Raw genomic sequence first — 56,814 nt, 5'->3', positions numbered from 1 at the left:
GACTTCAGGGCGCGCGTTCGGGTGGCCGTGCGGCGCAGCAGCTCGCCCATACGGGAGGCGTCCACCTCCGCGGGGGCGAACGTGACCTCCACCAGCCGGGTCCCGTTGCCGATGGGCATGTCCGCGCCGCGCGGCCGGTCGTCCACCGGCATCGTGATGCGCAACGGCCGCGGCCGCGCCCCGTGTTCGCGGTTCCAGTGGGCGACCGTCAGCGCGGTGGCGGCCATCAGCTGGTCGTTGACCGTGTACGGAGAGCCTTGGGGGCGGCGTGGCACGGAGAGTTCGGTGACGATCAGACCGTTGCCCGGAGGGGACTCGGGCGCACCGGGGGCGACCCGGGCGGGCGGCGCCCACACGGACGGGGCGTCTCCGCCCCCGGGCTCGACCGCGTCCGGAGGCCGTACGGGCGGCGCGGCCGGGGTGTTGTCCCGGCCGCCGTACAGTTCCGCCGCGGTGGCGAGCACCCGGAGGCAGGCGGGGCCGTCCAGGGCGGTGTGGTTGATGGTGAGGAAGAGGACCGTGCCGGTGCCCGTGGGGGCGCTCGCGCCGAGGTCTGCGCGGGGACCCGGACCGGCGGTCGCGCCCGTACGGCCCGTGTCCCGGGGGCCGGGACCCGTCCCCTGCGGCAGGGGGCCCGTAACGCCGCTGTCCCGGGCGCGGTCGCGGCCGGGGACGCCCACCGCGTCCGTCGCCTCGCTGCCCACCGCGAGGCCCGTGCCCTCCACCACTTCCAGGCGGACGGGCGGGGACGCGGACAGGGACGGGGCCGCCTCCAGGCACCTGGTCCGCGCGGCCCGCAGGGAGTCCCGGCCGGGCGGCGTGAAGGACACCACGGCCGTGTCCGGCTCCTCGGTCAGCTCCCACTCGTAGCGGCGGCGGTACCAGCGTCCCGGGGCCTCGCGCATCAGCACCCGCGGGTGGCGGCGCAGCGCCTCGGTGAACGCGGCCGTCAGCCGGTCCCGGTCGAGCGGACCCGGGAGATGGATCTCGATGTGGACGGTCTCCGGCTCGGCCTCCTGGAGGCAGTGCCGGGCGACCTCGTCCACCACCGGGAACGGAAGGCGCACCGGACGCCGCGCGGGGCCGCCCGTGCCGTCGCGTGCGGGATGGTCCACCGTGGTCATGAGGACGGCCCCTTCCCCTGGTCGTTCCGGATCCCCTCGGGCGGCGCGGCCCGCAGCCCCGGGGTGCGGAACGCTCCGCGGAGCGCGGTCCGCGCCCCGGCCGGCTCGCCTTCGGGCCGCACCGGTTCGGGCCCGCGCGCGGACACGATGGGTCCGGCGACGATCCCCGACTCCCTCGGCCGGGCGCCCCCTTCGGGCTCGGAGTGCCCGGACTCCGACGGACCGGCGGGACCTTCGGGTGGGGTGCCACCGGACGGGCAGGCGCCGCCGCGGGACGCGACCTCCCCGGACCGCCGCCGTACGAGGCCGCCTTCGGGGGCGGCGTTACCCGAACCGCCTTCTCCGGTCCGGACTTCGGCCCCCGTGCCGCCGGACCCGTCCTTCCCCGAGCGGACTTCGAGGTTGCCCGCACGAGATGCGTGAGGTGCACGAGATGCATGAGATGCGCGAGGCGTACCGGCCGCGCCCGCCGCACCTATCTCCAGCGGCCCCGCGGCCTCCCGGTCCGCCGCCGGGATGCCGGACTCCGCGGCCGGCGCGGGGACCGCCTCTGCCTCCGGTCCCGCGGGCCGCTCCCGGTCCGGCCCCGTATCGGGGTTCTCCCGTTTCGACAGGTCCGCTCCACGGCGGGCCCTGAACCCCGCCGGGAGGGTGCGCGGACCGTGGGCCCCGCCGCGTTCCCGGCGGGGCAGCGGAGCCGTCGGGGCCGGCGCGGGGTCCGGTGCCGCTCCGGGCGTGGCCGGCACGCTGCGCCCCCGTGACTCACCCACGCCGACCAGGCCGGCGAACAGGCCGATCAGAGCGAGGAGTTGGGCGGCACCGCCGAACGCCCCCTCGCCCGCCGAGGGAGGCGAGCCCGCACCCGTCGCGGCGGCGATACCGGCCCCGGCGAGCGCGAGGAAGGCGATCGGGACGAGGAGCGTGTGCCGGCGCCGGACGAGCAGCGCGAGGACCGGGACCAGCAGGGCGAGGAAGCCCGCGATCACGACGCCGACCAGGGTGAGGGCGACCAGGCCCAGCCAGATGCCCGGTGCGGGCGGCGCCGGCTGCGGCTCGTCGGGATTGGGCGACCGGCGCCGCCACACCACCAGGCCCACGAGCAGCAGGATGCCGACGCCGCCGGCGATCAGCCCCGCCTCGTACGTCGTCGCGGGCTCGTACGACAGGGTGACCCTGCCGCCCGCGCCGGACGGGATCCGCCAGCCCTGCTGCCAGCCGTCGAGCCGTACCGGGGTCAGCTCCTTGCCGCCCAGAGTGGCTTTCCAGCCGTCGTTGAAGTTCTCGTACGTCGTCAGGTACGAGGCCGCGCCCGAGCCGACCGTCACCTCGCGGCGGTCGCCCAGCCAGTCCCGGATCCTCAGGCCCCGCTCCGTGCTGCCGGCCTCCTCGGGGGTGCCGCGGGTCAGGGTCACGTCCGTGACGGCGAGCGGCCCCCCGTCGCCCGCCTCGACCCGGTGCGAACCCTCCACGAGGCTCAGATCGCCGTCCTCACGATGCTCCTGGCAGAGCGTCACATCGATGGGGCGGCGCTCCACGAGGTCCCGTACGGTTCCTTGCGCGCTCGTCTCGTGGAGCTTCCCGTCGACCGCCACGACCGGGCCCTTGCCGCAGGACAGCGTGAAGGGGCGGGTGCCGGCGGGCTGCGGGGTGCGGTACTGGTCGAGGCCGGGGACGTACGCCTCGGTCAGGCCGACCGGCAGCCGCAGGTCGGCGCCCGCGACGGGGTTGTGGACGGTGAGCCGGGCCGTGCCGGTCACCTTGATGTCGAGGTGGTCGGTGGTGATGGGGTCGAAGCGGGCCCAGCCGTTCTCGTCGACCCCGACGACCGCCGCGCCGTCCGGGGAGCTGATCTCGACCTTCGTCGGGCGGGTCGACAGACCGCCCGCCGGGGCCAGCACCACGGAGGAGACCGGCTGCTTGCCCGGCCAGCTCAGACGGATCGTCGGATCGGAGCCCGCGATCCACGCGGTCGTCAGGTCGCCGTCGGTGAGGTTGCGCGCCGACACGCCCGCACCGAGCCGCGCCGTCGAGTCCGCCGTCGCCGTGATCCGGCTCTGCTGCTCGGGCGCGACCTCGTACAGCAGTTTGTCGAGTTCCGTGCCCGGTACGGGGACGGCGCTCGCCTTCAGCGTGTAGGTGCCCGCCGTCGAGGTCGAGAAGGCACGGTGCAGGCCCGCCTCGGTGCCCGTCGGGGAGAGCCCGGTCGGGTCGGTGGAGCGGTGCAGGGAGACGATCTCGGAGGTGGCGTCCGCGCCGGAGGCGTCCGTGGGCAGCCGCAGCAGCCGGGTCACCCGCACGTCGGGGAGGCCGATCTCGGAGAAACCCGCGCCGGTGAGCCCGGCGCGCTGCGCGGTGGATCCGGTGATCGTGATCCGCAGCCAACTCGTCGACCCCGCAGGGGCCTTGACGGTCTGCTTCCTGCCGTTGGGCAGGAGATAGCTGGAAGCGGAGCCCTTCTCGGTCTCCACCCGGACCCGGGTCGCCGCCGAGCGCACACCGTCCTGCGGCAGCGGGATCACGGCGAACGAGGCGGGCATGTCCACGGAGCCGTCGAAGCGGATCCGCAGCCACTGCCCGTCCGCCGACCCGGCCGCGCCCTCCGCCCACGCCGTGTCCGGGTTGCCGTCGAAGGCGTTCACCGGGTCGTACTGCGGGAGATGGAACAGCCAGTTGCCGCTGGACGACGCGGTGACGGACCGGGCGCCGCGCAGTTCCGCGACGGTCTGGTGCCCGACGCCGTCGGTCGGCAGGATCTGCCGGGGCGCGCGCCCCGGGTCCTGCACGCTGTCGCTGTCGTTGCGCTGGTCGCGCGTGTACGTGTAGGAGGTGTTGGCGTCGACCAGGCCGAAGCGGGTGTCGGCGCGGCGCATCCCGTCCCCCACGATCTGCACGCCCGCGGTGCCGAGCCCGGGATGGTTGTCCCCGGTCAGTACGGCCGCGCGGCCCCGGATCGCCGGATCGGCGGCGAGGGGGAGCAGCGCCTCGGGACCGCCGGAGACCACGGCGGTGTCCGCGATCGGCTTCAGCCCGGCCTGCCCGGGCCGGGGCACCGCCTCGTCGGCCGGCTCGTAGATCTCCACGGCGCGCTGCCGAGGAAAGAGGCCCTCGACCTGGAGCGGGGTGTCGTTCGCGATCCGCCCGCCGGTCGTCACCGGCCCGAACCCGGTCACCCGCCGGTAGCCGGACTGCTCCAGGGTCCGCTTCACGGTCGCGGTCGGGACGTGGCCGAGCTGGTCGGGGTCGAGGTCGTTGCGGACCACGACGTAGTACAGACCGGCCCGGCTCAGGTAGTCCGCCAGCCCCGGGACGTCGCCGCCGGTGAGCAGGGACTGCTCGACCGCGTCCATCGCGCGCCGGTTGCCCGGGGTGCCGAAGGGCACGTAGTCCCGCTCGGCCCAGCGGGAGCCTGCGAGCACGTCGAGGGGTTCGTCGACGGGGGAGCCCCACGTGTAGATGCCGTGCGCGGTGGCGGGGACGACGAGGGCGCGGGAGTCGGGCGAGTACTTCTCCAGCCAGTCGGCCGTGGTGTGCCAGTACCGGGGCAGCTCCCGGAACGAACCCGGCTGCAGGATCGCCCCGTCGAGGTACGGCCAGGCGAGACCGGGCAGCACGAGGACCGCCGCGATCAGCGGGGCGAGACGTCTGCCGCGCACCGGGCGCGCGCCGTGGGTCCGCGTGGCGACCCCCACCAGATGCGCGAGGCCGAGGACGAGGGCGAGGGCGAGACCGGTCTGGAACTTGTAGATGTTGCGGAAGGGGACGAGCCAGCCGTTCAGCCAGTCCTGGGCCACGCCGTGGAAGGGCGCCCCGAGCGAACCGCCGTACCCGGCACAGGTGATGAGGACGACCGACAGCACGGTCAGCACGAGCCACCGGCGTTCGGGCAGGTCCCGTCGCGCCAGACCGGCGAGCCCGAGCCCCGCCGCGAGCGCCGAGCAGACGATCACGACCACGGAGGACGCGACGGACCAGCCGGCCGGCAGCCACGCCTCCCCGAAGTGCAGATAGGCCACCCAGTTGCCCGCGCCGCGCAGCGACTCCGTGGCCGACATGGTGGCCGTCGTCGTCTGCGACGTCTCGATGTAGGGCAGGAAGTTCTCGCCGTACGCGCCGAGCAGCAGCAGCGCGATCCACCACCAGGCCGTCGCGAGGATCACGCCCGGCACCCACCACCCGATGAGTTTGCGCTGCCGGGGGCCGCGCGGACGCGTGAGCAGATAGAGCCCGACGGGGAGCAGCGACGCGAGGGTGGCCGCGGCGTTCACCCCGCCCATGAAGGGCACGACGAGCGCCGAGCGAAGGGCCGCGACCCGGGCGGTGCGGCGTTCGTCGGTGAGCGGCAGCAGCACCCAGGGGAGGAAGGCGCCGGGGAGCGCGGCCGCCGAGGTCGACCCGACGACGACGGTGAACACCGGCCACAGCGCGTACGCGACGGCCGCGAGCAGCCGGGACGCGCGGCTGCCGGTCCCGAGCCGCTCGGCCAGCCGGAGCGCCCCCCAGAAGGCCACCGACACCACGATCGACAGCCACAGCCGTTCCGACAGCCACACCGGCAGATGGACCAGCCGGCACAGCCCGTAGTACGGCAGCATCGGCCAGGCGTAGCCGACGTACTGGTCCTGGATGCCGCCGAAGCCGCCCCGGTCGTGCCACAACTGGCCCAGGTCGGACAGGAACTGCCAGGGATCCTGCGACACCCCGAGCTTGGTGTCGAAGGTCGCCCGGCCGGGGTGCACGGCGAGGAACAGCGCGAACACCACGGCCCAGAACCCCAGCAGCCACCGGCGAGAGCGGGGCCCCTCCGGGGGTCCGGACGCGCCTGCTGCGGGGCGGACGGCTGCCGGGGGAGGGGCCTGGACCGTGCTCGTCATGGTGGACACCGCCGGAGGATGAGGAGGAGGTTCCAGGTGGCGAACTCGCGCAGCCCCGGTGCCTTGGTGACGGCTTCCGCGAGGAAGGGCCAGTAGCGGGAGCGCGCCGAGACGACGGTGACGTCGTCTCGGGCGCGGACCTGCCGCAGGGTGGTGCCGACGTGCACGGCGAAGAGGTTCTCGCCGAGGGTGTGCTTGGCGGGCCTGCCCGTGCGGCGCCGATAGCGGGCGCGGGCCCGCTCGGCGCCGAAGTAGTGCCAGGGCGCCCACTCGTGACCGCCCCACGGGGACAGCCAGTTGGTGAACGCGACGTAGATCAGTCCGTCCGGGCGGGTCACGCGGACCATCTCGCTGAGGAAGGTCTGCGGATCGGCCACGTGCTCCAGGACGTTGGAGGAGAAGCAGACGTCGGCGACCCCGTCCGCGAGCGGCAGCAGATAGCCGTCCGCGACGACGGCCCCGCCGGCCGGCTTCGCCCCCAACTCCCGTACGTCCGGCTCGAAGAGGTAGGCGTGGGCACCGCGCCGCCGGAACTCCTCGGTGAAGTAGCCGCCGCCGCCCCCGACGTCCACGACGGTCCGGCCCCCGACGGCGCCGTACACCGCCTCGACCTGGTCGGCCGCGTCGCGGGCGAGCAGCGCGTAGCAGGCGGCGGGGTCGTCCTGCTCGTGCAGGAAGGCCCGGAACAGGGCGAGGGAACGGCGCAGGGAGGGGTCCTTGAGCCCGGCGCCGCCGACGGGGCCGGCACCCGCTCCGGCCCGTCCGCGTCCGGCGGCCGTCACGGTGCCCAGCCCCTCACCGCCTCCGCGGCCACCGCCCGGAACCGGCGGACCGTGTGGTTCCAGCGGTAGGCGGCGGCACGGTCGCGGGCCGCCCGGCCCATCAGCGCGCGGCGGCGGGCGGACAGGGCGAGGGTGCACCAGGCGGCCGCGAAGGAGGACTCGCCGCGCACCAGCACGCCCGTCTCGCCGTCCACGACGGAGTCCCGGAGCCCCGGTACGTCGAAGGCGATCGCCGGCGTCTCCCGCGCGGCCGCCTCGGTGACCACCAGACCCCACCCCTCCACCGCGGAGGGGTGCAGCAGCAGCCAGGCGGCGCACAGCAGCCTGTGCTTCTCCGCTTCTGAGACGTGGCCGGTGAACTCCACGCCGGTGCCCGCGAGTTGCTGCAGACGCTCGCGTTCGGGGCCGTCCCCGACGATCACCAGTCTGCCTCCGGTGACCGGCCGGACCCGCTCCCACAGCCGCAGCAGCAGATCGATCCTCTTGTACTCCACCAGGCGTCCCACGGCGACGAACAGCGGCTCGGGTGAGCGCGCGGCGCGCGGCCCCGGCTCCTCCACGCCGTTGTGGACGACCCGGATGCGGTCCCGTTCGACGCCGATCGCGTGCAGCGCCAGCGCCGTCGACGGGGAGACGGCGACCAGCAGGTTGCCGCGCTGGGCACCGGCCAGCGCCCAGTGTTCGAGGCGCCGGCCGAGCCGGGCGGCGGGCGCGAGCGGTCCGCCGAACCGCATCGGCCACAGATCCGTGTGCACGTGGTTGACCAGGCAGAGCGTGGGCCCGTGATGCCACAAGGGGGCCAGGTACGGCAGCCCGTTGCACACCTCGACGAGCAGGTCGCAGCCTCCGACCTCGCGGTGGAAGGCGGGCCGGGCGCGCAGGAAGTGCCCGAGGTCACCGCCCGCCGAGACGACCCGGTAGCCGTGGCCCGACGAGGGGCCGCCGCAGACCAGGGTGACCTGGTGGCCCAGCCCGGTCAGCCCCTCGGCCAGCCGGTCGACCAGGAGTTCGGAGCCGCCCGCCGCCGGGTTGCCGAGATCGCGGCGGGCGAGGAAGACGATGCGGCGCGGATACGGGGCGTGCGCCGGAGGGTACTGCGCGGTCCGTGGGGACACGGCGCGCAGCGGGGACGGTACGTGCTGGGGCATGGGTGCTCCAACTCGTCTCGGGGTGCGGAACTCAGTGTGGGGGGCGGGACATGGCGCCGGTCCTCGGTGGTCGTGCCGCCTCGGGTGCCTTCCGTGGGTGACGTGGCCGGCGTCGCGGGTGACGCCGGCGGTGCGCCCTGCGGCGGGGGACGCGGGGCGCTCGGCTGTAACGGGGCTGTGAAAGCGCTGTGTTCGGGTGGGGTGGACAGTTTTCGCCGCGCCGTTCGCGTCGGCTACTCACCGAGATGACAATTTCGGGGCTTTGTGGAGCTGACGGCACATCACATCGTGAGCGTGGACGGGGGCGAAGCGGACGAACCGGGATCCCGTCGCCCGCGTACCAGCAGAACGGCCCCCGCCGCGGCCAGGACGAACCCCAGCAGACCGGCACCGATCGGCAACGTCGTTCCCAGGAGGAGCAGTTGACCGCTCTCGGTCTTCGCCTGCTCGACCTGGTCCCGCTGGGTCGCCGCCGTGAAGGCCAGCTTGCGGCTGTCCAGGAGCACCGCGACGTCCTTCTCGCCGCCCGGGGCCCGCAGCGTCTTGCGCGGACCGACCTGCGCGTAGATCACCCGCCCGGTGCGCTGGTCGACGACCAGCTCGACGAGGTGGTTGGCGTACCACTCCTCGGCGAGCACCTGGCTGCGCTGCGGCTCCCCGACCAGCGCGCCCGGCACCTGCCGCGTCCCGGTCCGGGTGGCGGGGACGGTCCCGGTGAACCGGTAGCCCCGGTACCCGCGGATCTTCTTCGTGCCCCGGTAGTGCAGGGTGACCGGCGCGCCCAGGGAGTTGTCCCACCACCGGTAGTCGTGTTTGCGCACGTCGAAGGGGAACTTCAGATAGGCGTCGCCCTCGTAGTACGGGTGCTCCTGGCAGCAGTGCACCGGTTCGTTGGACCGCCGGTCGGTGACCCAGCGCCCCGGCATGAACTCCAGGGCGTCGTGCGGGTCGGCCGCCGGCAGGGAGGCGTCGGTGTCGACCGTCGTCGTCACGTCCCAGACGGCCCGGCCACTGCGTTCGCTGTCGGCGACGTCGCCGCGCACCACCTGGGTCACGGTGATGTCCTGGCCGGGCACGGTCTCGGCCTTGTCGAGGTCGAAGACGCTGCCGGTGCCCTTGTAGACGGCGGTCGTGTCGATGTCGATCGGGTTCACGGCGGCACGTGGTTGCACGTACCAGGCAAGCATCGGGGCCAGCACGAGGAGGAACGTGCCGAGGCCGACGAGGATCAGGGAGACGGGTGAGAACTTACGGCGCATCCGGGCACTCCAGGGGCTGAAGAGGCTCGACGCACGGGTGATATCAGCTGGTGCGTGGTGATACGGATGCGTCGACACCGTGGGAGAAAGTGCACGTGCGGTATGGGCCGGGAACCGTAGGCGCACCCTTGACGGAGTGTCAATGCATTGTCGAGACTGGCTCCTGCCGGGCGGGGCCGGCGCCGGCGCTGTCCGTGGGGCCTCTCGACCGGGGTCGTACGGGTTCCGGGGTGGGGACGACCTCCGACAGAGAGGCTGACCCTGCGATGTCCAGACTGCTCGCCGTCGCGCTCACCGTCGCGGCTTCCGCGGCACTCGCCGTGGGTGCCGCACTCGGCATCGTCGCGCTCCTCGACGCGACCCCCGACCAGCCGAACACCCCGCTGATCACCTACCAGAACGCCGCCCAGGAGCGCTGACCGTGCCGAGCCGCAGAGGCACCCGGCCGGCGCTGTCACGGCAGTCCGAGGACCCCCTGTGGCGGGGCGGATCCGGCGTGCCCGCCGAGGGCCCGCCCCGGCAGGACGGGAGCGGGCCCCTCAACTCGACGGCCGAGCAGCCGGGTTGGCCCGCAGCCGACCCCGAACGGCCGGCGGTTTCCGAAAGGCCGGCGGTTTCCGAAAGGCCGGTGGTTCCCGAACGACCGGCGGATCGCGAACGACTCGCTGATCCGGAACGACCGGCGGATCCCGAACGGCCGGCCGTCCCCGGCCCCGCTCCGGGCGCGGCCGGTTCCAGGGCGGGTCGCGCACCGCGTGCCCGCCCCGGAACCGTCACGCCCCGCTCGGCCTGGCACGACGTTCCGCGCCGCCAGGTCCGGCAGTTCGCCACCATCGCCATGGCCGAGGCGCCCGGACTCGCCGAGGAGATCCTGCGCGAGATCCGCCGGGAGTACCCGCATCTGCCGCTCGTGCTCGACGACTCCGGCGAGCCGATGGCCCTCGTCGGCATCCGCCGCGCCATCGAGGTGTTCGTGCAGCACCTCGGAACGGCCGAGGGTCGCCCGCGCGTCCACCCCGAGGTCTTCCAGGAGTTCGGCCGCGGCGAGGGCCTGCACGGCCGCAGCCTCGACTCGCTCCAGGCCATCTACCGGCTCGGCGTCCGGCTCGCCTGGCGCCGCTTCGCGGAGATCGGGCAGCGCGTGGACATCCCGCCCCCGGCGATGTACGAACTGGTCGACGCCGGATACGAGTACCTCGACGGCCTCGTCGACCAGTCCGTACGCGGCTACGCCGAGGCCGCCGCCCGGCAGGCGGGCGAGCGGCTCCGCCTCCAGCGGCGCCTGATGGAACTCCTGCTCTCCGAACACCACCCCCGGGGCGACCTCGCCGAGGGCCTCGCCGAACGGGCCGCCCGGGTCGGCTGGCCGCTGCCGGGCAGGCTGGCCGTCGGCGTCCTGCTTCGTCCCGCCCGCGAGGCGGTCGCCCCCGCCGTCGGCCAGAGCGTGCTGCTCGACATGGAGTACGAGCAGCCGCGCATGGTCGTGCCCGAACCGGACGCGGCGGGCCGGCCCGAACTGCTGCACCGGGCGCTGACCGGATGGTCCGGCGCGATCGGCCCGCCGGTCCCGCTCGCCGACGCCGCGAAGTCGCTGCGCTGGGCCGAGGCCGCCGTACGTCTCATGGAGCGGGGGCTCCTCCCCGGCGGAGAGGTGCTGCACTGCACGGAGCACACCGAGGCGCTCGTCCTGCTCCAGCCCGAGGAACTGATCGACGATCTCGCCCTGCGCTGCCTGGAACCGCTCGCCCACTGCGGACCCACGCACGGCAGACGGCTCGCGGAGACGCTGCTGGCCTGGCTGGAGACGCGCGGCGGCGCCCCCGAGGTCGCGGCCCGGCTCGGCGTCCACCCGCAGACCGTCCGCTACCGCCTGCGCCAGATCAGAGAACTGTGGGGCGACGAGATCGACCACCCGGACCGGCGGTTCGAACTCGAACTCGTCCTGCGGGCCCAGCGCCTGCGCGGCGAACTGGGGGACCCCCGCGCCCGCCGCTGACACCCTGCCCGCGGCGGCGGCTGCTCCCGGCCCGCCCCGGTCCCGGGGCCCGTCGCCCCGTAGGGCCCATGGGTCGCGCCGCCGCGCGCTCACCGGGGACCCCACCCCACCCATTGCCCGCCCAAGCCCACTATGACTAGCCTGTGTTCGTCATGCCGATCGTCTGTTGAAATTTCGAACATATGGGAGGGGGCCGGCTGTGGGACGCCTCGTACCTGCCGTGACCCGGGCTCTGGACATCCTGGAACTCTTCCTCGACGGGGACGGCACGCTCTCCGCCCCCGACATCGTGCGCCGGCTCCGGCTGCCGCGCACCACCGTGCACGAACTGGTCACCACGCTCTGTGCCCGCTCGTACATCGTGCAGGTGCCGGGGCAGCCGGGACGCTATCGCCTCGGCGTCCGGCCCTACCAGCTCGGCAGCCGGTACGCCGAGCAGCTCGACCTCGCCGCCGAGGGCCAGCAGGTCGCCCGCTCCGTCGCCGAGACCTGCGACGAGACCGTGCACGTGGCGATCCTCGAAGGCACCGACGTCATCTACATCGCGAAGGTCGACTCCACGCACGCCGTCCGCATGGTCTCCGCGGCCGGCCGGCGTCTTCCCGCGCACTGCACCTCCGTCGGCAAGATGCTCCTCGCCTCCCTGCCCGAGCAGCAGCTGACCGCGCGCATCCCCGACGACGCCGACCTCGTCGCCATGACGCCCAACAGCATCACCGAACCGGGAGCCCTGCGCGAGGCACTCGCGGAGATCCGCCGCCACGGGGTCGCCGTCGAGAACCGGGAGTCCAACCCGGACGTCAGCTGTGTCGCCGCCCCCGTCCGCGACCGCACGGGACAGGTCGTCGCCGCGCTCTCCATCTCCGTGCCGATGATCCGCTGGAGCGACGAGCGCCGCGCCGAGCTGGAGCAGCTCGCCGCGAAGGGCGCGGCGCAACTGTCCGAGCGCCTCGGCCACCGGAACGTGGGATGACGGCCGTCGAGGTCGCGGTCCGCGCCCACGCCGCGCTCGGCGAGGGCCCCACCTGGGACGGCGCGGCCGACCGCCTGATCTGGGTCGACATCCTCGGCTCCCGCGTCCACACCTACGATCCCGCCACCGGCCGCCGTACGGTGCTGGCCACCGAGCAGCACGTGGGCGCGGCCAAGCCCCGCGCGGGCGGCGGCCTGGTCGTCAACCTCCGTGACGGGGTGGGCCTCTACCCGCCCGCGTCGTCCGGCGGCTCCACCGACTCCGGGGAACCCGCGGGCACGGCGGCCCCGTTCCGCTGGCTGCACCGCGAACCCGTCCCGGGGCGCCGGGCCAACGACGCGGCAGTCGCCCCCGACGGCTCGCTGTGGTGCGGAACGATGCGCTACGACGAGGCACCGGGCGGCGGCACCCTGACCCGGATCGCACCCGACGGCACGGTCCGCCCGATCCTCGACGACGTCGCCGTCAGCAACGGCACCGGCTGGAGCCCGGACGGCCGCCGCGTCTACTATGTCGACTCGCCGACCCGACGCATCGACGTGTTCGACCTGGACGACGCCCAACTCCCGTGTAATCGCCGGGTGTTCGTGACCATCGAGGACGGCTTTCCCGACGGTCTGACGGTGGACGCCGACGGCGGTGTCTGGGTGGCCCTCTGGGACGGCGGGGCGGTCCGCCGCTACACGCCGGACGGCGGACTCGACCGGGTCGTCCCCCTGCCGGTCCGCCGCCCCACCGCCTGCGCCTTCGGCGGCACCGGCCTCACCGACCTCTACATCACCACCGCCCGCACCGGAATGAGCCGTCCCCACCCGCTGTCCGGCTCCCTGCTGGTGGTCCCGGGAGCCGGAAAGGGCCTGCGACAGCCGCCGTTCGCCGGATAGCGGCGCCGCCGGACCTACCGCGCGGCGCCGGGGGAGTCGACCGGGGTCACCGGAACGCCTCCGGCCGCGCTGCCCAGCAGGGTCAGTTCCACCCGCCCCGGGCCCGCCGGAGTGGTCCCGTCGGACAGCACGGCGAGGGCCAGGGTGTTGGAGCCCCGGGTGCGCAGCACCCCGTTGGGCAGCACGAACGTGTGCTGGGGGCCCACGTCGTTGATGTACTGGCCCATGTTCCAGCCGTTCAGGAAGATCTGGACGCGGTAGGCGCGGGCCGCGTCGTCGGTGAGGGTGAGGCCGATCGACGCGTCCACCCCGCTCTCGACGGCGAGCCGGAACCCGGTGCGGTACCAGGTGACGCCCTGCCGCTTCTCGGCGCGCGGAAGGTCCACGAGCTTCCAGTCGCCGTCGGCGAACCCGGGCAGATGCCAGCCGTGCCGTTCCCCGTGCAGGCCGCCGTTGTTGAGCGGCCCGCGCACCGGGTCGGGGGCCGCCTCGCCCTGGATGCGCCAGTCGATCGCGGGGGCCGCCCCGGCGAGGGTCACGGCCGTCAGTCCGCGGGCGGCCTTGTGGCTGTCGTTCGCCCTGCCGTCCTCGTCGTGCTGCATCCGGCGGACCAGCACGGACAGCACGTGGGACCGGCCCGGCCGCGGCCGGACCGGGAAGGTCGCGGTGGCCGACCAGGTGCCCTGCCGCACGGTCTTCTTGTCCGGCACCGGCATCCGGTGCGTGCCCAGCGGTTCGCCGTCCAGCCACGCCATCAACAGTCCCTGGGCTCCCGCGACATAGGAGAGCGCCACGGACTCGGCGGCGCCCGCGGCGCCGTCGTCCTCGAAGCGGCCCCGGTACCAGACGTCTCCGTAGTGGAAGCCGTAGTCGTCCGCGAACAGCACGGGCTGCCCGGCGGGGACGGGGGTGACGCTGTACGAGGTCTTCCGGTCGGCGACCCGCCACGCCGAGTCGTCGTGGTCGGCGGCGGACTCGGGGTTCTCGGCGGACCGGCGCCAGGTGGTCAGGGCGGGCAGCCGCACCGACGGCACCCCGGGCAGCCGCTGTTCGGCGCGCAGGCTCCCCGAGGTGGTGGCACGGGATCGCAAGGTGCCCTGGTTCCATACGAGTTCGGTCATTCCGCGCGGCCCCCACACCTCCAGGTCCGCCGCGTCCACGGTGTCCCCGGTGAGATGGAGGGTGCCGCCGCGCAGGGCCGCCGTGCGCAGCAGCGCCGGACCGCGTACCAGGACCGGGCCCGACGGGGTGTCGTAGCGCCACAGCCGGCGGGAGCTCTCGTCGTCGGCGAGCAGCAGCAGGAGGGGAGCCGTGACGCCGCCGCCCTCGACCAGGACGCGGGTGACGCCGTCCAGCCGGGCGTCGATCCGCAGCACCCCGTCCTCGAAACCGTGCCGCGCGGTGCCGTCCAGCACGGTGACCGTCGGTTCGCTCGCCGCGTCCAGGCAGGTGCGGGTCGACTCTCCGGAGCGGCCGGTGAACACGGCGATGTCCTGGCGTCCTGCGGTCAGACGGAGCATCGGCTGGGCCGTCGAGTACCGCAGCGTCCGCCGCCCCAGGGAGATCCCGGTGACGAGGAGCCGCGCGTCGAGGCCGGGCACCGGTACCGGGACGGTCGTCCCCGCGAGCGGCACCGAGGCCACCGCCTCGGCGGCCGAGTCGTTGCGCAGCACGTGGACGTGCGCCTTCGTGTCCGGGTTGACCAGGTGGTAGGTCTTGATGCCGAGATCGGCGCCCAGGTCGTCGGTCGGGATCGCCTCGGCACGGTCCAGCTTCGCCAACTCCGGCACCGAGTGCAGCAGTTGACCGATCTGGTGCATGGGGGTGAGCTTCTCGGTCGGTTGCCGCCCCTCGTCGAGGGCGGCCCCGTAGTCGTACGAGGTGTAGACGATCGGTGCGGGCAGCCAGCCCCAGGACGTGCCGCCGAAGGTCATGTAGACGTTGTGGACCGTGATGCCGTTGGCGAGGTTGGTGAGGTAGAACCGGCGCTCGTAGGCCGCGTCGCGGGTGCGGCGGGACTCCGCGTACCCCTTGCCGTCGAACTCGGCGCCGCCCCACGGGTCGAACCAACCGCCGCCGAACTCGGGGATGAATCCGGGGGTGTCCGGGCTCGCTGTCGCGCCGCCCTTCGTGCCGCCGACGCCGAAGTGGCCCCAGTCCGGTGGTGTCTTGAAGGGGGACGGGTAGCCGTCGAAGCCGTACAGGTAGCGGCCCCGCTCGCCGCCGGTGTCGAAGGTGCCCGGCGCCCAGTGGCCGTTGCGGCCCTTGTCGTTGTGGAAGAGCGGCACGTCGATGCCGTCGGCCCGGACCTTCGCGTAGAGGTGTGCCATGTAGTCGCGGCCGGCGGGCTCGGTCACGTGGTTGTCGTACTCGTTCTCCAGTTGGTAGAGGACGACCGTGCCGCCGCCGTCGGTGTACTGGTGGCGGGCGACGATCCGGTCGACGGCGGTCAGCCACTGGTCGACGTGCTTCAGGTATGTCGGGTCGGAGGTGCGGGCCACGCCCGGGGTGGCGGTCAGCCAGCCGGGGAAGCCGCCCGCGTCGACCTCGGCGTTGATGTAGGGACCGGGGCGCAGGATGACGTACAACCCGGTCTCGGCGGCGGTGCGCAGGAACAGGTCGAGGTCGCGGACCCCGGTGAAGTCGTACGTCCCGGGGGCGGGGGAGTGGTAGTTCCACGCGACGTAGATGCTGACCGTGTTGTAGCCGTGGGCGCGCAGCTTCTGCAGGACGTCCCGCCACAGGGACGGGCTCGGCAGCCGGAACGGGTGGACCTCGCCGGACCAGATCACCAGGCGCCGGCCGTCGACGAGCATCGAGTAGCGGTCGAAGCCGACGGTGTGCTTCCGGCCGTCGGCTCCGGGCGGCGCGGGGGCGGGCCCGGTGGGTGCGAGGACCGCCCTTCCGGCCGCGCTCGCCACGTCGCTTCCGCTGCCGCCGAGGGAGAAGCCGAGTGCTGCGGTGCCGGCGAGTGCGCTGAAGGTACGTCTGCTCAACACCATGCGGGTCCTCCCGGGGACGGCGATGGGGACCCCCCGGCCGGGCCGGGCCCGAGCACCCGGGGGAGGGTGCGGCCATTGTCCACACAGGCAGGTCATTTCATGGTCATATGAGGTTCCCGGCGCGGGCGGATTACGCGGTATGGGCGGTATGGCGGACGCCGCCGCCCGGTGGACGACGGCATCCTCCTCTCCCGCGCACACGCCGCGGAACCCTCGCGGCCGGGAGGCGTCCGGCCGTCGGGAGAGCGGGTACCGCCGACGGGACGTCAGGCCGCCGTCGGTGAACGTGAAGTGGGCGTCGGGCCGGACGAGGCCGTGCGCGGCGGGTCGGCGGCCGGAGCGGCCGGGGAAGGTCAGCGGGCCGTCTTCGCTATCGACGTCAGGACCGCCTCCGGATCGCCCCCCGGGGCGACGGCCGCACCGATCCTCGACCGGATCGAGGCCGACACCCGCGACCAGTCCGTCTCGGCGAGCGGGTACAGGTCCATGCCGTCCAGGGCGTCGAGACCGTGCCGGAGGGCGCTGTAGCGGCGGTCGGCGCGCAGGTCCGCGGCCACCGTCGCGGTGACCGGGAGCAGCTGGTACTCGGTGGCCTGCTCACGGACGTACTTGTCGCCGTACAGGAAGTCGAGGAACGCGCCCGCCTCCTTGCGGTGGCCGCCCTGTTCGAACGCGACGACCCAGTCGGCGGTGCCCATGGTCGGCACGTCCTTGCCGGTGCTGCCGGGCAGCGCGACGGTGCCGTACGGCACGTTCTGCGAGGAGTCGTCGATCTGCCGCATCAGCGAGAGCGGGGCGTTCACCATGCCGGCCTCGCCGTCGACGAAGGCGGTGAGCGCCGCGCTCCGGTTCAGCCTGCCGGGTGCCACCGGGCCGGTGAGTCCCGGCTCGACGAGGTTCGTCCTGAGCCAGGTGAGCGCCGAGACGTTGGCCTGGGAGACGAGGTCGTAGCCCCCGGTGCCGCCGGTGTAGCCGCCCTCGCCCGCGAGCAGCCATCCCAGCGTCTCCGCCTCCGCCTCCTCGGGCCCGAGCGGCAGCGCGATCGGGTACTTCACGCCGCGCGCCTTCAACGCCCGTGCGTCAGCGGCGAGTTCCTGCCAGGTGGTGGGGACGTCGAGGCCGGCGCGCCGGAACAGGTCCTTGTTGTAGTAGAGCAGCCGGGTGCTCGCGGTGAACGGCATCGCGTACTGCGTGCCGTTCACCTTCCCGGCGTCCGCGAGGCTGCGGACGAACCCGGCCTGCACGGGGATCGAGAGCACCTCGTCGGCGGAGTAGAGCTGTCCGGCGGCCGCGTACTGGGCGAAGCTGCCGCTCTGCACGATGTCGGGCGCCTTGCCCCGCTTCACCAGCGCGGCGACCTTCGCGTCCACGGTGCCGGCCGGGTAGACCGTCGTCACCACCCGCACGCCGGGGTGGGCGGCCTGAAAGGCGAGTCCGACGCGGTCCCAGTAGCCCTGCGAGTTCTTGTGGACGCTGTCGCCGTAGTTGGTCGCGACGACGGTCAGCGTGGTGGTCCCCGCGTCCTCCGTCCCCTGCCCCGCTCCGCAGCCGGCCGCACTCGCCGTGAGGCCGAGCGCGGCCGTCATCGTCACCATGATCCGGGCTCTGCGACGCACGGTCACCACCTCTGTTCCAGCCACGCTCGACGCGCGTAGACGAGAAGCGTCGATCGTAGGCCCGGGGGCGGGTGGCGCACAGGGCCGGGCCGGTTGCGTTTTGGTTCCGGCGGTGTGTCGGCGCCGACGCCGTGTCGAGGGGTGCGCGGTGCGCAAAGGTGTCGCCGGACCCTGTCCGGGGCCCGGCAGCGGGAGCAGGGAGAGGGGCCTGCGCGGGCCGCCGAAGGGCCCGTCGCGGGTGGCCTGTTCAGCCCGCCTGGTTGTAGAGCATCGCGCCGACGGCTCCCCAGCCGCCGTTCGACTGTGGTGGAGGAGGGGGTTCGGGCTGGGTCCTGCCGCGGACCTGAGCGGCCGTCAGCCCGCCCTGCGCGCCGAGCGACGCGGCGTTCGCCATGCCGGGCATGCCCGTCTGCGCGGCGGCCGGCTGGAGTCCGGCCGGCTGGGCCGGGCTCCAGCCCGCCGCCGGCGGCATCTGCGCGGGCATCGCGCCCGGTCCCTGCGCCGCCGCGGGCCAGTTGCCGGGCTGCGGCACGCCCGGGGGCGCGGCCTGCGGTGCGGCGTAGGCGGCGGCCGCGTACGGCTGCGGGGCGGGCCGGCCCGGGGCCGCCGCGGGCTGCTGGTCCGGGAAGATCACGGCGGCGGCCGGCCGTACGGGCGGAGCGGGCGGCAGGACGGGCGCCGGGGCGGCGGCCGGTGCGGGCCGGACCTGGGGGGCGGTCCCGGGCCAGGCGCCCGCCTGGGCGGCCAGCCCCTGCATTCCGGCGCCGTTGGTGGCGCCGACCAGGCGGTCGACGGCCGCCGTACCCGAGCTGTAGCCGGTCCCTGTGCTCAGCTCCGGTACGGCGGCTCCCCTCCTGGACCCGTAGAGCACCTGCTCCAGACCGGACACCAGGCGACGTACGTCGGCCTGGGGGCGCACCACGAGTCTCAGGAAGCGGCTGGACGAACCGATCTTGTTGCCGCACTCGCGGACCAGGATGCGGTGCTCGGTGAGCAGCCGGTCCCGGACCACGGTCCCCTCGGCGCCCACGGGAAGGCGTACGAAGAGGAAGTTGCCCTGCGAGGGGTAGACCGTCAGGCCGGGCAGCGCGGCCAGTTCGCGGGCCATGTCGAGCCGGTCGCGGCGGACCATGTGGAGGCTCTCCATGTACTCGGCGCCGTGCTCCTTGAGCATGAACACCACGTACTCCGCGAAGGAGTTGAGGTTCCACTTGGGCAGCATCGAGCGGACCTTGCCGGCCAGCGCGGGGTTCGCGACGAGGTACCCGAAGCGGATGCCGTGCAGCCCGAAGTTCTTGCCGAGGCTGCGCAGCACGATGACGTTGGGCCGCATCACCGCGTCCTCGACGACGCTCGGCTCGGACTCGGCGTCGGCGAACTCCAGGAACGACTCGTCGATGACGATCAGGTCCAGGTCGGCCATCGCGTCCATGAACTGGATGACGGACTGACGGGGCAGGAAGCCGCCGTCGGGGTTGTTCGGATTGCACAGGACCGCGACCCGGGTGCCGCGGGCGCGGATGAACTTCGCGTACGCGGCGAGGTCGAGGGCGAAGCCGGTGGACTCCTGGAGCGGGAACATGTCGACCCGCTTGCCGGTCTCCATGGGCTGGTCGGTCCAGCGGCCGAACGTGGGGACGGGGATGGCGAGGGACTCTCGGACCAGCAGGTGGTCGATCCAGGTGATGAGCTCGGTGGAACCGTTGCCCATCGCGACGCACTGCGGCGGAAGCCGGAGCAGCGAGCACAGCTCGGCGGTGATGGTGTCGGCGCTGCTCGGGTAATAGGTGATGATCTCGCGCAGCCGGCTCGCGAGTTCGTCGAACATCGCGGGGGTGGGGAAGTACGGGTTGCACGGAATGCAGAAGTCCACGGGTCCGGCTCCGTCACCCTCCCGCGTCAGTGCGGCCATCGACGGGCTGTGCGCCGCGGTGCCGCGAAAGAGCGAGGTGACATTGCCTGCCATGGAACCTCCGTAGGGGGCGGGCCCGCTGGGGAGGACGGGCCCTCGGACGTGGGGTGGCCCGTGCGGGGGAGCACGGGCCGCCCTTCCATACGGATGCGGATGTGGCGCTGTTCAATCGCCGGGAAATCGTGTGGACCCGGTGAACCGGTGGTGAAGGTCGGTCACGGACCGAACGTGTGCACGGTGCTCGTCCGGTACGTCCGCCCCGGTCGCAGCACCGTCGAGGGGAACGACGGGTGGTTCGGGGAGTCCGGGAAGTGCTGGGTCTCCAGGCACAGCGCGTCCCCCTGGCGGTAGATGTGACCGCCGGTGCCGAGCAGGGTGCCGTCCAGGAAGTTGCCCGAGTAGAACTGCAGGCCCGGCTCGGTCGTCGCGATCCTCAGCCGGCGCCCCGAGGACGGGTCCCGGAGGGTCGCCACGTGCTCGGGCCGGGCGGAGATGCCCTTGTCGAGGACCCAGTTGTGGTCGATGCCCTGGCCGTAGAGGAGTTGCTGGTGGCCGACCCGGATGTCCTCGCCGACCGTCTTCGTGCGGCGGAAGTCGAACGGGGTGCCCGCGACCCGGGCCAGCTCGCCGGTCGGGATCAGGCCCGCGTCGACCGGGGTGTAGCGGGCGGCGGCGATCTCCAGCTCGTGGTCGTAGATCGAGCCGCTGCCCTCACCGGCGAGGTTCCAGTAGACGTGACTGGTGAGGTTGACGACGGTGGCCCGGTCGGTGGTCGCCTCGTAGTCGATGCGCCAGTCGCCGTGCCGGTTCAGGGTGTAGGTGACCTTGACGCGGAGCGTGCCGGGGTAGCCCATCTCGCCGTCGGCGCTGGTGTAGCGCAGGACGAGTCCGACGTCGGTGCCGGAGGTGAAGCCCTCCACGTCCCAGACCCGCTTGTCGAAGCCCTGGGCGCCGCCGTGCAGGCTGTTGACGCCGTCGTTGACGGAGAGCTGGTGGGTGGTGCCGTCGAGAGTGAACCGCCCCTTGGCGATCCGGTTGCCGTACCGGCCGATCAGCGCCCCGAAGTAGGGGCTCTTCGCGACGTAGTCGTCGAGACCGGCGAAGCCGAGGACGACGTTGCGGTACCGGCCGTGCCGGTCGGGGAGTTCCAGGGACTGGACGATCCCGCCGTACGACAGGACCTTGAGGCGGGTTCCGCCGTTCTCCAGCGACCACCGGTGGACCTTCGTCCCGTCGGCGAGTCTGCCGAAGATCTCCTTGGCGGGCCCGCCGCCTGCGGAGGCGTGCGCCGTTCCGACACCGGCGGCGGCCGTGAGCCCCGCCGCCGTCGCCGCTGTGATGACCGTACGTCTGCTCATGTCCATGTGCGGCTCCTGCACTGGAAGGGGCCCCGCCCGGCCGGGCGGGGCCCGGCCGACTTACGAACCGACCTTGCGCTTGTTCCACACGTCGAAGCCGACCGCCGCGAGCAGCACCAGGCCCTTGATGACCTGCTGCCAGTCGCTGCCGACGCCGACGAGGTTCATGCCGTTGTTCAGCACGCCCAGGACGAGACCGCCGATGATCGCGCCGAGGACCGTGCCCACGCCGCCGCTCATCGACGCGCCGCCGATGAACGAGGCCGCGATCGCTTCGAGTTCGAAGTTCAGACCGGCCTTGGGCGAGGCCGCGTTGAAGCGGGCGGCGAAGACCAGACCCGCCAGGGCCGCGAGCATGCCCATGTTCAGGAAGACCAGGAAGGTGACCTTCTTGTCCTTCACGCCCGACAGCTTCGCCGCCGGGAGGTTGCCGCCGATCGCGTAGATGTGCCGGCCGATGACCGCGTTGCGCATCAGGTAGCCGAAGCCGGCGACCAGGACGCCGAGGATCAGCAGGACCACCGGAGCACCCTTGTAGCTGGCGAGCAGCAGGGTGACGGTGAACACCGCGGCGATCAGCGCGACGAGCTTGAGCAGGAAGAGGTTCCGGGGCAGGACGTCGAGGGAGAACTCCTGCTGCCGCTTGCGGTCGCGGACCTCCTGGAACACCACGAAGGCGATGAGGGCGAGGCCGAGCAGCAGCGTGAGGTTGTGGTAGTTCGTGTCGGGCCCGACCTCGGGCAGGAAGCTGTTGGCGACCTTCTGCAGACCCTCGGGGAACGGGCCGATCGTCTGGCCCTGGAGGAAGATCTCGGTCAGACCGCGGAAGGTCAGCATGCCCGCGAGGGTCACGATGAACGACGGTATGCCGAGGTACGCGATGAGGAAGCCCTGTGCCGCGCCCGCGGCCGCGCCGATGGCCAGGCACAGCACCAGGGCGAGCGGCCAGGAGAGGTCGTGGTTGACCATCAGCACGGCGCCGATCGCGCCCACGAACGCCGTCAGCGAGCCGACCGACAGGTCGATGTGACCCGCGATGATGACGAGCATCATGCCGATCGCGAGGATCAGGATGTAGCTGTTCTGCAGCACCAGGTTGGAGACGTTGCGGGGCAGCAGCAGGTCACCATTGGTCCACACGGCGAACAGCACCACGATCAGACCGAGGGCGAACAGCATGCCGTACTGCCGCATGTTGCGGCGCATGCCGTCCAGCATCAGCTGGAGCAGGCTCCCTCCCGTGTCCGAGCCGCTCTTGCCGGCCGGCGCGGGGGCCGGCGTCTTGGCGGTCACATCCGTGCTCATCGGGTTACCTCTTTGTCCTTTGTCATCTGACGCATCAGCGTTTCCTGCGAGGCTTCCGCCCGCGAGAACTCACCCGTCAGCCGTCCCGCTGCCATCGTGTAGATGCGGTCGCACATGCCGAGCAGCTCCGGCAGCTCGGAGGAGATGAAGACGACGGCCTTGCCCTCGGCCGCCAGCCGGTCGATGACCGTGTAGATCTCGAACTTGGCGCCCACGTCGATCCCGCGGGTCGGCTCGTCCAGGATCAGCACCTCGGGCCCCGCGAAGATCCACTTGCTGAGGACGACCTTCTGCTGGTTGCCGCCCGACAGCTTGCCCACCGGCTCGAAGACGGTCGGCGCCTTGATGTTCATGGAGGTGCGGAACCCCTCGGAGACCTGCCGCTCCTCGTGCTCGTCGACGATCCCGCGCCGGGCGACCTTGCCCAGCGCGCTGAGCGTGATGTTGCGGTTGATCGTGTCGATGAGGTTGAGGCCGTAGTGCTTGCGGTCCTCGGTGACGTACGCGATCCCGTGCCCGACCGCCTGGGACACGGTCTTCGTCCGGATCTCCTTGCCGTCCCTGAGCACCGTGCCGCCCGCGTAGCGGCCGTAGGCGCGCCCGAACACGTTCATCGCGAGTTCGGTGCGCCCGGCGCCCATGAGCCCGGCGATGCCCACGATCTCACCGCGGCGCACGGAGATCGACACGTCGTCGACCACCTTGCGCTGCTGGTCGATCGGGTGGAACACGGTCCAGTCGCGGATCTCCAGGGCGGGCGCGGCGCCCGCCTCGGGGTGATGCGGGGTCCGCTCCGGGAAACGGTGTTCCAGGTCGCGGCCCACCATGCCGCTGATGATCCGGTCCTCGGTGGTCTGCGCGGCCTTCACGTCGAGCGTCTCGATGGTCCGCCCGTCGCGCAGGATGGTCACCGAGTCCGCGACCCGCTCGATCTCGTTCAGCTTGTGGGAGATGATGATCGAGGTCATGCCCTGGTTCTTCAACTCCAGGATGAGATCCAGGAGTTTGCCGCTGTCCTCGTCGTTCAGGGCGGCGGTGGGCTCGTCCAGGATGAGCAGCTTCACCTTCTTCGACAGCGCCTTCGCGATCTCGACGAGCTGCTGCTTGCCCACGCCGATGTCGGCGACGCGGGTCTGCGGGTTCTCGTCGAGCCCGACCCGCCGCAGCAGTTCGGACGCGTGCCGCAGGGTCTCGGTCCAGCTGATGAGCCCGCGGGTGGCGTGCTCGTTGCCGAGGAAGATGTTCTCCGCGATGGAGAGGTACGGCACCAGGGCCAGTTCCTGGTGGATGATCACGATGCCGTGCTGCTCACTGGCCCTGATGTCCTTGAAGGTGCAGACCTCCGAATCGAAGAGGATGTCCCCTTCGTAACTCCCGTGCGGGTGGACGCCGGAGAGGACCTTCATCAAGGTCGACTTGCCGGCGCCGTTCTCCCCGCAGATGGCATGGACCTCGCCCTGCTGGACGGTCAGAGTGACGTCCGACAGCGCCTTGACGCCGGGAAAGGTCTTGACGATCGAGCGCATTTCCAGGACGGGTCCCGCCATGGTCGTGCCTTCCAATCAGTAGGGGGCGGCGGTTACTTGAGGTCGGTGGCCTTGTAGTAGCCCGTGTCGACGAGCTCCTTCTCGTAGTTGGACTTGTCGACGCTGACCGGCTGCAGCAGGTACGCGGGGACGACCTTGGTGCCGTTGTCGTAGGTCTTGTCGTCGTTGATCTCGGGCTTCTTGCCCTTGAGCGCCGCGTCGACCATGTTCGAGGCCACCGTCGCCAGCTTGCGGGTGTCCTTGTAGACGGTCTGCGTCTGCTCGCCCGCGATGATCGACTTCACCGACGCGAGTTCGGCGTCCTGTCCGGTGACCACCGGCAGCGGCTTGCTCTTGGAGCCGTAGTCGTCCGACTTCAGGGACGAGAGGATGCCGATCGAGATGCCGTCGTAGGGCGACAGCACGGCGTCGACGTGCTCGCTCTTGTACGCCGAGGTGAGGATGTCGTCCATGCGCTTCTGCGCGGTGCCGCCGTCCCAGCGCAGCGTGGTGACCTGGGTGAGGTTGGTCTGCCCGGACTTCACGACGAGCTGCTTCTTGTCGATGTAGGGCTGGAGGACGTTCATCGCGCCCTGGAAGAAGTACTTCGTGTTGTTGTCGTCGTTGGAGCCGGCGAACAGCTCGACGTTGAACGGCCCCTTCTTGCTGCCGTCCTTCAGACCGAGCTTGTCGACGATGTAACCGCCCTGCAGTTCACCGACCTTGGTGTTGTCGAACGACGCGTAGTAGTCGACGTTCTTGCTGCCGAGGATCAGCCGGTCGTAGGAGATCACCGGGATCTTGGCGTCGGCGGCCTGCTGGAGCACGTTGTTCATCGACTTGTTGTCGATGGCGGCGATGATCAGCGCCTTCACACCCTGCGTGATCATGTTCTCGATCTGCGAGACCTGCTGGTCCGGGTCGTCCTCCCCGTACGCCAGCTTGGTCTTGTAGCCCTTCGCCTGGAGGTTCTTGACGACGTTGTTGCCGTCGGCGATCCAGCGCTCGGACGACTTCGTCGGCATCGAGATGCCGATCGTGGCGCCCTTGGTGCTGCCCGCCTTGTCGTCACTGCCGCCGTCACTGTCCTGCCCGCAGGCGGACAGGGTGAGGGCGAGGGAGGCGGCTCCGGCGATGGCGGCGAGGGCGGCTCTGCGGTTGCGCATGATGATCAGTCCTTGTTCTTCTCGTCGTTGAGAGAGGGCAGCGGGTCAGAGCGGGGTGACATCGGTGGGAAAGCGGTGGAGCGGGCCGGGCGTCCGGGAACCGAGCGGCGCCATGTCGCCGTCCGCGCCGTGCCGGGCGAGCAGGTCGAGCGCGAGCCGGCCGCGCCGTACGCGCTCCCGGGCGGTGCTCAGGGTCAGGTCCCGCAGATGGGTGCCGTACGGGTAGATCCCGGGGGCCTTGGAGAGCCCGAACTTCAGATAGAGCGGTGCGCCGCGCCGGATCAGCTCGGCGACCTCGTACATCCGCACGTACCCGCCGAGGTCGTCGGGGGCCTCGATGTACATGTCCATGGGGGCGGCGGAGATGCGCCGGATCTCCGTGAGGTGACCGAGCGTCAGGTCGCTCGGCACGTTGACCGAGTCGGCGCCGAGGTGCTCGTACACCGCGTACGCGGCCGGGTTGACCGGGCCGATCAGCGCCGAGACCTTGAGGGTGGTGTCCGCCGGGATGATTCCCGCGGTGCGTGCCCGGTGCAGCGTCCACAGCACCCCCTCGTCCGCGACGAGCAGGCACTTCACCCCCAGCTCCGTGGCACGGACGGCGTCCTCCACGCAGCCGGCGACCGCGTCGTGGCCGCGGGCGCGCAGCCCGCCGCCGCGCGAGTCGGTGCGGACCGAGGCGCCGATGTCCCAGGTGCCGCGCGGACCGGTGAACAGGCAGAGCTCGATGTCGCGTTCACCGGTGGCCTCGACCATCTCGGTGATCTCGTCGTCGGTGAGCATCCAGACACCGCTGCCCTGGCTGATCCGGTGGATGGGCACGTCGAGGCGCGAAGACTCCTTGAGGACCGCGGCCAGCGCCTCGGGGCCCTCGACGGAGGGCACCTCGGTGCGCCAACGGCCGCCTCCCGGGAACGTGTGCGGCGAGGCGTCGGCGGGGGAGAGGGCGGGCGCGCCCAGGCCGAGCGCGGCGAGCGCCCGCTCGCCGGGTCGCCGGGCTGCCGTGGGAGAGGCATCGGTCGTCACAAGCCGTCCTTCATGTTCGATATTTCGGACAAGGTTCGCGTCTTTGGGTGTGCGGAGGCCCGGGGAGTACGCCGGTACGGGGCTGTCAGGTGGCCCCGCACCGGCGTACGGCTCGGGCGGTCACGGTTTCAGCAGGACCTTGCCGACCTCGGGGTCACCGGACCCCACCAGCTCGATCGCCTCCGCGAACGCGGCGAGCGGCAGCTCGTGCGTCACCAGGGGCGTCGGGTTCAGCAGACCGGCGCCGAACACCCGGACCGTGTGCGCCCAGGCCTCCGGCGGCGCCCCGAACACGGTGTGCACCTCCAGCTGCCGGACGACGAGGTCGGTCGGGTCGAGCCCCTCCGCGCCCGGCGCCGGGATCCCGGTGAGGACCAGGCGTCCGCCGCGCCGCAGCAGGGAGGCGGCGGTGCGCGCGGCGGACGCGGACCCCGCGGTCTCCACGACGACGTCGAAGCCGCCGGGGAGTTCCTCGTCGCGAGTACGGAAACCGGTGGCGCCGAACTCCTTCGCCAGCGCGGCCCGGTCGGGGCGGGTGCCCACCACGAGCAGCTCGGCGGGTGAGCCCGCCCGGAGGAACTGCACCGCGAACATCCCGAGCGTTCCGGTGCCCACCACGGCCACCCGCTCACCGGGCAGCGCGTTCGCCTTCAGCGCGGCGGCCGCGACGCAGGCGGCCGGCTCCAGCAGGGCGGCGGCGGTCAGGTCGGCGGCGTCGGGCAGGACGTGGAGCAGCCGTGCCGGGAGCGTCAGCGTGGTCGCCATCGCGCCGGGAACGGTGAAGCCGGTCTCCTCGTACCCCGCCGTGCACAGCGTCGTCTCGCCCGCGTGGCAGCGGTCGCAGACCTGACAGTTGCGAAAGCCCTCGCCGACGACCTTGCGGCCGGTGAGCGTCGCGGGGACACCGGCACCGACCTCCTCGACGGTCCCGGACCACTCGTGGCCCGGGGTGAGGGGGTACCGCACGTACCCTTCGGGCCGGTTGCCCTGGTAGACCTCGCGGTCGCTGCCGCAGATGCCGACCGCGTGCACCCGCACGAGCGCCTCACCCGCCGCGGGCCGCACCGGCTCGTGCGGGACCAGCCGGTGCTCGCCGGGCCGGTCGACGACGACCGCGGTACTCATCCGTCCGCCTTCGGCCTGCGCTGCTCCCAGCCGTCCGCCCAGAGGTCGAACCGGGCCTGCTGCTGCGGGAACTCGGCCGCCGCGTCGACGTCCAGCTCGACGCCGAGACCGGGCTCGTGGGACAGCTCGAAGTAGCCGTCCACGACCTGCGGGGCACCCTTCACGACCTTCTTGATCTCCGCGTCCGCGAAGTCGTTGAAGTGTTCCAGGATCTTGAAGTTCGGTGTGCTGAAGCCGACTTGGAGGGAGGCGGCGGTCAGGACCGGGCCGCCGACGTTGTGCGGCGCCACCAGGACGTAGTGGGCCTCGGCGGTGGCGGCGAGCTTGCGGGTCTCCCAGATGCCGCCGATGTGACCGACGTCGGGCTGGATGATGTCGACGGCCTGGCTCTCGAAGAGTTCGCGGAACTCGATCCGGTCGTGGATCCGTTCGCCGGTGGCGACCGGGATGTCGACCTTGGCGGCCACCTTCTCCAGCGCCTTGAGGTTCTCCGGCGGCACCGGCTCCTCCAGCCACGCGGGCTGGAAGGGCGCGAGCTCGCGGGCCAGCCGGACCGCGGTCGACGGCGAGAACCGGCCGTGCATCTCCAGCATCAGCTCGGTCTCCGGACCGATCGCGTCGCGCACCGCCTCGATCAGCGACACCGAGTAGAGCGTGGCCTCGTGGTCCAGTTCGAAGTGGCCCGTGCCGAACGGGTCGATCTTCAGGGCCCGGTAACCGCGCGCGACGACCTCCTGAGCGGCCTTGTGGTAGGCCTCCGGGGTCCGTTCGGTGGTGTACCAGCCGTTCGCGTACGCCTTGACCCGGTCGGTCACCTTGCCGCCGAGGAGCTGCCAGACGGGCACCCCGAGCGCCTTGCCCCTGATGTCCCAGCAGGCCATCTCGATGACGGCGATACCGGACATCACGATCTCGCCGGCGCGGCCGTAGTCGCCGTACTTCATCCGGCGGACCAGGTCCTCGACAGCGAAGGGGTCCGAGCCGAGAATGTGGTTGGTGCGGGCCTCGTGCAGATAGCCGATCAGCGCGTCGGTGTGGCCCAGCATCCGGGTCTCGCCGACTCCCGTGATGCCCTCGTCGGTGTGCACCTGGACGTAGGTCAGGTTCCGCCAGGGTGTCCCGACCACGTGTGTGGTGATTCCCGTGATGCGCACGGCAGTTGCCCCCTGTGGTTCTCTGTTCGAAATTTCGTCACACGTTCGAAATGCTGGCGTGACAGTAAAGACGCGGCCCGGGGGGTGTCAATGGTTCGCGCACAGAACGGTTTCGACGGGCCTCGCGCGGGACAGAGTGGTGCGGCGGTCCGGCGTGCGGGGAGGGGCCGCCCGGACGGCACGGATGGGGCGGATGGAGGGAAATGGCCGGGGGTGTCGCGTACCGCCGTGCCGGAACTCCGGGTTCCGCACAGAACTTTCACAGGCGCGCCTAGGAACGTTACCGAGGGCGAACTTAGTCTTCCCGCGTCATGGACTATTGCCACGCGTGCCGACGGCACCTCAACGGCGCCCTTGCCTGTCCCGGGTGCGGCACCCCGGTCGAGGGTCTCCGCGTCGAAGAACCCCGGGTGCCCGCCGAACGGCCCGGCGCGTGGGAGCGGGATGCCGACCCGGCCTACGGCGCCGCGTACGACGCGGGGGCCGCGTACGACGCAGGCGCCGCGTACGGCGACGGCACCTCGTACGGCGCGGGGGCCTCGTACGACGACAGTGCCGCGTACGACGACGGCACCTCGCGCACTGCCGACTCCCGGCCGGACGACGGGAATTCGAGTGATCCGGGCGATCGGGACGACCTGGACGATCCGGAGGTGCCGGAAGCGGAGGGCGGGACCAGCCGACGGGACCGCAAGGCCGCGGCGCACCGCAGGCGCCGCCGCCGCACGCTGTTCGTCGTGGCCGGTTTCGTCCTCGCGGCGGGCGGCCTGAGTCTCGCCGAACTCGGCATCGACGCACCCGGGTTGGGCCCCGCTCCGGCGGCGGCCGGCGGCGAGTCGCCCGACGGTGCGGCTGCGGAGGCGAAGGACGCCGCGCGGTCGAAGGGCGGCACGCCGGCCCCCGGTGACGCCTCGGCCGGCCGGACGCCCGACGCCTCGGCCTCGCCCTCGGCCTCCGATTCGCCCTCGGCGTCCGCGTCCGCGAGCGCGAAGGACACCAAGGACGTGCAGTCGGCGACAGCGGGCACGCTCCCGGACCGGCCCTCGACGGCGGCGCCCGCCCCCTCGGCCCCCCGGACCTCGACCCCCGCCACGACGGCCCCGACGACCTCGGCCCCGCCGCCGAACCCCGCCCCCTCGGAGACGTGCAGCCGTTTCCTGTGGTGGTGCGCCTAGGATCCGCCGTTCGGATCGGGCCGGGCCGGACCTGAAGGAGCGGCCTCCCGCGCCCCGCGTGCGGGACGGTCAGCCCGCGGTGCCGTCCGGCTCCAGCATCCTGGACAGCAGGTCCCGCAGGGTCAGCCGCTCCTGCTCCGACAGGCCGGCGAGGGGTTCGCGCGCGAACTTCAGGGAGTCGCGCAGACCCCCGGCCACCGTGCGCCCCTCGGCGGTCGCCGCGGCCAGTTTCACCCGGCGGTCCGCCGGATCGGGGCGCCGCTCCACCAGGCCCCGCACCTCCAGCCGGTCCACGATCCCCGTGACGTTCGACGGCTCGCACCGCAGCTTCTGCGCCAGGCGGCGCATGGGCAGCGGCTCCAGGGAGAGCAGGCTCAGCAGCCGCGCCTGCGCCCCGGTCAGGGCGTGCTCGGCCGCGGCGTCCTCGTACTCGTCGTGGTAGCGGGCCACGACCGTGCCGATCAGCTCGACGACCTCCATGGTCAAAGGGTCGATCCGGGGTCTCTTCTGGGTGGCCATGGCTCCGAGCGTACCCCGTTACTTGACATCATGAAATATTCAGGCGCATGGTTGTTTCAGGTAATGAAGTACTTGCTGCCTCGATGAACCATCGCTGAACCGCCAGAGCCGCTCGCCCGTCACCGTGAAAGGCGCACCCTCATGTCCGAGACCCCCCAGCTCCCCGCCGTCAACCGTGAATGGCACCTGGTCAGCCGTCCGGTCGGCTGGCCGAAGCCCGAGGACTTCGCCCTGGTCGAGGCCGAGGTGCGCCGGCCGGGGCCGGGTCAGGTCCTGGTGCGCAACGCGTACGTCTCCGTCGACCCGTACATGCGCGGCCGCATGAGCGCCGCCAAGTCCTACGTCGCGCCCTTCGAGCTGGGCAAGACCATGCAGGGCGGCGCGGTCGGCGAGGTCGTCGCCTCGAACGCCGAGGGCATCGCGGTCGGTGACCACGTCCTGCACTTCCTCGGCTGGCGCGAGTACGCCGTGGTGGACGCGAAGCAGGCCGTCAAGGTCGACCCCGAGGCCGCGCCGCTCTCCACGTACCTCGGCGTCCTCGGCATGACCGGCCTCACCGCCTACGCGGGGCTGCTGCGCGTCGCCTCCTTCAAGGAGGGCGACTCGGTCTTCGTCTCCGGCGCGGCCGGCGCCGTCGGCAGCCAGGTCGGCCAGATCGCCAGGCTCAAGGGCGCCTCGCGCGTCATCGGCTCCGCCGGCTCGGACGAGAAGGTCAAGCTCCTCGTCGAGGAGTACGGCTTCGACGCGGCCTTCAACTACAAGAGCGGCCCGGTCGCCCAGCAGCTCCGCGAGGCCGCCCCCGACGGTATCGACGTCTACTTCGACAACGTGGGCGGCGACCACCTGGAGGCCGCGATCGGCTCGCTCAACCGGGACGGCCGCATCGCGATCTGCGGCATGATCTCCGTCTACAACAGCACCGAGGCCGTCCCCGGCCCGAAGAACCTGGCCCGCCTGATCCAGACCCGCGGCCGTATCCAGGGCTTCCTCGTCGGCGACCACTACGACCTCCAGCAGGAGTTCGTGCGGGAGGTCGGCGGCTGGGTCCGCTCCGGCGAGCTGAAGTACAACGAGACGGTCGTCGAGGGCATCGAGAACAACCTGGAGGCCTTCTTCGGCGTCCTGCGCGGCGACAACACCGGAAAGATGATCGTCAAGCTCTGACCTGCGCCGACCTGTTGGGACGCGACGCGCAACCCGCCCCCGGCCGCCACGGCGGCCGGGGGCGGCCCTGTCGCTGGACTTCCGACATGCGATAACTTCTTTCCGAAGTCGTCGCGATCGTGGGCGCGAGTCGCGACCGGCCAAGGAGGAGCGCACCGTATGTCCATCCAGCAGTCCGAGGTCCTGTACACCGCAGTCGCCACCGCCGAGAACGGCCGTGACGGCCGCGTCGCCACCGACGACGGCAAGCTCGACGTCGTCGTCAACCCGCCGAAGGAGATGGGCGGCAGCGGCGCCGGAACCAACCCGGAGCAGCTCTTCGCCGCCGGGTACAGCGCCTGTTTCCAGGGCGCCCTCGGCGTCGTGGCCCGGCAGGAGAACGCCGACATCTCCGGCTCGACCGTCACCGCGAAGGTCGGCATCGGCAAGAACGACGACGGCTTCGGGATCATCGTGGAGATCTCCGCCGCGATCCCGAACGTCGACGCCGGCACCGCCCGCGCGCTCCTGGAGAAGGCCCACCAGGTCTGCCCGTACTCGAAGGCGACGCGCGGCAACATCACCGTGACGCTCGCCTGACGGCGCTCGTCGCACGCCACGGAGGCCGCACCCCGGGACGCGGGGCGCGGCCTTCGCCGTGGGCGACGACGGGGCCGCTGCCGCGCACGGTGGAATCCGTCGCCACCGCCCCGTGCTGCCCCGCGCGGCACCCCGATATGGTTCCCCCCATGCGTGATCTCGGGGTGGGTTTCGGTCATCTGTTGCGGGGCCAGCGTTGGGTGGCCCGGCACGGCAAGCAGTACGGTTTCGGGCTGCTGCCCGGGCTCATCACGCTCGTGCTGTACGCGGCGGTGCTGGTCGCGCTCGGCATGTACGGCGAGGACCTCGTCACCTGGTCCACCCCGTTCGCCGACGACTGGACCAGCCCCTGGTCGGGCCTCTTCCGCGGCTTCCTCACGGCCGTCCTCTTCGCCCTCGCCCTGCTCCTGGCCGTCGTCACCTTCACCGCCGTCACCCTGCTGATAGGCCAGCCCTTCTACGAGAACCTCTCGGAGAAGGTCGACCGCGACGTCTCCCCGGACGGCACGGCCCCCGAGTCGGGGCTGCCGCTCTGGCGGGAACTGTGGATCTCCGGCCGCGACAGCCTCCGGATCGTGGTGCGGGCCGCCGTCTGGGGCGTGCTCCTCTTCGCGCTCGGCTTCGTGCCGTTCGTCGGTCAGACCGCCGTCCCGGTGCTCGGCTTCTTCGTCACCGGTTTCTTCCTCACCGAGGAACTCGTCGCCGTCGCCCTGCAGCGCCGCCGGGTCGACCTGCGGGACCGCCTCACCCTGCTCCGCTCCCGCAAGACGCTGGTCTGGGGCTTCGGCACCCCGCTGGCCCTGGCGTTCGTCGTGCCGTTCGTCGCGGTCTTCCTGATGCCGGGCGCCGTCGCGGGCGCCACCCTGATGGCCCGGGACCTGCTCGGCGAGGAGACCGGCGGGGGCGCGAGCGACGCCGAGGTCGCCGCCGCGGCCTCGGCGGAGGAGACCGCCGCCTCGTGACCCTGCGGCCCCCGGCCGCCTCGCCTCCGGTTCAGTCGCGCGAGCGCTCCGCCGCGTCGACGGCAGGTGCCTCGGCACTCGCGGCCACCGTCAGGATCGCGCGCACCTGGGCGACGATGTCGAGGCGGTTGCGCACGAACGCGGGGTCCGTCACCGCCCCGGTCGCCGGGTCCGTGTTGCCGGCCCCGAACTCCAGCACGGGTGTGTGGACATGGCCGCCCGGCAGGCTCGCTCCCAGGCCGAGACGGTCGCGCAGCAGGGTCGCCCGGTAGGCGATCTCGTTCGACAGGTAGTCCCCGCCGCCGCCCGCGCGGGCCTGTGACCCCGGGGTCGGTCCGTCGGGCCGTATGACGGGATCGGTGCCCCCGGCCGGGATCTCGGTCACCGAGGTGTGGTCGTAGACCGGGAAGCGCCCGGTCCGCGCGGCGACGATCCGCGCGTACGGGAGGGTCGTCGCCGTCCACTGGGGCTGCGCCGCCGGGTCGGTCACCGGCACGGTCCCGGTGCTGGAGGCGTTCTCGTTGTCCGGGAAGCCGCCCCGCCAGGCCCCGTTGGTGCGCTCCACGTCGAACCGGCCGACGCGGCCCTGGCTGATGGTCGTGAACAGGTCCACGTGCGCGAGGTACGGGCGCAGGGCGCGCTCCACCGCGCCCTCGGCGAAGTCCCGCCAGCGGACCGGGAAGACGACGGCCTCCACCCGCGCGGGTCCGTCGGCCGTCCGGACGGTCGTGCCGTCGAGGGCGAGCGCGGTCGCCCCGGAGGGGTTGGAGATCCGGACGTCCCGGTCCAGGGTGAACGGGTCGAACCCGGTGACGAGGATCCGCTTCACCCCCTCGCGCGGCGGGAAGCGGACGGCGTCCTGGCCGCGTGAACTGCGCTCCAGACCGTCGAGCAGGCGGGCGCGCCGGACGTCGGTCATCCCGAACGCGGGCTGCCACCGCCGGACTTCGCGGGTCATGCCGAGCCGGGCCCAGTACAGCGGCCGGTCGTCGTCCCGGCTCAGGTCCCCGCCCGCGGGACCCCGCCCCTGGACCCGGTCGACCGCCCGCTGCCACAGGCGCGCACCCTGGCGCCGGACCACCCGCTCGGCCTGCGCGTACGACCCCGCCCGTTCCAGTGCCCGCGCGAACTCCGGTGCCACCGCGTCGAATCCGGAGCGCCGCAGGATCTCCTGCGGTGCCGCTCGGTCGAGCCGCTGCTCCTCGGCCGTGGGAACCTCGGCGGCGGTGCCGGACACGGCCGGCAGGGCCGAGGCGGCGGGCGGCGCGGCGAACCCCGCGAGCAGCGCCAGCCCGAGGACACCGATCGGAACGCGCAGACGATTCAAGGGAGTTCGGGCCTTCCGTCGCGTGGGGGTGCAACCGGACGCCGCCGAGTATCCCGTGACGCGGGGGACGCACGCCATGGTGCGGGGCCCAAGTGGCCGAAGCACGCCGGTCGTCGTACGGCGGGACGCTCACGGGGAGAACGCGGCCGCGGAGGTCCGCGGGGCGGCCAGGAACGCCGTGCGGCCGGGGTCGGGGACCGCCCGCGACCGATACGGCGCCGGAGGTGTCAGTTCTCGCCCAGCAGCGTGAGGAAGTCGCGGAACGCGGCCGGCATGTCCACCGACTCCGGGTCCAGCAGCCACTGGTACTGGAGCCCGTCCATCACGGCCACGAGCAGCGGAGCGGCGCGCTCCGGCGTGAGACCGCTCGGCAGCCGCTCCCCGTACTCGGCGCGCAGCACCGAGGCCATGTTCGCGCGGACGGCGGTGTAGCGCCTGGTGAAGAACTCGCGCGCCGGGTGCCCCTCCGTGACGCTCTCGCCGAGCAGCGCGGAGAAGGTCTGGATGATGCCGGGCCGCATCGCGTTGTACTCGACCAGCGAGACGAGCAGATCGGCCCGCCACGCGCTGTCCGGCACGGCGTCCCACTGGTCGCGCTCCTTGAGCACGGCGACGAGCAGCGCCTCCTTGGTCGGGAAGTGGTGCAGCAGGCCCTGCTGGGTGAGTCCCACGCGCTCGGCGACCGCGGCGAGGCTCGCGCCCCGGTAGCCGCGCTCGGCGATCACCTCCAGCGCCGCGCGCACGATCTCCGCGCGTCGCTCCTCACTCCTGGTCCTGGTCGCCATGGCGTCACCGTACGGCACCCGATCCCTCTGATTGTAACGGCGACATAACGAAACCTACCGCTCTACAGGTAACCGATGCAGGATGGAGCACCAGACGGCTTTCAACGAGGAGGTGCCGCCATGGCGGAGACAGTGGTGGAGACGGCCAAGGACCGGCAGGACGCGGCCCGCGAGGCCGTCGTCGAGGCGGCCCTCGGCCGCCTCGACCTGGACGCGAAGGCCCGGCTGCTGTCCGGCCGGAACATGTGGACGCTGCCCGCGCTCCCCGAGATCGGCCTGCAGTCCATCGTGATGTCGGACGGCCCGATCGGCGTCCGCGGCGTCCACTGGACCGCGGACGACCCCTCCGTCGCACTGCCCTCGCCCACCGCGCTCGCCGCCACCTGGGACCCGGAGCTGGCCCGCCGCGCCGGCACGCTCCTCGCCCAGGAGGCCCGCCGCAAGGGCGTCCACGTCCTGCTCGCCCCGACCGTGAACCTGCACCGCTCCCCGCTCGGCGGCCGTCACTTCGAGGCCTACAGCGAGGACCCCCTGCTGACCGGCGCGATCGGCAGCGGCTACGTCCGGGGCGTGCAGTCCGGCGGCGTCGGCACCACCGTCAAGCACTTCGTCGCCAACGACGCCGAGACCGACCGCTTCACCGTCGACAACCTCGTCTCGGAACGCGCCCTGCGCGAGCTCTACCTGGCCCCCTTCGAGGCCATCGTCGAGAACGCCCGTCCCTGGGGCATCATGACCGCCTACAACTCGGTCAACGGCACCACGATGACCGAGCACCGCTACCTCGTGAACGAGATCCTGCGCGGCGAGTGGGGCTTCGACGGCTTCAACGTCTCCGACTGGATGGCCGGCCGCGCCACCAAGGCCGCCATCGAGGGCGGCCTCGACGTCGCCATGCCCGGCCCGCGCACCGTCTACGGCGCACCGCTCGCCGCCGCAGTCCGGGCAGGCGAGGTGGACGAGGCCACGGTCGACACGGCCGTCCGCAACGTGCTGCGCCTCGCCGCCCGTGTCGGCATCCTCCAGGGCGCCGAGCCCGTCGTGACCGAGCCACCCGCGACCGTCGACGGAGAGGCGCTGGCCCGCGAGATCGCCCGCCGCGCCTTCGTCCTGGTGCGCAACGAAGGCGCCCTGCCGCTCGCGGAGGGCCGGCGCGTCGCCCTCATCGGCGCCGCCGCCCGCGACGCCCGCGTCCTCGGAGGCGGCTCCGCGACCGTCTTCCCCGCCCGGGTGATCTCGCCCCTCGACGCCCTCACCGCCGCCCTGCCCGAGGGCACGCTCAGTTACGCCGTCGGTGCCGACCCGACCGTCGAACTCCCCGTCGCCGACAAGGGGTTCGAGCTGCGCGCGGTGTGCCGCGACGCCGCGGGCGCGGTCATCGGCAGCGGCTCGGCCCCGAACGGCCAGATCCAGTGGATGGGTGACGACCTGCCCGAGGGCGTCACCCACGACGCCCTCCACACCGTCGAGCTGACCGGCACCTTCACCCCGCGCGACACCGGCCTGCACACCTTCGGCGTGAAGGGTCTCGGGGCGTTCACCCTCACCGTCGCCGGCACGACGTACTTCGACGACGTCCAGGCCACCGACAAGGACGACCCCTTCATCACGTTCTTCGGCGCCCCGGTCCCGCGCGGCCAGGCCGAACTCACCGCCGGACAGCCCGTCGAGGTGTCCCTCACGCACGTCGTCGCGCTCCCCGAGGACATCCCGATGAAGGTCGTCGGTTTCTCGCTCGCCCACCAGGAACCGGTGCGCGACGCCGACGAACTGATCGCCGAGGCCGTCGAGGCGGCCCGTGCCGCCGACACCGCCGTCGTCGTGGTCGCCACCACCGACCGCGTCGAGTCCGAGGGCTTCGACCGGGCGGACCTGAGGCTCCCGGGCCGCCAGGACGAGCTGGTCCACGCCGTCGCCGCCGCCAACCCGAACACCGTCGTGATCGTCAACTCCGGCTCCCCGGTGGAGCTTCCGTGGCGCGAGGAGGTCGCCGCGGTGCTCCTGAGCTGGTTCCCCGGCCAGGAGGGCGGCGCCGCCCTCGCCGACGTCCTCACCGGCGCCCACGAGCCCGGCGGCCGCCTCCCCACCACGTGGGGCTACCTCGCCGACGCCCCGGTCACCCGGGTCGCCCCGGCCGACGGCGAACTCCCCTACACGGAGGACGTGTTCATCGGTTACCGCGCCTGGGAGAAGGAGGGCCGGACCCCGTCGTACGCCTTCGGCCACGGCCTCGGCTACACCGACTGGACCTACGAGGCGATCGAGGTCGAGGGCACGACCGTCACCGTCCGTGTCCGCAACTCCGGTGAGCGCGCCGGACGCGAGGTCGTCCAGGTCTACCTCGCCCCGGCGGAGCCGGGCGCGGAGCGGCCCGCCCGGGTCCTCGCCGGATTCGCCGGTGTCGAGGCCGGTCCCGGCGAGAGCGCCGAGGCCGTCGTGGAGCTGCCGCGCCGCGCCTTCGAGATCTGGGACACCGCCGCCGGCGGCTGGGCGTTTGTGAAGGGTTCGTACGAGGTTCAGGCAGGGCGTTCCCTCACGGACCCCCGGCTGCGCACGATCATCGAGGCGTAACCGGCGCACGTCCCCCTGAGCAGCCCCGGTCCGGAACCTGACCTCCGGACCGGGGCTCGCCGTTTCCCCGGTTGCCCTAGGGCCGCGCGGAGAACGCGTACACCGTCTGCGACCGGTGGACGGCGCCCGGCCGCAGCTCGGTGGTCGGGAACTCCGGCCGGTTCGGCGAGTCGGGGAAGTGCTGGGTCTCCAGCGCGATCCCGTCGTTGGGCGCGAACGGGGCGTCCAGGTGGTCGGCGGTGTAGAACTGCAGGCCCGGTTCGGTGGTCGCCACGGTCAGCACCCGCCCGGACGCCGGATCGTACAGCTCGGCCACCTCGACCGGAGTGTCCGTGATCCCCTTGTCGAGCACGAAGTTGTGGTCGTAGCCCGCCCCCGTCTTGCGCGCGGTGCGGAAGTCGAAGCGGGTGCCCTCGACGGGCTCCAGCTCCCCGGTCGGGATGAGGTCCGCGTCGACCGGCGTCAACCGTGACGCGTCGAGCCGCAGTTCGTGCCCGATCGCACTGCCGGACCCGCTCAGGTTCCAGTACGTGTGGTTCGTCAGGTTCAGCACCGTCGGCGCGTCGCTGACCGCCTCGTAGACGATCCGCAGCGCGCCCCGCTCGTCGAGCGTGTACGTCGCGGTGACCTCCACACGGCCCGGGAAGCCCTCCTCGCCGTGCGGGCTGACCCGGGAGAGCCGGACCCCGTGTTCGAGCGGCTCCGCGTCCCACACCCGCTTGTCGAAGCCCCCCTCACCGCCGTGCAGCGAGTTGGGCCCGTTGTTCGGCGCCAGGTGGTAGGTCGCCCCGTCGAGCGGGAAGCACGCGCCGCCGATCCGGTTCGCGTACCGGCCCACCAGGGCGCCGAGATACGGCTCCGGATGCTCCACGTACCCCGCCAGGTCGGGGAACCCCAGCGTGACGTCGAGGGCCCGCCCGTCCCGGTCCGGCACCTCCGCCGACTGCACGATTCCGCCGTACGTGAGCACACGCACCCGGACCCCGGCCCGCTCCAGCGTGAAGCGGTGGACGGGGGTGCCGTCGGAAAGTGTGCCGAAAAGTTCGCTCATGACGGAAACCCTAGGTGACGGGCTTCCGCGCCGTGACGGTCCGGTAGGCGATCTCCGCAAGTCGTGCCTGGCCGTCGGTGCTCGGATGGAACCAGTCCCAGTGGCTCAACTGGTCCGTGTCGAAGCGGTAGTCGAACACCGCGTTCCCGTCGAAGCGGCAGTACCGGTCCTTGGCGCAGACCTCGCGCAGCACCTGGTTGTAGGCCTCCACCCGGTCCTGCACCCGGTCACGGCGCAGCGTGGCCGCCGAGGTCAGGGAGTCGGCGTCGCCGAGCATCGAGGGGCAGATGCCCAGCTTCCAGATCTGCTTGCCGAGCGCGTTGCCCCGCCCCTGGGACCACAGCCGCTTCAGGTCCGGCACACTCGACACGTACACCTGGGTCTTGGGCAGCGTCCCGCGCAGGGTGTCCATCGCGTCCTGGAACGAGCGGCGGAAGGCGGTCACCGACGTCATCGCCGAGGTGGAGGCGCGGCAGGCGTCGTTGGCACCCGCCATCACCGTGACCAGCTCCGGCCTGCGGGTCGCCGCCTGCGCCATCTGGCCGGGCAGGTCGTCCATCCGCGCGCCGGTCACCGCATAGTTCCAGCTCCGCTCGGCAGCCCCGGTCCTGCCGAGCAGACGGACGGCGAGGCTCCTGACCCGCGGGTCGCTGCCGGTCGCCCAGGACACCTCGGGACAGTCGGACAGCACGCTGCACGCGTCGAACCCGCGGGTGATGGAGTCGCCGACCGCGGCCATCGACGCCGGACTGCGGTCCCAGGCCGGTGTGGGCTTCGGGGACGCGTGACCCCCCGTACCGCTGGGCGCGGAGGAGTTGCCGCCGGAGGCGTCGCACCCGGCGACGCCGAGGAGGGCCACCACCGCGACGGCGAGGACGGCCCGTGAACGGTGGCCGCGATTGCGCATCCCCTGGTCTCCTCGTTCGTTGTACAGGGTTGGTCGGCATCCGCTCCGTGCGGTGGGTCGCACCACGTCGTACAGGGCCGGCCGCCCGCGCTGCACGGGGCGGCCGGACCGGCCCGGAGACCACTCCGGACCCCCGCAGGAGGTCCGGACGCGTCCCGCCGGGTGAAACCTCGGAGTTCACGGCGCCTGGACCGACGGTACGTCACACTCCTCGCGCCACCGCACGGTAGCCTCGCCCCGTGGCCGCCCTGCCACTGCCGTTCCGCTAAGTTACAAGATGTCTCGCTCTGTCCGGAGGCCCCAGTGACGACACGTGGAGTTCTCTACGTGCACTCCGCGCCCCGCGCGTTGTGTCCGCATGTCGAGTGGGCGGTCGCGGGGGTGCTCGGCACGCGCGTCAGCCTCGACTGGATCCGGCAGCCCGCCGCGCCGGGAACCTGGAGATCCGAGTTCTCCTGGAAGGGCGAGGTCGGCACCGCCTCCAAGCTCGCCTCCGCACTGCGCGGCTGGCACCTGCTGCGCTTCGAGGTCACCGCCGAGCCGTGCCCCACCGCCGAGGGCGAGCGCTACAGCTGCACCCCCGAACTCGGCATCTACCACGCCGTCACCGGCATCCACGGCGACATCCTCATCCCCGAGGACCGGCTGCGCGCCGCGCTGCTGCGGTCCCAGCGCGGTGAGACCGACCTGGAGGCCGACCTCGCCAAGCTCCTCGGCAAGCCCTGGGACGACGAACTGGAACCCTTCCGCTACGCGGGCGAGGGCGCCCCGGTCCGCTGGCTGCACCAGGTGGTCTGACCCCGGACGACGCGCAACGGTGTGTGGCCCGTACCCCTGGATCCAGGGGTACGGGCCACACACCGTTCAGCTGTGGGGAACCGGCGTCAGATCGTGCGGAACGCCAGCACCACATTGTGCCCGCCGAACCCGAACGAGTCGTTCAGAGCGGCGATACGGCCCTCGACGGGCAGCTTGCGCGCCTCGCCGCGGACGATGTCGGCGGCGGCCTCGGCCTCGGGGTCGAGGTTCTCCACGTTGATGGTCGGCGGCGCGATCCGGTTGTACAGCGCGAGCACGGTCGCGACGGACTCGACGCCACCGGCGCCACCGAGGAGGTGACCGGTCATCGACTTGGTCGCGGAGACCGCGAAGTGGTCGGCGTCGTCGCCGAACACCTTGCGCAGTGCCTTCAGCTCGGCCACGTCACCGGCCGGCGTCGAGGTGGCGTGCGCGTTCACGTGCACGATCTCGGACGGGTCCAGGTCGGTGCTGTCGAGCAGGTTCTGCAGGGCGCGGGAGATGCCACGGCCCTCGGGCTCCGGCTGCACGATGTCGTGCGCGTCGGCCGAGATGCCCTGGCCCACCGCCTCGGCGTACACCCGGGCACCGCGCTTGGCGGCGTGCTCGGCGGACTCCAGGACGACGACGCCGGCGCCCTCGCCGAGGACGAAGCCGTCACGGGCGACGTCGTAGGGGCGCGAGGCACCCTCGGGGTCGTCGTTGTTCTTGGACATCGCCATCATGTTGCCGAACGCGGCGATGGGAAGCGGGTGGATGGCCGCCTCGGTGCCACCGGCGACGACGACGTCGGCGCGGCCCGTGCGGATCATCTCGATGGCGTAGCCGATGGCCTCGGCGCCGGAGGCGCAGGCGGAGACCGGGGTGTGCACACCGGCGCGGGCGCCGACGGCGAGACCCACGTTGGCGGACGGGCCGTTCGGCATCAGCATCGGAACGGTGTGCGGGGAGACGCGGCGTACGCCCTTCTCCTTCAGCACGTCGTACTGGTCGAGCAGGGTCGTCACGCCACCGATGCCGGAGGCGATGACAGCGCCGAGGCGGTCGGGGTCGACGCTCGGGTCCTCGCCCGCCTTGTCGGTGAAACCGGCGTTCGCCCAGGCCTCCTTGGCCGCGATCAGCGCGAACTGCGCCGAGCGGTCCAGACGGCGGGCCTGCGGGCGGGGGATGACCTCGCCCGGCTCCACGGCGATCTGCGCCGCGATACGGACCGCCTGGTCGGCGGCCCACTCCTGCTCCAGAGGGCGGACGCCGGAACGTCCGGCGATCAGGCCCTCCCAGGTAGAGGCTGCGTCGCCACCCAGCGGTGTGGTTGCGCCGATACCGGTGACGACCACGGTGCGATTGGTCGGGCTCACGGGAATTCTTTCTCCAACGGATACGAGGATTCAGGCGGCGCCACCGCCGGGTGGCGGGGCATCAGCCCAGGCGAACCAGGGCACTAGGCCCCGGCGAACCCGGACGGTCGGCCCAGGTGATCGACGGATCAGGCCTGGTTCTTGAGGATGTAGGAGGTCGCGTCGCCGACCGTCTTGAGGTTCTTGACGTCGTCGTCGGGGATCTTGACGTCGAAGCGCTCTTCGGCGGCGACGACGACCTCGACCATGGACAGCGAGTCGACGTCCAGGTCGTCGGTGAAGGACTTGTCCAGCTGGACGTCCTCGGTGGGGATCCCGGCGATCTCGTTGACGATCTCGGCGAGACCTTCGACGATCTCTTCCTGAGTGGCGGCCATGTCAGGCGCTCCTTCGGTGTGTTTACAGGGGGTGGCGATATTCCGTACGGACCGGATGATCCGGCACGGAGTGCCTAGGGGAGGGTAACGACCGTCGCGGCGTACACGAGACCCGCCCCGAAGCCGATGACGAGCGCGGTGTCGCCGCTCTTCGCCGCTCCGGTCGCCAGGAGCCGCTCCATAGCGAGCGGGATCGAGGCGGCCGAGGTGTTGCCGGTGGTGCGGACGTCACGCGCGACCGTGACGTGCTCCGGCAGTTTGAGGGTCTTCACCATCGAGTCGATGATCCGCTCGTTGGCCTGGTGGGGAATGAAGACGTCCAGGTCGTCCGGGCTGATCCCGGCCGCTTCCAGCGCCTGCTGTGCGACCTTGGCCATCTCGAACACGGCCCAGCGGAAGACCGCCTGGCCCTCCTGCGTGATGGCGGGGAACTTGATCTCGCCCTTGGAGTCGAGCGGGAGCTGGGTCACGTCGCCGACGTGGAAACGGTCCCAGGACACGGTCTGCTTGATCGTGCCGGCCTTGTCGCCCTCGCTGCCCCACACGGTCGGGCCGATGTGCGGCTCGTCGGAGGGACCCACGACGACCGCGCCGGCGCCGTCGCCGAACAGGAAGGCCGTCGCGCGGTCCTCCAGGTCGGTCAGGTCGGACAGCCGCTCCACGCCGATGACGAGGACGTACTCGGCCGAACCCTCGACGACCATGCCCTTGGCGAGGGTCAGGCCGTAGCCGAAGCCCGCACAGCCGGCCGAGATGTCGAAGGCCGCGGCCTTGTTCGTGCCGAGCTTGTCGGCGATCTCGGTGGCGATGGCCGGGGTCTGGCTGAAGTGCGACACGGTGGCGACCACCACGGCGCCGATCTGGGAGGCGTTGATGCCGGCGTCGGCGATGGCCTTGCCGGACGCCTCGATCGACATCGCGGCGACGGTCTCCTCGTCGGAGGCCCAGTGCCGGGTCTCGATGCCGGAGCGTGAACGGATCCACTCGTCGGACGAGTCGATCGTCTCCAGGATCACCTCGTTGGGCACCACGCGGACGGGGCGGTAGCCGCCGACGCCGAGAATGCGCGCGAACGGAGCGCCCTTGGGTGCCTTGATCTTCGACATGCTCTCGGGCTCCTTAGGCCGCGCTGTGCTCGGCGATGAGCTCGCGAGCTGCGTCGAGGTCGTCGGGTGTCTTCAGGGCCAGCGTCGTGACGCCGGGCAGCGCGCGCTTCGCCAGACCGGTCAGCGTGCCGCCGGGGCACACCTCGATCAGCGCGGTCGCGCCGAGTTCCTGGAAGGTCTCCATGCACAGGTCCCAGCGGACCGGGTTGGCGACCTGGCCGACCAGCCGCTCGACGACCTCGGCACCGGTGGCGACGGTCCTGCCGTCCCGGTTCGACACGTAGGTGACCCGCGGGTCGGCCGGCGTCAGGTCCTGGGCGGCCTTCGCCAGCGCCTCGACGGCGGGAGCCATGTGCTCGGTGTGGAACGCGCCCGCGACCTTCAGCGCCACGACACGCCGGACACCCTCGGGCTTGTCCGCCTCCAGAGCGGCCAGCTGCTCCAGCGTGCCGGCCGCCACGATCTGGCCCGCGCCGTTCACGTTCGCCGGGGTCAGGCCGAGCTTCTCCAGGTGCGCGACGGTCGTCTCCGGGTCGCCGCCGAGCAGTGCCGACATGCCGGTCCGTGTGACGGCGGCGGCGTCGGCCATCGCGAGGCCGCGCCCCCGCACCAGGGTCAGCGCGGCGGTGTCGTCCAGCACTCCGGCGAACGCGGCGGCGGTGATCTCGCCGACGCTGTGGCCCGCGACGGCGCCGGGGTTCACGTCACCGAGGGCGGCGGCGGACAGCAGGCCCGCGGCGACCAGGAGCGGCTGGGCGACGGCCGTGTCGCGGATCGCGTCCGCGTCGGCCTGGGTGCCGTAGTGGGCGAGGTCGAGCCCGATGGCGTCCGACCACGCGGCGACGCGGTCGGCGGCACCGGGGAGTTCGAGCCAAGGAGTCAGGAAGCCGGGCGTCTGGGCGCCCTGGCCGGGAGCGACGAGTACGAGCACTCTCACACTCTCTCTTGTGGACGGCCACGGCCGCCCGTGGGGACAGGGACGAAGAACACGAGGGGGAATTGTAGGTCCCCGACAAAAGGCTAGGTCTGGGGATCTCCATCGGCGAGACGCCCCAGGATCAGCGCGATCCGCAGCGTGAAGGCGGATCGTACATCCGAGGGCGACCAGCCGGTGACGTCAGTCACACGTCGGAGCCGGTAGCGCACGGTGTTGGGATGGACGAAGAGCATCCGGGCGGCGCCCTCAAGACTGCTCGCCTGCTCCAGATAGACGCTGAGCGTCTCCAGGAGCGCGGAGCCGGCCTCCTCCAACGGTCTGTAGATCTCCTCCACCAGCTGGTCGCGGGCGGAGGGATCGGAGGCGATCGCGCGTTCCGGCAGCAGATCGTCCGCCAGAACCGGGCGCGGGGCGTCCTGCCAGGCGGTACACGCCTTGAGGCCGGCGGCGGCGGCCTGCGCGGACCGGGTCGCGGCCAGCAGGTCGGGCACGATCGGTCCGGCGACGACCGGCCCCGCGGCGTACGGGCCGATCAGTGACTTGGCGACGGCGAGGGGGTTGTCGCTGCCGCCCGCGATGACGACCAGCCGGTCGCCGAGCACGCCGGTCAGCACCTGGAGCTTGGCGTGCCGGGCGGCCCGCCGGATCGCCTCGACCGTCAGTTCGCTGTCACCGTCGGGTGCCGTGCCCAGCACCACGCAGACGTGTTCGGGCGAGTTCCAGCCGAGCGCGGCGGCCCGGGAGACGGCGCCCTCGTCGGCCTCGCCGGAGAGCACGGCGTTCACGACGAGGGATTCGAGCCGGGCGTCCCACGCGCCGCGGGCCTCCGCGGCCTGCGCGTACACCTGGGCGGTCGCGAAGGCGATCTCGCGGGCGTACACCAGGAGCGCCTCGCGCAGTACGGACTCGTCGCCGGGGGCCGCCACCTCGTCGATGGCCGACTCCATGACCTCGATCGTGGTCCGCACCATCTCCACGGTCTGGCGCAGGGTGATGGCCCTGGTCAGCTCGCGCGGCGCGGTGCCGAAGACGTCGGTCGAGATGGCCTGGGGAGCGTCGGGGTGCCGGAACCACTCGGTGAACGCGGCGATGCCGGCCTGGGCGACCAGCCCGATCCACGACCGGTTCTCCGGTGGCATGGCCCGGTACCACGACAGCGTCTCGTCCATGCGCGTGATCGCCTGCGCGGCGAGGCTGCCGGACGACTTCTCCAGCCGCTTGAGGGTCGCGGAGTGCGCGTGGACGTCGTGCGCTGGGCGCTCGGTGTTGCTCGCTTCGGGTTCGGGCACGGGACAAGACTGCCTTATCAGGACGGAGCCGTGCGGCGGCGGGTCGCACGTAAGCGGGGAGGCCCGGCGTCCGGCCGGGGCTACGGTGGTGGACGTGATGGACGTCCGCCGCGCCGAAGAGCGCTACCGCGGAGGGGACCCGGCGGCCGGGATCTCCTCGCTCCACGCCTTTTCCTTCGGCCCGCACTACGACCCCGACAACGTCCGCTTCGGTGCGGTGATCGCCTGCAACGAGGAACGGCTCGCTCCCGGCGCGGGCTTCGACGAGCACCCGCACAGCCACACCGAGATCGTCACCTGGGTCGTGGAGGGGGAGCTGACCCACCGTGACTCGGCGGGGCACGAGTCGGTGCTGCGGCACGGCGACGTCCAGCGCCTCAGCTCGGCGGGCGGCGTCCGGCACGTCGAGCGCAACGACGGCGAACTCCCGCTGGTCTTCGTCCAGATGTGGCTCGCCCCGCTCGAACCGGGCGGCGACCCGTCGTACGAGATCGTCCACGGCATCGCCGACTCCACCCCGTACGCCCTGCCCGAGGCGGGCGCCATGCTGCATGTGCGCCGTCTGACGGCGGGCGAGCGCACCGCCGTCCCGGACGCGCCCTTCGTCTACGTCCACGTCGTCCGGGGTGAAGTCCGCCTGGACGGCGAGGAACTGGGCGAGGGCGACGCGGCCCGCATCACCGACGCGAAGGACATCGAACTCGTCGCCGGTGTGCCCGCCGAGCTGCTGGTGTGGGAGATGGCCGTCGGCTGACTCCGGAGGCCGCCGGTCAGGTCATGCCCGGGCCGCCGTCGAGTTCGCGGATCAGCCGTGCCCCCTCGCGGGCCATGATCTGCGGGTCGCGCAGGGCGTTGGAGAGCAGGGACATTCCCTGGTAGGCGCCGACGAGGGTCAGCGCGCGGCCCTCCGGGTCGGCGTCGCCGAGCTCGCGGTACTGCCCGGCGACCCAGTCCAGCAGCAGCCGGACCACCTGTCCCGCCGCGAGGTCGAGGCCGCCGTCGTCCCGCTTGTCGAGTTCGGCGGCTAGGGTGCCGGTCGGGCAGCCGTAGCGCGCCGCGGTGTCGCGCCGGGAGACCCACGCCCCGACGAGTCCCTTGAGGCGGTCGCGCGGATCGGGGAGCCGGTCCAGCTCGTCGGTGAGTTCCCTCAGATGCCCGGCGTGCTCGGCGAGGGCGGCCTCGACCAGCTCGTCCTTGGTCTTGAAGTAGTAGTACACGTTGCCCGCGGGGACGCCCGCGGCACGGGCGATGTCGGCGATCGTCGTGCGCTCCACGCCCTGCTCGTGCAGCACCCGGGCCGCCGCCGCCGTCAGCAGCCGCCGCTTGCCGCCCGCCTTCGCCCGCGGGCTCCGGACCTTCTCTGAGTCAGTCACCCGACTGACTATAGACAGCCGCGCCCACCGCTTGCTAGCGTCCACTTCACTGAAGTGAGTCAGTCGACTAACTAACTAAGTCGACCGACCCGATCCATGCGTGAGGAGACCGACATGTACGTGGTGACAGGAGCGACCGGGAACGTGGGACGCGCGCTGGTGCGGACGCTCGACGACGCAGCGTTGCCGGTGACGGCGGTGGCCCGGCGGATCACCGGGGCGGACGTGCCCGAGGGCGTCCGGGCGGTGGCGGCCGATCTCGCAGAACCGGCTGGGCTGGGGCCCGCGTTCGACGCGGCCGAGGCACTGTTCCTGCTGGTGGCGGGCGAGGACCCGCACGCGATCCTGGACGCGGCGAAGACCGCCGGCATCCGCCGGGTGGTGCTGCTGTCCTCCCAGGGTGTGGGAACACGCCCGGACGCCTACGGGCACCCGGCCCGCTTCGAGCGGGCGGTACGGGAGTCGGGGCTGGACTGGACGGTCCTGCGGTCGGGCGGGATGGCCACCAACGCGTTCGCCTGGGCCGGATCCGTCCGCGCCGGCCGCGAGGCCGAGGCTCCGTTCGGCGAGGTCGGCCTGCCGTTCGTGGACCCCGACGACGTGGCCGCCGTGGCGGCTGCCGCACTGCGCGGGGAGGGCCGCCACACCGGGGCCACCTACACCCTGACCGGTCCCGCGGCGACGACCCCGCGTGAACGCGCCGCCGCCATCGGCGCCGCGCTGGGCGAGCCGGTGCGCTTCACCGAGCAGACCCGCGAGGAGGCGCACGCCCGGATGTCGGCCTTCATGCCGCTGCCGGTGGTCGAGGGCACCCTCGCCATCCTCGGCGAACCGACCGAGGAGGAGCGCCGGGTCAGCCCCGACGTGGAGCGGGTGCTGGGCCGCGCTCCGGGCACGTTCGCCGGCTGGGCGCGGCGCAACGCGGCGGCGTTCCGCTGAGCGTGCGGGAGGCGCGGCCGCCGTCGCCGCAGACCTCTCGTCAGGCGGTGAGGTCGGCCAGGACCGCGTCCGTGAAGGGGGTCCACGCCTCGATCGCCCACGGTCCGAAGGCCCGGTCGGTCAGGGCGACGCAGGCGGCGCCGACGACCGGGTCGACCCACAGGAACGTGCCGGACTGGCCGAAGTGGCCGAAGGTTCGGGGGGAGGACGAACTCCCCGTCCAGTGCGGCGACTTGGAGTCGCGGATCTCGAAGCCGAGGCCCCAGTCGTTGGGGTTCTGGTGTCCGTAGCCGGGCAGGACACCCTTCGTCCCGGGGTACTGCACGGTCATCGCCTCCGCGACCGTGCGCGGGTCCAGCAGCCGGGGGGCCTGGAGCTCGGCGGCGAAACGGACGAGGTCCTCGACCGTCGAGACGCCGTCCCTGGCGGGGGAGCCGTCCAGGGTCGTCGCGGTCATGCCGAGCGGTTCGAGGACCGCCTGGCGCAGGTACTCCGCGAAGGGCATCTCCGCCGCCTTGGCGATGTGGTCCCCGAGCACCTCGAAGCCGGCGTTGGAGTACAGCCGCCGCTCGCCGGGAGCCGAGGTCACCCGGTGTTCGTCGAAGGCCAGACCGGAGGTGTGCGCGAGCAGATGCCGGACCGTCGAACCGGGGGGCCCGGCCGGTTCGTCGAGCTCGATCGCCCCCTCCTCGTACGCGACGAGCGCGGCGTACGCGGCGAGCGGCTTGGTGACCGAGGCGAGCGCGAACCGGTGCTGCCCCGGGCCCCGGGTGCCCACGACCGTGCCGTCCGCGCGGACGACCGCGGCGGCGGCGGTGGGGACGGGCCAGTTCGCGATCAGCGCCAGACTCTGCAAGGACATGCCCACGACCCTAAAGGGCTCACAGGGTCAGCCGCATCGAGGGGTCCGGCTTGCGGACGAAGCCGAGGGACGCGTACAGCGGCTCGGCCGCGGCGGACGCGTTCAGGTCGACCTGCCCGACACCCCGCTCGCGGAACCAGTCGAGGAGCGTCTCCATGCAGGCGCGGGCGTACCCGCGGCGCCGGGCGTCCGGGTCGGTGGCGACGCTGAAGACGTGCCCGACCGCGCCGTGCGGATTGTCCGCCCGCCCGATCCGGTACTCGACCGTGCCGGCGACGAGGGCCGCCAGCGCGCCGGGCCGGTCCGGGTGGTCGACCACGAAGGCCACGAAGGACTCGTCGGCATCGGCGAGCTTCGCGCGTACGGTGGGCAGCGAGGCGGCGTGCCACCCGCTGGAGCTGTCGGCGGCGAAGACCGAGTCGATCATCACCTGGCGCAGGCGGAGTACTTCCCGGGCGTCTTCGGCTGTGGCACGGCGTACGAGACTCATGATCGGCACGCTAGCCACCCGCCCCCGGGCGCGTCCTCGCATTTTTTCGGCGGATTCCGCTTGCTTCGAGTGCACTCCAAGGTTTTAGCGTGGGGACCATGACCGTGATGGAGACCACAGCCGAGGCCGTCGAGACCGACGCCGACACCTGCGCCGGACCGCCCGAGGGGGACCGACGCCCGGACGGCCAGGACAACTACACGATCAGCGAGGTCGCCGCGTACACCGGCCTCAGCGCGCACACCCTGCGCTGGTACGAGCGCATCGGGCTGATGCCGCACATCGACCGCTCGCACACCGGCCAGCGCCGCTACAGCAACCGTGACCTGGACTGGCTCGGCCTGGTCGGCAAGCTCCGGCTCACCGGGATGCCGGTCGCCGACATGGTGCGGTACGCCGAGATGGTGCGCGCGGGCGACCACACCTACATGGAGCGCTACGAACTCCTGGAGGCGACCCGACGGGACGTCAAGGCCCGGATCGCGGAGCTCCAGGACACCCTCGCGGTGCTCGACCGCAAGATCAGTTTCTACGGTGACGCCGGCCGCGCCCTGGCGTCGGAGAGGTCCCGGTGACGGACAGCAGGATCGCGACGGCACGGCTCGGCGCGGACGGACCCGAGGTCGGGGTGCAGGGTCTCGGCTGCATGGGGATGAGCTGGGCGTACGGGCCGCCGGACGCCGAACAGTCCCGGGCGGCCCTGAGCCGGGCGCTGGAGCTGGGCGTGACCCTCTTCGACACCGCCGACGCCTACGGCAGGGGGGAGAACGAGACGTTCCTGTCCTCCTTCGTGGGCGCCCATCGGGACGACCTCGTCATCGCCACGAAGTTCGCGCTGACCAGCTCACCGGACGACCCCTACAAGCGGATCGTCCGCAACGACGCGCCGTACATCCGTTCGGCCGTCGAGGCGAGTCTGCGTCGGCTGGACGTCGACGTGATCGACCTCTACTACATGCACCGCCGGGACGTGAACATCCCCATCGAGGAGACCGTCGGGGTCATGGCCGAGCTGGTCCGCGAGGGCAAGGTCAAGCACCTCGGGCTGAGCGAGGTCACGGGCGGCGAGCTGCGGGCCGCCCACGGCGTGCACCCCATCACGGCCGTGCAGTCCGAGTGGTCGCTGTTCAGCCGCGACATCGAAGCGGCCGTGGTGCCCGCGGCCCGCGAGCTGGGGGTCGCCCTGGTGCCGTACTCACCGCTCGGCCGCGGTTTCCTCACCGGGTCGTTCGCCGACGCCGACGAGGACCTGACCTCGGACGACTTCCGCCGTACGATGCCCCGCTTCACCGGCGAGAACGCCACCGCCAACGCAGCCCTCCTCGAACCGGTCCGCACGGTCGCCGAGGCGCACGGCGCCTCGCTCGGCCAGATCGCGCTGGCCTGGGTCCAGCAGCGGGCGAGCGTCCACGGACTGACCGTCGTACCGATCCCGGGGACCACCAAGGGCAAGCGGGTGGAGGAGAACACGGCGGCCACCCGCATCGTCCTGACCGACGGCGAACTGGCCCTCCTGGAGCCGATCGCGGCGAAGGTGGCGGGCGACCGCTACGCGGACATGACGTTCTCGTCGGCCGGCCGCGAGTGAGCGGCCGGTAGCCGGCCGGACACCCCCTACAGCTGCGCCAGCAGCTCCGCCTTCTTGGAGGAGAACTCCTCGTCCGTGACGAGCCCCGCCTCGTGGAGCTCGCCGAGGTGCCGGATCCGGTCGGCGATGTCGGCCGGATCCCGGCGCGGCACGGCGGACGCGGCCACCGGCGCGGGGCTCGCGGTGCGCGCGGCGGCGAGGACGGCCGCCGCGAACGGCAGGGACTCGTGGACCGGTCCGTACCCGAGACCGAAGACGACGGCCGCGGGGTCCTGGTCCGCCTGCGCGGGCTGCGCGGAGACGGGCTCACGCCGCAGCAGGCGCAGATGGCCCTCGAACACCTCGGGGGAGCGCCATTCGACGCCGCTCAGCGCGGAGACCGGGAACGTCTGGTCGCCGGCCTTCCACTTCGCCGACGAGGCGCCCGTCCAGAACCACCGGAAGGACACCGCCTTGCCGTCGAAGGAGGCCTTCCCGTCGTACGCCTTGAAGGTGAGGGGTGCCTCGGGCGGCTCCACCAGGAAGCGCTCGGCCGGTTCGTCGTCCGCGGCGAGCCGGGAGCGCAGCTCGTCCGCGTAGTACTCGGCGAGCGTCTCGCGATCGGCGGGCAGCACCAGGCGGTAGGGGTCGCACCCCTCCTTGAGCTGTCCCGCGGCCGCCTCCATGAGGGGGTCGGCGCCGGGCCTCGGCACCGCGCGCAGCACGACCGTGCCCCGCTTCCCGGGCGTGAGCGTCACCGCCGCCACCGCATCGAGGGGGATACGGCGTTCGCCGAGCGCCTGGAACAGCTTCGGCGTGCGGATCCCCCGTTCGAAGCGGATGAGCACGGAGTCGGACTCGAACTCCCAGGCGGCATGAAATCCGGCCAGTACGTCACCCATGCGGGCCATCGTATGCGGCACGCAAGCCTCCGTCGCCTCTCCGGGCGGACCGCGATTCTTTCGGTCTCTACGCGCGTCAGGCCGATGTCGTGGCGGACAAACCCGCCCGGCAGCCGCCGTCGTCGTGCGCGCATCGGACCGCGCGGTACGCGCCAATGCCGATCTCCGCGAAGTTGCGGAGACTTTCCGTTCCCGGCTGGAAGTAGCCGGCGTGTCCCTTCGCCCCGTCGGCGGACAGGACGCGCGCCCCGAACCCCTTCGACACCGGGTCCGCGCCGTGCCCGAGGCCGCCGACCTCCAGGTGGGGCACGTCCTGGATCCAGTCGTCCGCGTCGCGCATCGCCCAGACCCGGGCCGTGGTGTGCAGGTTGGCCGCGTTCGCCGCCCGCATGCCGGGGCTGCCCGCCACCGCTATGTCGGAGACCCGGGAGGGCAGCGAGTGGGCGGCCACCCCGCACAGCACCGAGCCGTAGCTGTGGCAGTAGAGCGCGACAGGCTTGGTCCCGGGCAGCGCCCGGAGCAGCGCGTTCAGCCGCACCGCGCCTTCCTGGGCGCGCATGGCGGTGGCCGAGTCGATGCCGAGCCCGCTGGGTGCCGTGTAGTCGGCCCACGCGATGACGGCCGTCCGCACACCCGGGTCGGCCGCCCGCTCCGCCGCGTACAGCGAACTCGCCATGCCGACGGGCGCGGAGTACTGCTTGACCGTGCGCTGGAAGGTGAGCAGGTCGGTGTCGACGCCGGGAACCACCACGGAGACCCGCCGGGCGGTGTCGAGGTTGCCGAACACCTCGGCGACCCGGCCCGATCCGTTGGGGTCGAAGGCGAGGATCTTGCGGCCGCCGTCCAGCAGTGCCTCGTAGCGGTGCATCCGGCGGCCGGCGTCGTACTGGCCGACGGCGGAGAACCGCTTGTCGTGCATGCGCCGGTGCTCGACCTTGCGTTCGTGCTGCAGCGCGAGACGGTTGGCCTGGTATCGCAGGGTCACCGGTGCGCCGTTCATGTTGCCGACCGCGAGGGGATAGCGGTGGACGAGCCGGGAGCGCTGGTGGGTGTCGAGCGTGTCGAAGAAGCCGGCCAGCCGGGCGGGCGTGGCGTCCGGGTCCGGAAGCCGGTGTCCGGCGATGCTGCCGTGCTCCCACGCGGAGCGGGACGCCTGGAGCGGGGAGGGTGCCCGGTGGCTGTGGAGCGCGGTCCAGCCACTGGTGGCCAGCATCACGAACACCACGGCCAGCGCGAGCAGCGCACGCCAGGCGTTGAGTTGGGGGGTTGAGTCGAAGGAAGTCACTGAGAGGACACCCTAGGAGAAGTGGGGTGCCTCCCGTTAAACGAGTGACTGGGATCACGTTTCTGGTGGGGTAATTGGGGCAAACCGGGTTCAGTTTGAGTTAAATAGTCACACTCTGTTGGTGAATTCCTGCGACGTGTGTGCGAGTTGTGACGCTCTGTGCGGGGTCTCGGGGACCGCTGGTGTCATGACCCCGCAGAGAGGTCCGGAGACCCGGCGGGCGCCCGGTCCGGCCGGGTGTCCCACTTCTCCGCCAACGACGGCCCCACATGGTCGAGATAGGAGACGGTCAGCTCACGGATCGCCGCCACGCTGGTGTCCTCGCCCGCACCCCACCGGCGGCCCGTCACCCGCATCACCCCGCCGAACACGGCGACCGCGATGCGCGGCCGGGGGTCCGCGTCCACGTCGAGACCCTCGCGCTCGGCGATCAGTCGCGCGATCTCCTCCTCGACCTCCTCCGAGCGGCGCAGGTGGGCCGCGAGCAGTGCGGGTGTCGACTCGATCAACTGGTAGGTCCGCATGTGGAGTTCGATCGGGACGACGGCCTCGATCGCCTCGCCGATGGTGTCCCAGCTCTCCAGGACGGCCCGCCGCAGGGCCTCCAACGGGGCCTCGTGGGGCGGACGTTCACGCACGGCGTCGATGAAATGGGACTCACTGAGCCGCTGCAGGAAGAGGGCGGCGTCCTCCTTGCCCGCGAAGTAGCGGAAGAAGGTGCGCTGCGAGACGTCGACGGCCTCGGCGATCTCGTCGACGGTGGTCTGCTCGTATCCCTGCGTGATGAAGAGTTCGAGGGCGGCCCGCAGCAGTGCGTCCCGGGTGCGCTGCTTCTTGCGCTCGCGCAGACCGGGGCGGGGTGCCGCCGTCGCCGCTGCGGTCGCCGGCGCAGCCGCCGTCGGCCCGGCCCTGCCGGCTGTGTCCGTCATGGTCCCGGAACCTCTCTTTCGCGTCCCTCCCTGAACTGTCCGCCCAGTTCAGCCTATCTGTGAGTAACGTGACAGTTACCGACTTGTGAATTGGTTTGTCAACTGTCAGTGACTGTCACTAGCCTCGAATGCATGACTAGTCAGACCACCATCGACAAGCCGGAGCCCGGCGACAAGGCTCCGGTCTCCCCGTCGGGCGGGGCCCCGTCCACGGGCCTGCGCGGCCATCCGTGGTTCACCCTCATCACCGTGGCCGTCGGGGTCATGATGGTGGCCCTGGACGGCACCATCGTCGCGATCGCCAACCCCGCCATCCAGAAGGACCTCGGCGCGAGTTTCGCCGACGTCCAGTGGATCACCAACGGCTACTTCCTCGCCCTCGCGGTCACGCTGATCACCGCGGGCAAGCTCGGCGACCGCTTCGGTCACCGGCAGACCTTCCTCATAGGCGTCCTCGGCTTCGCCGCGGCCTCCGGCGCGATCGGCTTCTCCAGCAGCATCGCCCTGGTCGTCACCTTCCGCGTCTTCCAGGGCCTGTTCGGCGCCCTGCTGATGCCTGCCGCGCTCGGCCTGCTGCGCGCCACCTTCCCGGCCGAGAAGCTGAACATGGCGATCGGCATCTGGGGCATGGTCATCGGCGCGTCCACCGCGGGCGGCCCGATCCTCGGCGGCCTGCTCGTCCAGCACGTCAGCTGGCAGTCGGTGTTCTTCATCAACGTTCCCGTCGGCGTCCTCGCGCTGGTCCTCGGCACGCTGATCCTCACCGACCACCGCGCCGCGAACGCCCCGCGGTCCTTCGACCTCCTCGGCATCGCGCTGCTGTCCGGCGCCATGTTCTGCCTGGTCTGGGCCCTCATCAAGGCCCCGGCGTGGGGCTGGGGCGACGGTCTGACCTGGACGTTCCTGGTCGTCTCGATCGCCGGATTCGTGCTCTTCGCCCTCTGGGAGAAGCGGGTGAAGGAACCCCTGATCCCGCTCGCCCTGTTCCGCTCCGTGCCGCTGTCCGCCGGTGTGGTGCTGATGGTCCTGATGGCCATCGCCTTCCTCGGCGGACTGTTCTTCGTCACCTTCTATCTCCAGAACGTGCACGGCATGAGCCCCGTCGACGCGGGCCTGCACCTGCTGCCGCTGACCGGAATGATGATCGTGGGCTCGCCGCTGGCCGGCGCCCTCATCACCAAGGTGGGCCCGCGCATCCCGCTGGCCGGCGGCATGGCGCTCACCGCGGTCTCCATGTTCGGGATGTCCACGCTGGACACCGGCACCAGCAGCCTGGTCATGTCGATCTGGTTCGCGGGCCTCGGCCTCGGCCTCGCCCCGGTCATGGTCGGCGCGACCGAGGTCATCGTCGGCAACGCGCCGATGGAGCTGTCCGGTGTCGCCGGCGGCCTCCAGCAGGCCGCCATGCAGATCGGCGGCAGCCTCGGCACGGCCGTCCTGGGCGCCGTGATGGCCTCCAAGGTGGACGGCGACCTCGCGGGCAACTGGGCGGACGCCAAGCTGCCGCCGCTCACCCCGGCCCAGCTCGACCAGGCCTCCGAGGCCGTCCGGGTCGGCGCCGCGCCGGTCGCCAAGGGCACCCCGGCCGAGATCGCCGCGAAGATCACGGACGTCGCCCACGACACCTTCATCTCCGGCATGAGCCTCGCCTGCCTCGTGGCCGCGGGCGTCGCCGTCGTGGCCGTCTTCGTCGCGATGCTCACCAAGCGCGGCGAGAACGCCGACGCCGCTGGGGCGGGCGCCGGACACATCTGACGGACGCGGTCACCCGGATGTCCCCTGGCGGAATTTCGCCTATCCGGGTGATCACGCTCAAGTTCCCTCCCGTTCGGCACACGCCGCAGGTCACAGTGGGTCAAGTCCTCCGTACGGCCTGGAGGGCGACCGGGTCTGCGGCGCGCTGCCGGAGGGGGGTGGCGCGCGTGCAGGTCTGTACGCGTGGAACGGGGGTACCCGAAGCATCGACCCGAACCGACCGACAGGTCACGGGAGTTCAGGAGTTGATGATGGCGGGCTTCGGAAACGGTACGCGCAGGTACCCCCGTTCACGTGGCCGGATGGGACCACGGACCGGGCCGGACAGCGCGACCCTGGGCATCATCGGAGTCGTCTGCGCGGTTGCCGGCTTCTTCACGCTGGGAATCGTCCTCGGGCCGGTCGCGATGATCTGCGGCTGGTTCTCGATGGGGCGCCGCTGGACGGGCTCGGGGCCGGTACCGGCCCTGATCGCCCTCGTCCTGGGAGCGATCGACACACTCCTGGCGATCATCTGGCTGGCGGGCGGCGCAGGCAACGGCCTGCTCTGAGGCCGCTCGACCGGCTGTCACCTGTTGTGGGCCCGTGTGCCGCTCCGAGCGGCGCGCGGGCCCACAGGTCTACGTGGGGGAGTGCTCCTCCGTCCCCGACGGCAGCGGGTGCGGGAGGAGGCCCGGGGTGCCCGTGAGGGCGGTGACCTCGGCGCGCAGGGCCCGTACCTCCTGGGTGAGTGCCTCGATCGCCGCCGTCTGGCGACGCTCCTCGACGTCGTCCTTCTCGAACCGGGAGATGAACCAGGCGGCGATGTTCGCGGTGACCACACCGAGCAGGGCGATCCCCGACAGCATCAGACCGACCGCGAGGACCCGGCCCATCCCGGTGGTCGGCGCGTGGTCGCCGTACCCCACCGTCGTCATCGTCGTGAACGACCACCACACGGCGTCACCCAGCGTCCGGATGTTCCCGTTCGGGGAGTCCCGCTCCACGGACAGCACGGCGAGCGAGCCGAACATCAGCAGCCCGACGACCGCGCCCCCGACGTACGTCGTCAGCCGGATCTGCGAGGCCATCCGCGCCCGCCGCCCGACGAGCATCAGCGTGGAGACGAGCCGCAGGAGCCGCAGAGGCTGGAGCATCGGCAGGATCACCGCGCACAGATCCAGCCAGTGGGTCCGCACGAAGTCCCGCCGCTGCCCGGAGAGCGCGAGCCGTATCAGGTAGTCGGCCGCGAACGACCCCCACACCACCCACTCCACCACCGTGCAGGTGAGCGCCACCGCCGGCTCCGCGTCGCTGTCCACGATCGGCACGGCGTACGCGAGGGCGAACGCCACCGCGAGGACGAGCAGGGGCCGCTGAGTGTGCAGCTCCCAACGGGCCTGGGCCGATTCTTGCGTCATGAGCGCATCGTAGGAAGAAAAGGGGGAGGGGCGGGGGGGCCCCCCCCCCCCCCCCCCCCCCCCCCCCCCCACCCCCCCCCCCCCCCCCCCCCCCCCCCCCCCCCCCCCCCCCCCCCCCCCCCCCCCCCCCCCCCGGCCCCGCCCCCCCCCCCCCCGGCGCCCCGGCCCCCACCGCCCCCG

48 protein-coding genes (1 of these 48 only partly in view) are annotated in these 56,814 nt (G+C 72.2%); 16 read left to right on the top strand and 32 right to left on the bottom strand.

Annotation, left to right across the window (positions count from 1 at the left end; genetic code table 11):
• The 5 genes from ACIRQH_RS24560 to ACIRQH_RS24540 all read right to left on the bottom strand — a co-directional run.
• Positions 1–1,124, bottom strand: the 5' portion of a protein-coding gene (locus ACIRQH_RS24560) for a condensation protein (protein WP_404226996.1). Its footprint begins 382 nt before the window's first position; the window shows 1,124 of its 1,506 coding nt (coding positions 1–1,124); the start codon lies at positions 1,122–1,124; its stop codon lies off the left edge, out of view.
• Positions 1,121–5,995 carry an alpha-(1->3)-arabinofuranosyltransferase family protein gene (locus ACIRQH_RS24555; RefSeq protein ID WP_404227042.1) on the bottom strand — a complete coding sequence of 1,625 codons (4,875 nt, stop codon included), beginning with the start codon at positions 5,993–5,995 and terminating at the stop codon, positions 1,121–1,123. Before ACIRQH_RS24555 ends, ACIRQH_RS24560 begins: the two co-directional genes overlap by 4 nt.
• Complete coding sequence (locus ACIRQH_RS24550; protein ID WP_388929939.1) at positions 5,992–6,777, bottom strand: class I SAM-dependent methyltransferase; 786 nt, start codon at positions 6,775–6,777, stop codon at positions 5,992–5,994. Before ACIRQH_RS24550 ends, ACIRQH_RS24555 begins: the two co-directional genes overlap by 4 nt.
• Positions 6,774–7,925 (bottom strand): glycosyltransferase family 4 protein, encoded by a 1,152-nt coding sequence (locus ACIRQH_RS24545; protein ID WP_388864719.1) that lies wholly within the window; start codon positions 7,923–7,925, stop codon positions 6,774–6,776. The genes ACIRQH_RS24550 and ACIRQH_RS24545 overlap by 4 nt, the downstream gene beginning before the upstream one ends.
• 281 nt (positions 7,926–8,206) lie before the next feature.
• Positions 8,207–9,184, bottom strand: coding sequence for a DUF3068 domain-containing protein (locus tag ACIRQH_RS24540; protein WP_388864721.1), 978 nt, complete (start codon positions 9,182–9,184; stop codon positions 8,207–8,209).
• A gap of 266 nt (positions 9,185–9,450) precedes the next feature.
• On the opposite strand from ACIRQH_RS24540, the gene ACIRQH_RS24535 reads away from it, so the two are divergent.
• From ACIRQH_RS24535 to ACIRQH_RS24520, 4 genes are all read left to right on the top strand, one after another.
• Positions 9,451–9,603 carry a hypothetical protein gene (locus tag ACIRQH_RS24535; protein WP_355863687.1) on the top strand — a complete coding sequence of 51 codons (153 nt, stop codon included), beginning with the start codon at positions 9,451–9,453 and terminating at the stop codon, positions 9,601–9,603.
• A 419-nt stretch (positions 9,604–10,022) separates the two neighbouring features.
• On the top strand, positions 10,023–11,180 hold the full coding sequence (locus ACIRQH_RS24530; protein ID WP_358818893.1) for a helix-turn-helix domain-containing protein: 1,158 nt from the start codon (positions 10,023–10,025) through the stop codon (positions 11,178–11,180).
• A gap of 199 nt (positions 11,181–11,379) precedes the next feature.
• The gene (locus ACIRQH_RS24525) at positions 11,380–12,153 is read left to right on the top strand and encodes an IclR family transcriptional regulator (RefSeq protein ID WP_358818892.1); all 774 of its coding nucleotides are present in this window, start codon (positions 11,380–11,382) and stop codon (positions 12,151–12,153) included.
• Positions 12,150–13,037, top strand: coding sequence for an SMP-30/gluconolactonase/LRE family protein (locus tag ACIRQH_RS24520; RefSeq protein WP_388864725.1), 888 nt, complete (start codon positions 12,150–12,152; stop codon positions 13,035–13,037). Before ACIRQH_RS24525 ends, ACIRQH_RS24520 begins: the two co-directional genes overlap by 4 nt.
• A 14-nt stretch (positions 13,038–13,051) precedes the next feature.
• Here the strand turns inward: ACIRQH_RS24520 and ACIRQH_RS24515 are convergent, their stop codons facing one another.
• From ACIRQH_RS24515 to ACIRQH_RS24470, 10 genes are all read right to left on the bottom strand, one after another.
• Positions 13,052–16,039: a beta-galactosidase gene (locus ACIRQH_RS24515; RefSeq protein ID WP_388864727.1), complete on the bottom strand. Its 2,988-nt coding sequence runs from the start codon at positions 16,037–16,039 to the stop codon at positions 13,052–13,054.
• A gap of 353 nt (positions 16,040–16,392) precedes the next feature.
• Entirely contained in the window at positions 16,393–17,655 is a 1,263-nt protein-coding gene (locus tag ACIRQH_RS24510; RefSeq protein ID WP_404226995.1) for an ABC transporter substrate-binding protein, read from the bottom strand.
• Positions 17,656–17,902: 247 nt separating this feature from the next.
• Complete coding sequence (locus tag ACIRQH_RS24505) at positions 17,903–19,621, bottom strand: histidinol-phosphate transaminase (protein WP_358818888.1); 1,719 nt, start codon at positions 19,619–19,621, stop codon at positions 17,903–17,905.
• A 161-nt stretch (positions 19,622–19,782) separates the two neighbouring features.
• Complete coding sequence (locus ACIRQH_RS24500) at positions 19,783–20,931, bottom strand: aldose epimerase family protein (protein ID WP_388929934.1); 1,149 nt, start codon at positions 20,929–20,931, stop codon at positions 19,783–19,785.
• Between the two features lie 54 nt (positions 20,932–20,985).
• Complete coding sequence (mmsB, locus tag ACIRQH_RS24495; protein WP_358818049.1) at positions 20,986–22,230, bottom strand: multiple monosaccharide ABC transporter permease; 1,245 nt, start codon at positions 22,228–22,230, stop codon at positions 20,986–20,988.
• Positions 22,227–23,777 carry a multiple monosaccharide ABC transporter ATP-binding protein gene (gene mmsA / locus ACIRQH_RS24490; RefSeq protein WP_388864734.1) on the bottom strand — a complete coding sequence of 517 codons (1,551 nt, stop codon included), beginning with the start codon at positions 23,775–23,777 and terminating at the stop codon, positions 22,227–22,229. The genes mmsB and mmsA overlap by 4 nt, the downstream gene beginning before the upstream one ends.
• A gap of 32 nt (positions 23,778–23,809) precedes the next feature.
• Positions 23,810–24,922, bottom strand: a complete 1,113-nt coding sequence (gene chvE / locus ACIRQH_RS24485; protein ID WP_388864736.1) for a multiple monosaccharide ABC transporter substrate-binding protein — start codon at positions 24,920–24,922, stop codon at positions 23,810–23,812.
• A gap of 45 nt (positions 24,923–24,967) precedes the next feature.
• Complete coding sequence (locus ACIRQH_RS24480; protein WP_358818052.1) at positions 24,968–25,948, bottom strand: hypothetical protein; 981 nt, start codon at positions 25,946–25,948, stop codon at positions 24,968–24,970.
• Between the two features lie 120 nt (positions 25,949–26,068).
• Positions 26,069–27,073 carry an alcohol dehydrogenase catalytic domain-containing protein gene (locus ACIRQH_RS24475; protein ID WP_358818053.1) on the bottom strand — a complete coding sequence of 335 codons (1,005 nt, stop codon included), beginning with the start codon at positions 27,071–27,073 and terminating at the stop codon, positions 26,069–26,071.
• Positions 27,070–28,227 (bottom strand): mandelate racemase/muconate lactonizing enzyme family protein, encoded by a 1,158-nt coding sequence (locus ACIRQH_RS24470; RefSeq protein WP_358818054.1) that lies wholly within the window; start codon positions 28,225–28,227, stop codon positions 27,070–27,072. Before ACIRQH_RS24470 ends, ACIRQH_RS24475 begins: the two co-directional genes overlap by 4 nt.
• A gap of 311 nt (positions 28,228–28,538) precedes the next feature.
• Between ACIRQH_RS24470 and ACIRQH_RS24465 the strand changes: the two genes are divergently transcribed.
• Positions 28,539–29,402, top strand: coding sequence for a hypothetical protein (locus tag ACIRQH_RS24465; protein ID WP_404226994.1), 864 nt, complete (start codon positions 28,539–28,541; stop codon positions 29,400–29,402).
• Between the two features lie 69 nt (positions 29,403–29,471).
• Here the strand turns inward: ACIRQH_RS24465 and ACIRQH_RS24460 are convergent, their stop codons facing one another.
• Entirely contained in the window at positions 29,472–29,921 is a 450-nt protein-coding gene (locus tag ACIRQH_RS24460) for a MarR family transcriptional regulator (protein ID WP_358818056.1), read from the bottom strand.
• Between the two features lie 141 nt (positions 29,922–30,062).
• On the opposite strand from ACIRQH_RS24460, the gene ACIRQH_RS24455 reads away from it, so the two are divergent.
• From ACIRQH_RS24455 to ACIRQH_RS24445, 3 genes are all read left to right on the top strand, one after another.
• Positions 30,063–31,085 (top strand): NADP-dependent oxidoreductase, encoded by a 1,023-nt coding sequence (locus ACIRQH_RS24455; RefSeq protein ID WP_388929931.1) that lies wholly within the window; start codon positions 30,063–30,065, stop codon positions 31,083–31,085.
• A 159-nt stretch (positions 31,086–31,244) separates the two neighbouring features.
• On the top strand, positions 31,245–31,664 hold the full coding sequence (locus tag ACIRQH_RS24450; RefSeq protein WP_355863720.1) for an organic hydroperoxide resistance protein: 420 nt from the start codon (positions 31,245–31,247) through the stop codon (positions 31,662–31,664).
• A gap of 149 nt (positions 31,665–31,813) precedes the next feature.
• Positions 31,814–32,626 carry an EI24 domain-containing protein gene (locus tag ACIRQH_RS24445; protein ID WP_388864746.1) on the top strand — a complete coding sequence of 271 codons (813 nt, stop codon included), beginning with the start codon at positions 31,814–31,816 and terminating at the stop codon, positions 32,624–32,626.
• A gap of 31 nt (positions 32,627–32,657) precedes the next feature.
• Here ACIRQH_RS24445 and ACIRQH_RS24440 read toward each other — a convergent pair whose 3' ends face one another.
• Both ACIRQH_RS24440 and ACIRQH_RS24435 read right to left on the bottom strand, forming a co-directional pair.
• The gene (locus tag ACIRQH_RS24440; RefSeq protein WP_404226993.1) at positions 32,658–33,953 is read right to left on the bottom strand and encodes a pyroglutamyl peptidase; all 1,296 of its coding nucleotides are present in this window, start codon (positions 33,951–33,953) and stop codon (positions 32,658–32,660) included.
• Positions 33,954–34,180: 227 nt separating this feature from the next.
• Positions 34,181–34,756 (bottom strand): TetR family transcriptional regulator, encoded by a 576-nt coding sequence (locus ACIRQH_RS24435; protein WP_356436593.1) that lies wholly within the window; start codon positions 34,754–34,756, stop codon positions 34,181–34,183.
• A 102-nt stretch (positions 34,757–34,858) separates the two neighbouring features.
• Between ACIRQH_RS24435 and ACIRQH_RS24430 the strand changes: the two genes are divergently transcribed.
• Complete coding sequence (locus ACIRQH_RS24430) at positions 34,859–37,309, top strand: glycoside hydrolase family 3 protein (RefSeq protein WP_404226992.1); 2,451 nt, start codon at positions 34,859–34,861, stop codon at positions 37,307–37,309.
• A gap of 76 nt (positions 37,310–37,385) precedes the next feature.
• On the opposite strand, the gene ACIRQH_RS24425 is transcribed toward ACIRQH_RS24430, so the two are convergent.
• Together ACIRQH_RS24425 and ACIRQH_RS24420 are read right to left on the bottom strand one after the other, a co-directional pair.
• Positions 37,386–38,360 (bottom strand): aldose epimerase family protein, encoded by a 975-nt coding sequence (locus ACIRQH_RS24425; protein ID WP_388929928.1) that lies wholly within the window; start codon positions 38,358–38,360, stop codon positions 37,386–37,388.
• Positions 38,361–38,370: 10 nt separating this feature from the next.
• Positions 38,371–39,267 carry an SGNH/GDSL hydrolase family protein gene (locus tag ACIRQH_RS24420; protein WP_358818062.1) on the bottom strand — a complete coding sequence of 299 codons (897 nt, stop codon included), beginning with the start codon at positions 39,265–39,267 and terminating at the stop codon, positions 38,371–38,373.
• A 303-nt stretch (positions 39,268–39,570) separates the two neighbouring features.
• Here ACIRQH_RS24420 and ACIRQH_RS24415 point away from each other — a divergent pair, with 303 nt between their 5' ends.
• Positions 39,571–40,065 (top strand): DUF3145 domain-containing protein, encoded by a 495-nt coding sequence (locus ACIRQH_RS24415; RefSeq protein ID WP_355863735.1) that lies wholly within the window; start codon positions 39,571–39,573, stop codon positions 40,063–40,065.
• A gap of 86 nt (positions 40,066–40,151) precedes the next feature.
• Here the strand turns inward: ACIRQH_RS24415 and fabF are convergent, their stop codons facing one another.
• The 5 genes from fabF to fasR form a co-directional block, all read right to left on the bottom strand.
• Positions 40,152–41,423, bottom strand: coding sequence for a beta-ketoacyl-ACP synthase II (gene fabF, locus ACIRQH_RS24410; RefSeq protein WP_358818063.1), 1,272 nt, complete (start codon positions 41,421–41,423; stop codon positions 40,152–40,154).
• 128 nt (positions 41,424–41,551) lie between these two features.
• A complete protein-coding gene (locus ACIRQH_RS24405) occupies positions 41,552–41,800 on the bottom strand; it encodes an acyl carrier protein (protein WP_081217104.1) in 249 nt (82 codons plus the stop codon).
• A 74-nt stretch (positions 41,801–41,874) separates the two neighbouring features.
• Positions 41,875–42,906 (bottom strand): ketoacyl-ACP synthase III, encoded by a 1,032-nt coding sequence (locus tag ACIRQH_RS24400; RefSeq protein WP_388864756.1) that lies wholly within the window; start codon positions 42,904–42,906, stop codon positions 41,875–41,877.
• 13 nt (positions 42,907–42,919) lie between these two features.
• The gene (locus ACIRQH_RS24395) at positions 42,920–43,837 is read right to left on the bottom strand and encodes an ACP S-malonyltransferase (RefSeq protein ID WP_358818065.1); all 918 of its coding nucleotides are present in this window, start codon (positions 43,835–43,837) and stop codon (positions 42,920–42,922) included.
• 89 nt (positions 43,838–43,926) lie between these two features.
• Complete coding sequence (fasR, locus tag ACIRQH_RS24390) at positions 43,927–45,132, bottom strand: fatty acid biosynthesis transcriptional regulator FasR (protein WP_358818066.1); 1,206 nt, start codon at positions 45,130–45,132, stop codon at positions 43,927–43,929.
• Between the two features lie 97 nt (positions 45,133–45,229).
• On the opposite strand from fasR, the gene ACIRQH_RS24385 reads away from it, so the two are divergent.
• Complete coding sequence (locus ACIRQH_RS24385; RefSeq protein ID WP_358818199.1) at positions 45,230–45,886, top strand: pirin family protein; 657 nt, start codon at positions 45,230–45,232, stop codon at positions 45,884–45,886.
• A 16-nt stretch (positions 45,887–45,902) separates the two neighbouring features.
• Here ACIRQH_RS24385 and ACIRQH_RS24380 read toward each other — a convergent pair whose 3' ends face one another.
• On the bottom strand, positions 45,903–46,505 hold the full coding sequence (locus tag ACIRQH_RS24380) for a TetR/AcrR family transcriptional regulator (RefSeq protein ID WP_404226991.1): 603 nt from the start codon (positions 46,503–46,505) through the stop codon (positions 45,903–45,905).
• A 114-nt stretch (positions 46,506–46,619) separates the two neighbouring features.
• Here ACIRQH_RS24380 and ACIRQH_RS24375 point away from each other — a divergent pair, with 114 nt between their 5' ends.
• Positions 46,620–47,444, top strand: a complete 825-nt coding sequence (locus tag ACIRQH_RS24375; RefSeq protein WP_404226990.1) for an NAD(P)H-binding protein — start codon at positions 46,620–46,622, stop codon at positions 47,442–47,444.
• A gap of 40 nt (positions 47,445–47,484) precedes the next feature.
• On the opposite strand, the gene ACIRQH_RS24370 is transcribed toward ACIRQH_RS24375, so the two are convergent.
• Entirely contained in the window at positions 47,485–48,306 is an 822-nt protein-coding gene (locus ACIRQH_RS24370; RefSeq protein WP_358818069.1) for a serine hydrolase domain-containing protein, read from the bottom strand.
• Between the two features lie 19 nt (positions 48,307–48,325).
• On the bottom strand, positions 48,326–48,796 hold the full coding sequence (locus ACIRQH_RS24365) for a GNAT family N-acetyltransferase (RefSeq protein WP_388864764.1): 471 nt from the start codon (positions 48,794–48,796) through the stop codon (positions 48,326–48,328).
• A 98-nt stretch (positions 48,797–48,894) separates the two neighbouring features.
• Here ACIRQH_RS24365 and ACIRQH_RS24360 point away from each other — a divergent pair, with 98 nt between their 5' ends.
• Both ACIRQH_RS24360 and ACIRQH_RS24355 read left to right on the top strand, forming a co-directional pair.
• Positions 48,895–49,371 carry a MerR family transcriptional regulator gene (locus ACIRQH_RS24360; RefSeq protein ID WP_358818071.1) on the top strand — a complete coding sequence of 159 codons (477 nt, stop codon included), beginning with the start codon at positions 48,895–48,897 and terminating at the stop codon, positions 49,369–49,371.
• The gene (locus tag ACIRQH_RS24355; protein WP_404226989.1) at positions 49,368–50,384 is read left to right on the top strand and encodes an aldo/keto reductase; all 1,017 of its coding nucleotides are present in this window, start codon (positions 49,368–49,370) and stop codon (positions 50,382–50,384) included. The genes ACIRQH_RS24360 and ACIRQH_RS24355 overlap by 4 nt, the downstream gene beginning before the upstream one ends.
• Positions 50,385–50,410: 26 nt before the next feature.
• Here the strand turns inward: ACIRQH_RS24355 and ACIRQH_RS24350 are convergent, their stop codons facing one another.
• The 3 genes from ACIRQH_RS24350 to ACIRQH_RS24340 form a co-directional block, all read right to left on the bottom strand.
• Positions 50,411–51,274 (bottom strand): DUF4429 domain-containing protein, encoded by an 864-nt coding sequence (locus tag ACIRQH_RS24350; RefSeq protein ID WP_358818200.1) that lies wholly within the window; start codon positions 51,272–51,274, stop codon positions 50,411–50,413.
• 67 nt (positions 51,275–51,341) lie between these two features.
• Entirely contained in the window at positions 51,342–52,550 is a 1,209-nt protein-coding gene (locus tag ACIRQH_RS24345) for an alpha/beta hydrolase (RefSeq protein ID WP_388864766.1), read from the bottom strand.
• Positions 52,551–52,735: 185 nt separating this feature from the next.
• Positions 52,736–53,479 carry a TetR family transcriptional regulator gene (locus ACIRQH_RS24340; RefSeq protein WP_358818074.1) on the bottom strand — a complete coding sequence of 248 codons (744 nt, stop codon included), beginning with the start codon at positions 53,477–53,479 and terminating at the stop codon, positions 52,736–52,738.
• A gap of 132 nt (positions 53,480–53,611) precedes the next feature.
• On the opposite strand from ACIRQH_RS24340, the gene ACIRQH_RS24335 reads away from it, so the two are divergent.
• Positions 53,612–55,234, top strand: coding sequence for an MFS transporter (locus tag ACIRQH_RS24335; RefSeq protein WP_358818075.1), 1,623 nt, complete (start codon positions 53,612–53,614; stop codon positions 55,232–55,234).
• A gap of 248 nt (positions 55,235–55,482) precedes the next feature.
• Entirely contained in the window at positions 55,483–55,785 is a 303-nt protein-coding gene (locus ACIRQH_RS24330) for a small hydrophobic protein (RefSeq protein WP_164375633.1), read from the top strand.
• A gap of 69 nt (positions 55,786–55,854) precedes the next feature.
• Here the strand turns inward: ACIRQH_RS24330 and ACIRQH_RS24325 are convergent, their stop codons facing one another.
• Positions 55,855–56,634 (bottom strand): potassium channel family protein, encoded by a 780-nt coding sequence (locus ACIRQH_RS24325; RefSeq protein WP_358818076.1) that lies wholly within the window; start codon positions 56,632–56,634, stop codon positions 55,855–55,857.
• Positions 56,635–56,814: the final 180 nt, after the last annotated feature.

It is taken from the genome of Streptomyces sp. NPDC102279, assembly GCF_044766365.1.
GTDB lineage: Bacteria > Actinomycetota > Actinomycetes > Streptomycetales > Streptomycetaceae > Streptomyces.
Note: the sequence above shows the minus strand (reverse complement) of the source record. Positions and strands in the feature narration are given on the sequence as shown.

Excerpts from the sequence above, each read along its gene's own strand:
- ACIRQH_RS24555 (WP_404227042.1), bottom strand. The coding sequence starts at position 5,995 with ATGACGAGCACGGTCCAGGCCCCTCCCCCGGCAGCCGTCCGCCCCGCA.
- ACIRQH_RS24545 (WP_388864719.1), bottom strand. The coding sequence starts at position 7,925 with ATGCCCCAGCACGTACCGTCCCCGCTGCGCGCCGTGTCCCCACGGACC.
- ACIRQH_RS24540 (WP_388864721.1), bottom strand. The coding sequence starts at position 9,184 with ATGCGCCGTAAGTTCTCACCCGTCTCCCTGATCCTCGTCGGCCTCGGC.
- ACIRQH_RS24535 (WP_355863687.1), top strand. The coding sequence starts at position 9,451 with ATGTCCAGACTGCTCGCCGTCGCGCTCACCGTCGCGGCTTCCGCGGCA.
- ACIRQH_RS24530 (WP_358818893.1), top strand. The coding sequence starts at position 10,023 with ATGGCCGAGGCGCCCGGACTCGCCGAGGAGATCCTGCGCGAGATCCGC.
- ACIRQH_RS24520 (WP_388864725.1), top strand. The coding sequence starts at position 12,150 with ATGACGGCCGTCGAGGTCGCGGTCCGCGCCCACGCCGCGCTCGGCGAG.
- ACIRQH_RS24515 (WP_388864727.1), bottom strand. The coding sequence starts at position 16,039 with ATGGTGTTGAGCAGACGTACCTTCAGCGCACTCGCCGGCACCGCAGCA.
- ACIRQH_RS24505 (WP_358818888.1), bottom strand. The coding sequence starts at position 19,621 with ATGGCAGGCAATGTCACCTCGCTCTTTCGCGGCACCGCGGCGCACAGC.
- ACIRQH_RS24500 (WP_388929934.1), bottom strand. The coding sequence starts at position 20,931 with ATGGACATGAGCAGACGTACGGTCATCACAGCGGCGACGGCGGCGGGG.
- mmsB (WP_358818049.1), bottom strand. The coding sequence starts at position 22,230 with ATGAGCACGGATGTGACCGCCAAGACGCCGGCCCCCGCGCCGGCCGGC.
- mmsA (WP_388864734.1), bottom strand. The coding sequence starts at position 23,777 with ATGGCGGGACCCGTCCTGGAAATGCGCTCGATCGTCAAGACCTTTCCC.
- chvE (WP_388864736.1), bottom strand. The coding sequence starts at position 24,922 with ATGCGCAACCGCAGAGCCGCCCTCGCCGCCATCGCCGGAGCCGCCTCC.
- ACIRQH_RS24475 (WP_358818053.1), bottom strand. The coding sequence starts at position 27,073 with ATGAGTACCGCGGTCGTCGTCGACCGGCCCGGCGAGCACCGGCTGGTC.
- ACIRQH_RS24465 (WP_404226994.1), top strand. The coding sequence starts at position 28,539 with ATGGACTATTGCCACGCGTGCCGACGGCACCTCAACGGCGCCCTTGCC.
- ACIRQH_RS24460 (WP_358818056.1), bottom strand. The coding sequence starts at position 29,921 with ATGGCCACCCAGAAGAGACCCCGGATCGACCCTTTGACCATGGAGGTC.
- ACIRQH_RS24455 (WP_388929931.1), top strand. The coding sequence starts at position 30,063 with ATGTCCGAGACCCCCCAGCTCCCCGCCGTCAACCGTGAATGGCACCTG.
- ACIRQH_RS24450 (WP_355863720.1), top strand. The coding sequence starts at position 31,245 with ATGTCCATCCAGCAGTCCGAGGTCCTGTACACCGCAGTCGCCACCGCC.
- ACIRQH_RS24445 (WP_388864746.1), top strand. The coding sequence starts at position 31,814 with ATGCGTGATCTCGGGGTGGGTTTCGGTCATCTGTTGCGGGGCCAGCGT.
- ACIRQH_RS24430 (WP_404226992.1), top strand. The coding sequence starts at position 34,859 with ATGGCGGAGACAGTGGTGGAGACGGCCAAGGACCGGCAGGACGCGGCC.
- ACIRQH_RS24425 (WP_388929928.1), bottom strand. The coding sequence starts at position 38,360 with ATGAGCGAACTTTTCGGCACACTTTCCGACGGCACCCCCGTCCACCGC.
- ACIRQH_RS24420 (WP_358818062.1), bottom strand. The coding sequence starts at position 39,267 with ATGCGCAATCGCGGCCACCGTTCACGGGCCGTCCTCGCCGTCGCGGTG.
- ACIRQH_RS24405 (WP_081217104.1), bottom strand. The coding sequence starts at position 41,800 with ATGGCCGCCACTCAGGAAGAGATCGTCGAAGGTCTCGCCGAGATCGTC.
- ACIRQH_RS24400 (WP_388864756.1), bottom strand. The coding sequence starts at position 42,906 with ATGTCGAAGATCAAGGCACCCAAGGGCGCTCCGTTCGCGCGCATTCTC.
- ACIRQH_RS24385 (WP_358818199.1), top strand. The coding sequence starts at position 45,230 with ATGGACGTCCGCCGCGCCGAAGAGCGCTACCGCGGAGGGGACCCGGCG.
- ACIRQH_RS24375 (WP_404226990.1), top strand. The coding sequence starts at position 46,620 with ATGTACGTGGTGACAGGAGCGACCGGGAACGTGGGACGCGCGCTGGTG.
- ACIRQH_RS24370 (WP_358818069.1), bottom strand. The coding sequence starts at position 48,306 with ATGTCCTTGCAGAGTCTGGCGCTGATCGCGAACTGGCCCGTCCCCACC.
- ACIRQH_RS24365 (WP_388864764.1), bottom strand. The coding sequence starts at position 48,796 with ATGAGTCTCGTACGCCGTGCCACAGCCGAAGACGCCCGGGAAGTACTC.
- ACIRQH_RS24360 (WP_358818071.1), top strand. The coding sequence starts at position 48,895 with ATGACCGTGATGGAGACCACAGCCGAGGCCGTCGAGACCGACGCCGAC.
- ACIRQH_RS24350 (WP_358818200.1), bottom strand. The coding sequence starts at position 51,274 with ATGGCCCGCATGGGTGACGTACTGGCCGGATTTCATGCCGCCTGGGAG.
- ACIRQH_RS24340 (WP_358818074.1), bottom strand. The coding sequence starts at position 53,479 with ATGACGGACACAGCCGGCAGGGCCGGGCCGACGGCGGCTGCGCCGGCG.
- ACIRQH_RS24335 (WP_358818075.1), top strand. The coding sequence starts at position 53,612 with ATGACTAGTCAGACCACCATCGACAAGCCGGAGCCCGGCGACAAGGCT.
- ACIRQH_RS24330 (WP_164375633.1), top strand. The coding sequence starts at position 55,483 with ATGATGGCGGGCTTCGGAAACGGTACGCGCAGGTACCCCCGTTCACGT.
- ACIRQH_RS24325 (WP_358818076.1), bottom strand. The coding sequence starts at position 56,634 with ATGACGCAAGAATCGGCCCAGGCCCGTTGGGAGCTGCACACTCAGCGG.